General features: G+C 44.3%; 42 protein-coding genes (2 of these 42 cut by a window edge). 12 read left to right on the top strand and 30 right to left on the bottom strand.

All coding sequences use genetic code 11. From position 1 onward, the window contains the following. Positions 1-1,902: the 5' portion of an outer membrane beta-barrel protein gene (locus tag AC23NW_RS26560; protein ID WP_487453297.1), read on the bottom strand. Its footprint begins 519 nt before the window's first position; 1,902 of the gene's 2,421 nt are visible here — the first part of the coding sequence; the start codon lies at positions 1,900-1,902; the stop codon falls past the left edge of the window. Between the two features lie 65 nt (positions 1,903-1,967). Between AC23NW_RS26560 and AC23NW_RS26555 the strand changes: the two genes are divergently transcribed. The 3 genes from AC23NW_RS26555 (at position 1,968) to AC23NW_RS26545 (ending at position 7,462) form a co-directional block, all read left to right on the top strand. Continuing rightward, on the top strand, positions 1,968-3,263 hold the full coding sequence (locus AC23NW_RS26555) for a sensor histidine kinase (protein WP_487453296.1): 1,296 nt from the start codon (positions 1,968-1,970) through the stop codon (positions 3,261-3,263). A gap of 7 nt (positions 3,264-3,270) precedes the next feature. Continuing rightward, entirely contained in the window at positions 3,271-3,990 is a 720-nt protein-coding gene (locus AC23NW_RS26550) for a LytR/AlgR family response regulator transcription factor (RefSeq protein ID WP_487453295.1), read from the top strand. Between the two features lie 640 nt (positions 3,991-4,630). Beyond that, positions 4,631-7,462, top strand: a complete 2,832-nt coding sequence (locus AC23NW_RS26545) for a lantibiotic dehydratase (RefSeq protein ID WP_487453294.1) — start codon at positions 4,631-4,633, stop codon at positions 7,460-7,462. A 164-nt stretch (positions 7,463-7,626) separates the two neighbouring features. On the opposite strand, the gene AC23NW_RS26540 is transcribed toward AC23NW_RS26545, so the two are convergent. Next, entirely contained in the window at positions 7,627-8,514 is an 888-nt protein-coding gene (locus AC23NW_RS26540; protein WP_487453293.1) for a DNA/RNA non-specific endonuclease, read from the bottom strand. A gap of 521 nt (positions 8,515-9,035) precedes the next feature. Further along, positions 9,036-9,713, bottom strand: coding sequence for a recombinase family protein (locus tag AC23NW_RS26535; RefSeq protein ID WP_487453291.1), 678 nt, complete (start codon positions 9,711-9,713; stop codon positions 9,036-9,038). 787 nt (positions 9,714-10,500) lie between these two features. Here AC23NW_RS26535 and AC23NW_RS26530 point away from each other — a divergent pair. From AC23NW_RS26530 to AC23NW_RS26510, 5 genes are all read left to right on the top strand, one after another. Then, entirely contained in the window at positions 10,501-11,325 is an 825-nt protein-coding gene (locus AC23NW_RS26530) for a hypothetical protein (protein ID WP_487453289.1), read from the top strand. Positions 11,326-11,684: 359 nt separating this feature from the next. Continuing rightward, positions 11,685-12,080: a recombinase family protein gene (locus AC23NW_RS26525; RefSeq protein WP_487453287.1), complete on the top strand. Its 396-nt coding sequence runs from the start codon at positions 11,685-11,687 to the stop codon at positions 12,078-12,080. Positions 12,081-12,188: 108 nt separating this feature from the next. Next, entirely contained in the window at positions 12,189-12,344 is a 156-nt protein-coding gene (locus tag AC23NW_RS26520; RefSeq protein WP_487453315.1) for a recombinase family protein, read from the top strand. A 120-nt stretch (positions 12,345-12,464) separates the two neighbouring features. Beyond that, positions 12,465-13,667 carry a hypothetical protein gene (locus AC23NW_RS26515; RefSeq protein WP_487453286.1) on the top strand — a complete coding sequence of 401 codons (1,203 nt, stop codon included), beginning with the start codon at positions 12,465-12,467 and terminating at the stop codon, positions 13,665-13,667. 4 nt (positions 13,668-13,671) lie between these two features. Next, positions 13,672-14,862 (top strand): hypothetical protein, encoded by a 1,191-nt coding sequence (locus tag AC23NW_RS26510; RefSeq protein ID WP_487453284.1) that lies wholly within the window; start codon positions 13,672-13,674, stop codon positions 14,860-14,862. A 383-nt stretch (positions 14,863-15,245) separates the two neighbouring features. Here AC23NW_RS26510 and AC23NW_RS26505 read toward each other — a convergent pair whose 3' ends face one another. The 9 genes from AC23NW_RS26505 to AC23NW_RS26465 form a co-directional block, all read right to left on the bottom strand. Beyond that, a complete protein-coding gene (locus AC23NW_RS26505; protein ID WP_487453283.1) occupies positions 15,246-15,524 on the bottom strand; it encodes a hypothetical protein in 279 nt (92 codons plus the stop codon). Positions 15,525-15,535: 11 nt separating this feature from the next. Continuing rightward, positions 15,536-16,231 carry a hypothetical protein gene (locus tag AC23NW_RS26500; RefSeq protein ID WP_487453281.1) on the bottom strand — a complete coding sequence of 232 codons (696 nt, stop codon included), beginning with the start codon at positions 16,229-16,231 and terminating at the stop codon, positions 15,536-15,538. Then, on the bottom strand, positions 16,209-17,540 hold the full coding sequence (locus AC23NW_RS26495; RefSeq protein ID WP_487453279.1) for a hypothetical protein: 1,332 nt from the start codon (positions 17,538-17,540) through the stop codon (positions 16,209-16,211). The genes AC23NW_RS26500 and AC23NW_RS26495 overlap by 23 nt, the downstream gene beginning before the upstream one ends. A gap of 113 nt (positions 17,541-17,653) precedes the next feature. After that, the gene (locus tag AC23NW_RS26490; protein ID WP_487453278.1) at positions 17,654-18,712 is read right to left on the bottom strand and encodes a hypothetical protein; all 1,059 of its coding nucleotides are present in this window, start codon (positions 18,710-18,712) and stop codon (positions 17,654-17,656) included. 182 nt (positions 18,713-18,894) lie between these two features. Beyond that, positions 18,895-19,308 (bottom strand): hypothetical protein, encoded by a 414-nt coding sequence (locus AC23NW_RS26485; RefSeq protein ID WP_487453277.1) that lies wholly within the window; start codon positions 19,306-19,308, stop codon positions 18,895-18,897. Positions 19,309-19,323: 15 nt separating this feature from the next. After that, positions 19,324-19,644: a hypothetical protein gene (locus AC23NW_RS26480; RefSeq protein WP_487453276.1), complete on the bottom strand. Its 321-nt coding sequence runs from the start codon at positions 19,642-19,644 to the stop codon at positions 19,324-19,326. 630 nt (positions 19,645-20,274) lie between these two features. Further along, positions 20,275-25,407 carry an Eco57I restriction-modification methylase domain-containing protein gene (locus AC23NW_RS26475; RefSeq protein ID WP_487453275.1) on the bottom strand — a complete coding sequence of 1,711 codons (5,133 nt, stop codon included), beginning with the start codon at positions 25,405-25,407 and terminating at the stop codon, positions 20,275-20,277. Between the two features lie 1,027 nt (positions 25,408-26,434). Next, positions 26,435-27,343 carry a UPF0236 family transposase-like protein gene (locus AC23NW_RS26470; protein ID WP_487453273.1) on the bottom strand — a complete coding sequence of 303 codons (909 nt, stop codon included), beginning with the start codon at positions 27,341-27,343 and terminating at the stop codon, positions 26,435-26,437. 510 nt (positions 27,344-27,853) lie between these two features. Then, positions 27,854-28,330: a hypothetical protein gene (locus AC23NW_RS26465; RefSeq protein WP_487453272.1), complete on the bottom strand. Its 477-nt coding sequence runs from the start codon at positions 28,328-28,330 to the stop codon at positions 27,854-27,856. A 363-nt stretch (positions 28,331-28,693) separates the two neighbouring features. Here AC23NW_RS26465 and AC23NW_RS26460 point away from each other — a divergent pair, with 363 nt between their 5' ends. Both AC23NW_RS26460 and dnaK read left to right on the top strand, forming a co-directional pair. Continuing rightward, complete coding sequence (locus tag AC23NW_RS26460) at positions 28,694-29,614, top strand: hypothetical protein (RefSeq protein ID WP_487453270.1); 921 nt, start codon at positions 28,694-28,696, stop codon at positions 29,612-29,614. Positions 29,615-29,914: 300 nt separating this feature from the next. Next, positions 29,915-31,501 (top strand): molecular chaperone DnaK, encoded by a 1,587-nt coding sequence (gene dnaK, locus AC23NW_RS26455; RefSeq protein ID WP_487453269.1) that lies wholly within the window; start codon positions 29,915-29,917, stop codon positions 31,499-31,501. Between the two features lie 487 nt (positions 31,502-31,988). On the opposite strand, the gene AC23NW_RS26450 is transcribed toward dnaK, so the two are convergent. The 5 genes from AC23NW_RS26450 to AC23NW_RS26430 all read right to left on the bottom strand — a co-directional run bounded on the left by AC23NW_RS26450 (position 31,989) and on the right by AC23NW_RS26430 (position 39,643). After that, positions 31,989-33,899: a restriction endonuclease subunit S gene (locus AC23NW_RS26450; protein WP_487453267.1), complete on the bottom strand. Its 1,911-nt coding sequence runs from the start codon at positions 33,897-33,899 to the stop codon at positions 31,989-31,991. 87 nt (positions 33,900-33,986) lie between these two features. Then, on the bottom strand, positions 33,987-34,727 hold the full coding sequence (locus tag AC23NW_RS26445; protein ID WP_487453266.1) for an ATPase: 741 nt from the start codon (positions 34,725-34,727) through the stop codon (positions 33,987-33,989). Next, positions 34,724-34,948: a hypothetical protein gene (locus AC23NW_RS26440; protein ID WP_487453265.1), complete on the bottom strand. Its 225-nt coding sequence runs from the start codon at positions 34,946-34,948 to the stop codon at positions 34,724-34,726. Before AC23NW_RS26440 ends, AC23NW_RS26445 begins: the two co-directional genes overlap by 4 nt. A 22-nt stretch (positions 34,949-34,970) precedes the next feature. Beyond that, positions 34,971-36,599 carry an HsdM family class I SAM-dependent methyltransferase gene (locus AC23NW_RS26435; RefSeq protein ID WP_487453264.1) on the bottom strand — a complete coding sequence of 543 codons (1,629 nt, stop codon included), beginning with the start codon at positions 36,597-36,599 and terminating at the stop codon, positions 34,971-34,973. Beyond that, positions 36,593-39,643, bottom strand: a complete 3,051-nt coding sequence (locus AC23NW_RS26430) for a type I restriction endonuclease subunit R (protein WP_487453262.1) — start codon at positions 39,641-39,643, stop codon at positions 36,593-36,595. Before AC23NW_RS26430 ends, AC23NW_RS26435 begins: the two co-directional genes overlap by 7 nt. Positions 39,644-39,791: 148 nt before the next feature. Here AC23NW_RS26430 and AC23NW_RS26425 point away from each other — a divergent pair, with 148 nt between their 5' ends. After that, positions 39,792-40,328 (top strand): hypothetical protein, encoded by a 537-nt coding sequence (locus AC23NW_RS26425; RefSeq protein ID WP_487453260.1) that lies wholly within the window; start codon positions 39,792-39,794, stop codon positions 40,326-40,328. A gap of 663 nt (positions 40,329-40,991) precedes the next feature. Here the strand turns inward: AC23NW_RS26425 and AC23NW_RS26420 are convergent. The 10 genes from AC23NW_RS26420 to AC23NW_RS26375 all read right to left on the bottom strand — a co-directional run bounded on the left by AC23NW_RS26420 (position 40,992) and on the right by AC23NW_RS26375 (position 51,948). Further along, positions 40,992-41,741: a nucleotidyl transferase AbiEii/AbiGii toxin family protein gene (locus AC23NW_RS26420; RefSeq protein WP_487453259.1), complete on the bottom strand. Its 750-nt coding sequence runs from the start codon at positions 41,739-41,741 to the stop codon at positions 40,992-40,994. A gap of 193 nt (positions 41,742-41,934) precedes the next feature. Beyond that, complete coding sequence (locus tag AC23NW_RS26415; RefSeq protein WP_487453258.1) at positions 41,935-42,240, bottom strand: DUF6922 domain-containing protein; 306 nt, start codon at positions 42,238-42,240, stop codon at positions 41,935-41,937. 339 nt (positions 42,241-42,579) lie between these two features. Beyond that, the gene (locus AC23NW_RS26410; protein WP_487453256.1) at positions 42,580-42,903 is read right to left on the bottom strand and encodes a hypothetical protein; all 324 of its coding nucleotides are present in this window, start codon (positions 42,901-42,903) and stop codon (positions 42,580-42,582) included. A gap of 172 nt (positions 42,904-43,075) precedes the next feature. Next, positions 43,076-43,705 (bottom strand): phage replication initiation protein, NGO0469 family, encoded by a 630-nt coding sequence (locus AC23NW_RS26405; RefSeq protein ID WP_487453255.1) that lies wholly within the window; start codon positions 43,703-43,705, stop codon positions 43,076-43,078. A 12-nt stretch (positions 43,706-43,717) separates the two neighbouring features. Further along, entirely contained in the window at positions 43,718-44,011 is a 294-nt protein-coding gene (locus AC23NW_RS26400; protein ID WP_487453313.1) for a LytTR family transcriptional regulator DNA-binding domain-containing protein, read from the bottom strand. Between the two features lie 284 nt (positions 44,012-44,295). Further along, positions 44,296-46,524, bottom strand: a complete 2,229-nt coding sequence (topA, locus tag AC23NW_RS26395) for a type I DNA topoisomerase (RefSeq protein WP_487453254.1) — start codon at positions 46,522-46,524, stop codon at positions 44,296-44,298. 396 nt (positions 46,525-46,920) lie between these two features. Next, positions 46,921-47,268, bottom strand: a complete 348-nt coding sequence (locus AC23NW_RS26390; RefSeq protein WP_487453252.1) for a hypothetical protein — start codon at positions 47,266-47,268, stop codon at positions 46,921-46,923. 151 nt (positions 47,269-47,419) lie between these two features. Continuing rightward, positions 47,420-47,812, bottom strand: a complete 393-nt coding sequence (locus tag AC23NW_RS26385; RefSeq protein ID WP_487453250.1) for a hypothetical protein — start codon at positions 47,810-47,812, stop codon at positions 47,420-47,422. Positions 47,813-47,958: 146 nt separating this feature from the next. Then, positions 47,959-49,548 (bottom strand): toprim domain-containing protein, encoded by a 1,590-nt coding sequence (locus tag AC23NW_RS26380; protein WP_487453248.1) that lies wholly within the window; start codon positions 49,546-49,548, stop codon positions 47,959-47,961. A 3-nt stretch (positions 49,549-49,551) separates the two neighbouring features. Then, on the bottom strand, positions 49,552-51,948 hold the full coding sequence (locus AC23NW_RS26375; protein WP_487453246.1) for a DUF3945 domain-containing protein: 2,397 nt from the start codon (positions 51,946-51,948) through the stop codon (positions 49,552-49,554). 82 nt (positions 51,949-52,030) lie between these two features. On the opposite strand from AC23NW_RS26375, the gene AC23NW_RS26370 reads away from it, so the two are divergent. Next, positions 52,031-52,870 carry a M23 family metallopeptidase gene (locus AC23NW_RS26370; RefSeq protein ID WP_487453244.1) on the top strand — a complete coding sequence of 280 codons (840 nt, stop codon included), beginning with the start codon at positions 52,031-52,033 and terminating at the stop codon, positions 52,868-52,870. A 4-nt stretch (positions 52,871-52,874) separates the two neighbouring features. On the opposite strand, the gene AC23NW_RS26365 is transcribed toward AC23NW_RS26370, so the two are convergent. The 3 genes from AC23NW_RS26365 to AC23NW_RS26355 form a co-directional block, all read right to left on the bottom strand. Continuing rightward, the gene (locus AC23NW_RS26365) at positions 52,875-53,300 is read right to left on the bottom strand and encodes a hypothetical protein (RefSeq protein WP_487453242.1); all 426 of its coding nucleotides are present in this window, start codon (positions 53,298-53,300) and stop codon (positions 52,875-52,877) included. 191 nt (positions 53,301-53,491) lie between these two features. Further along, entirely contained in the window at positions 53,492-55,615 is a 2,124-nt protein-coding gene (locus tag AC23NW_RS26360) for a YWFCY domain-containing protein (RefSeq protein ID WP_487453241.1), read from the bottom strand. A 129-nt stretch (positions 55,616-55,744) separates the two neighbouring features. After that, positions 55,745-57,671, bottom strand: the 3' portion of a protein-coding gene (locus AC23NW_RS26355; RefSeq protein ID WP_487453239.1) for a relaxase/mobilization nuclease domain-containing protein. The gene runs 1,571 nt beyond the window's last position; only the last 1,927 of its 3,498 coding nucleotides appear in the window; the start codon falls outside the window, past its right edge; its stop codon occupies positions 55,745-55,747.

Below are 57,671 nucleotides of genomic sequence, written 5' to 3'. Positions count from 1 at the left end.
CGTGTTAAGGATATTTGTTGTTGAGGGGTCGTTTCGAAACAGCACCTGAGTTGGCCGGTTGGTAAACTCCTGAAAGGCGAGAGTAAAGGAGATTCGATTAGGCAGGACAAGAACTGCCTGAAAGCTCGATGATAACATCGGCTGTAGTAGAGGATTGCCACGATAGTAGGTTACCGCGTCCAATACCAGGTATGCCGGATTGAGTGTTTCAAAGCCGGGCCGAACAATACGCCGGTTATAAGAAAGAGTTAAGGGCATGTCTTTTTTCAGGGAACGGGTAGCGGTCAGGGAAGGAAAAAGGAAGGTATATTTTTTGTTAACGACCTCCTTATTACCTGATTGGTTACGCGCTTCGCCCGCGTACCATGTCGATTCAAGCCGTATACCCGAGTTAATAGACCAGTTACTCCATTTAAACTGGGCAGACGTATAAAGACCAGCGGTGCGTTCAAGATAGGAATATTCCTGCGTCAATTGGTTGGAGATAGTTTTGAAGTACCCGCTGATACCATCCAGCTGGGGGGTATTTCCCATCTGAATATGGCTGTACTTAATTCCCCAGTCCCATTTAACCGAACCAACCGTTTTACCTACGTCCGATTTTGCCGTCAGAATACGGGTTTGGGTTGGGTACGTGATACGCAGAATATCGCCGGCCGGCTGGTGAGTTGGCCCGTAAAAAGTGGCTCCCGTTTGATTATAGTCCGTATAATTAGCACCATCCAGGTCTATGCTCCACCGTGTATTTCCTGCAAGGACATGGCGTACATTAAGATTAATTGAACCACTGAGCTTCTGCCGGTCATTGAACGTTTCGCTTTGGGTTTTCTCAAGTGGTGCTTGTTCTGTCAGACGGGACGTGGCTTCGCTGACAGGTGTTTCAAGTTCATTGGAGGGAGTCAGCGTAAGCAGCATACCCAGCTGGGTTTTGGGTCGTAGCTGATAATCAAACCCAGTCTGAACCAGAAGTGTATTACCCCTCAGCCTGCGGTTTTGTTCAGTACTGGAGTATCCGCCTTCTGGTAGTTCCTGCCAGCCTGTATAATGGAAGAAGGTATTTGTTCTGGATGGACTCAGAATAAAAAAGCCATTCGTCTTCCCTTTTTTCCAATTGCTGCTCAGGTTGATAGCTCCTTTCAGGAACCGTCCGTACCCAACTGAATATTGACAATCCGTAAGCGCTCCATCACCGGGGGGGCGTTTGGTATAAAGCAGTAGAACAGCTCCTCCGGATGATTCATAACGGGCGGAAGGAGCTGTTAAAATTTCTATACGGCTGTAGGCTCCCGCCTGTAGGTTTTGCAGGTAGTCGGATAAACCATCAGATCCTAACTGTATTTGCCGGTCATTTAGATATAACTGTGTAATAGGCAAGCCATTGACACTAAGTTTCCGGCTCATTAGATCAACCTGGGCTTGGGGTACGTAGGCAAGTACATCAATAAGCCGCTGCCCGTTGAATAACGGGTTAGATTCAACAGGCAGAATTATCCGGTCACCCTGTACGTCAATTTCCATTTGTTTCCCTTTTACAATCACTTCATTTAATTGACCCGGCCTTTCGGTTAAGGGGATAAGCAGTGACTCAATTGATTCGGAGAGTGTAAGGCTTCGCGGTATGGCCTGGTAAAGCTGGCTCACTACCTCAATTCGATAAGTGCCTCTCACCAGACGAGTAAAGCGAAAAGACCCCGTATTATCAGAAGCAACCAGCTGGTACAACGTGGTGTCTTTGTACAGCCTCAAAGCAACAGGAATTTCCGGAGTCCGGGTTGTGTCACCAAACAGGAGTTTTCCCGAAATGTAATGTTGAGCTACACTACTGTAAGGCAGATTAAGTAGAACATAGAAAACGAAAGTAGCACTTCTCAGACGGCAGGTTAAGTAGTTTTCAGGCGACATGATCCCTTGTAGTAGAATGTATTTTTATTATATATTTGCTCAAAGATAATTGAAATTCATATATTATGCCCATCAGTTTCGGGATTAAGAACGGTTTTCTGACCTTTGTACAGCGGTATTTTACAAGGCTATCAGCGTGGTTCAGTACTTGGGTAACCCATGAAGTTCCTGTAGTCAGGCCAAGGCGAAAAGTAGGCCTGTTTCGCGTTTCACTGCACGCACTATACTGGAGTTATAATTTATTTTCAGTGTACGATACCTACGTAACTATTTTTACGTCAAAAACCAGCGGTAAAATAGACTGGACAGTGTTTTATCTGGCTATTGTCGATAATCAACTGGTAACAGTGAGTGCCTATTATGTTATGAGTGCGTTCGTGTTACCTTCGCTGTTAAATCATCTGGTCTTTATGCGTGCGACAAATCGCATTGTCCCTGTGTATTGGGCAAAGATGGGGTTGGTTTTAACAGGCATTTTTTTTCTGATGGGTATGAATGATTACTACCTGATCGTAACTATTCATGAACTCGCAGAGGAACCTGTCCGATATATGGAATCCTGGTATAAAAAGTTTGAACCGTACGGCATTTGGGCTATTTTCAGAAGCTATTCTGTATTTCAATTTGTCTTTGCATTCAGCTTTTATTACGTCTTAGTTCCGGTTCTGTTGAAAACTATCCGCGAGGCCATTGGATGGGGGCATCATGCTTATAACCAGGGTATCGAAAAGCAGGCCTTGATTAAAGATAAACTTGACCGCTTACATTATCAGATTAACCCCCACTTTTTGTTTAATGCGTTTTCCAGTCTGAATGCACTCATTAGTAAAACTAATTCTGAAGCATCCAGATTTCTACGTCAATTATCGAATATATTTAATTATACCCTCTATGAAGCTGAGAATTATCAGGTAAGTCTCAGTAAGGAAGTCGAATTCTTAACAAGTTACCTGAATCTTGAGAAGGTGCGCAGGTTCAATCCCGAACGAATTCAGCTCACTGTGAAGGGAGATACACACTCATTCTCGATCCCCCCCATCACCCTGATCACGTTTGTTGAAAATGCGTTTAAACATGGATTAAAAGGGGAAGGGGGATATGTGCACATTAGTCTGGAGGCTATGCCTGATCAAAATCAACTTAGATTTATTATTGAAAATTCAGTGGACTCTGCTCTGGCTAGTGTGTCTCTTCTACAACAGACAGGCGACCCTATCGGCTTAAAAAATGTGCAGGAACGGTTACGCTCACTATACCGCAGGGATGAGTACAAACTAACTATCGATTCCGGCGAAACGCGGTTTCGGGTTCAACTTGATTTATTTGCAAAGGCTCCAACGTTTCACCAGGACTTAAACTGATAAACAGATGCGGTTAACCTGTTTTATTGTAGAAGATGAGCCACTAGCGATGCATACGATCAAGGAGCATTGTATAAACTCACCTGATCTGAAGCTAATCGGGTCAGCCAGTACATTAAACAAAGCATATTCGGGTATTATCGAATACAAGCCACAGCTTATATTTCTGGATATGCACCTGCCAGACGGCTACGGCTTCAGCTTATTAGCTAAACTGGAAGACTTTCAACCGCTGGTAATCGTTACGTCGGGCTATCGCCAGTATGCTTTAGAAGGGTTTGCACATGGAATCGTGGATTACCTGGAAAAACCGGTTTATGCTGACCGCTTCGATCAGGCAATCCGCAGGGTTAAGCAACGGTTCACGCCACTTCCGTTGAGTCTGATAAAAGAGGAATTGCAGATTAGCAAAGTGGATGAAATTAAAAAAGAACCGATTTACATTTCTGACATACTTTTCATAGAAGCGAATGAAAATTACGTGAAGGTTATTACCGATACGCAGACCCAACTTCTTCGGACAACGCTTAAAAACATCTTTGAACAGTTACCCGTTGGTAAATTTTCGCAAATTTCCCGCAGTTACATCATTAGTCTGGATAAAGTCTCACATGTTGAGAGGCATACTGCCTTTATTGGTATTGGTAAGAAATACGAACTGGCTATTAGTCATAGTTTTCGTTCATCATTTTACAAAATATGGCAATCCTATAAACAAAATTTTTAATCTAATTTACGTGTACAAAAACTAATATACGTATAATATAACCAAATGAATTCCAATCAAAATATCTAATTAACAAATAAAAATAAATGAAAACTTATTGATACCATCCATTTGATTGGTAATTATGTATCAATTATTAATGCCATATTGCAGTCTATCCAGGCAAGCTTCCACCCACCTACTGTTAAGATGCCACTTAACAGTAATCAGAAAAAATATATGAAATTCATATTTGAATATATCGATTTTCTAACGTAATTAGCTTCTCAATTCAAAAAATCATAGATCTTATGAAAAAACCTGTTCGCTCACTAGCGATGCCCTCTGCTATGTCTCTTAAATCACGGACGACCACAAAATTCTGGGGATTAATTTTTGGCGATCCGACTTCTACTGTGTGTACGCCCACAGTAAGTGAACCGCCAGTAATGCGTGGATAGGGGAATAATAGCCATACGAAGACCCTGATAAAGCTTTATCAGGGTCTTGTGGTTTAATTCAGGCTAAGATGTTTCAAATACCATCGTTCATTCAGGTACGATTAGCCGTACAGCCTATCCAATTATCTGAGCGTATCAGTTTCTTGCTATTGGATGAAAGCCCCAGAAAAGCTCTTAACACTCTTCTGTCAACCACTACCGTGGGAGAAGCGATTGCAGATAGTAGCGAAAGTCTCTACCAAAGCTGGCTAAACAGCAATCAGAATGACTCTGTTACTGAAGAACAGGAGCAGGCAATGCTGCGGTATTTTTACCGGTCGCTATGTCGGGCTACCCCTTATGGTCAATTCGCAGGAGTAGGGGTTGCTTTACCCGAAACAAATCCAGGCAGTGTTTATCAGCCTGTACCTTCTTTTGCATTTCATAAGCGTTATGATTCGGCGGTTTTGTGTACGCTTGCGAACGAACTGGAGGCTGACCATTCGGTTCGTACACAATTATTGTATCGGCTTAACAACAGTTTATATAATGCTGCGGGAGCCTGGCGGTTTTCCCATCGGGATGTTTCTGGTGCCGGTGGGGAGGTAACCTTACGGTCATATGCTAATGCAGACGTATTGCAGTCAGTCGTAATCTACATGCAAACCCATCAGCCTGTAAAGTGGCTGACATTAATACAAGAATTAGTTAATCGATTCACGCAATACGACAGAGCTTCACTTGAGAATTATGTACACCATCTTGTTGATTCAGGCTTTTTGGCTTCATCCCTGCAAATACCCGTCACCGGTCTGGCTATGCAGGACTATCTACAGCAGGAACTGATTCGTCTGGGATTCTCCCTTAACCAAATTAAAGATGCTGCAGATCAGGGAGGATTGAAAAACAAGACACAAACCGATACAGTAATAACATCAGCCTTATCAGTTTCGACTGACTCCGTTCGTCAACTCACGCAACAACTTAATGCCCTTCAACCGTTGCTGGTTAGTACGGTATCTGCGACATTAACGGACTTTAAACGGCGCTTTCTACGCCGGTATGAAGGGGCACGTATGCCGTTACTTGAAGTGCTCGACCCCATACATGGTATTCAGTATGAGGTATCAAACCGTCTGAACGAATCCTGGCTCAATGAGTGGCCAATCGAACGTTCCGCTTCATCCGATACAGGTGGTACACCACTCGCAATGCTTGAGTATGTGCTGAGTCAATCAAAATCAGAAGTAGATCTGGAGGAGTACGTAGCTAAAAATCCACTGGTTAACAACACCTCTATTCCCACGGCAGTGAGTGTCATGGGCGAAATGTTTGTAGGTAGAAGTGGAAGCCAGTCTGATTTTCGGTTTCACCTGAAATTGTTTTTTGCCCCATCAGCTTCCCGATTATTGGGTAGGTTCTGTTACTTGTCGGACGAACTCACTGAGCAGGTCAGGATATTGCATCAGCAAGAACAGGTTCATTACCCAAATACGATTTTGGCTGAGATTGCGCACCTTCCAGGCAACCGAATGGGAAATATCATGGCGCGCCCACTTTTGCGGGACTGGGAGATACCGTACCTTACGCCGGGGGGCGTTGATGACGAAAAGTCCATACCTGTATCGGAACTCCTGATCGAAGTTGACCACGAAGTGCGGTTGTATGACCGGCGCAACGGAGTTCGAGTGATACCACGACTATCAAGTGCCCACAATACGACAAAAGGAGATGAAGTATATGGATTGTTGGCTGATATTATGAATCAGGAACAGGTTCAGGTCGGTTGGGATTGGGGGCCATACCGGAGCCGGGTATTTCTCCCAAGAGTAACTTTCAACCGACTGATTATTAGCCGTGCACGCTGGTGCCTAACTAAAGATCGGCATCTGCCATTGCTTAGCGGTTTTAGGGAGCTACAAGCATTTTATAATTTACCACGTCTTTGTCTGCTGGCCGACAGGGATAACGAACTGTTAATAGATCTGTCGTTGGAAACAATGCAACGTTATCTCTGGAAACGATTCATTAAAGATCGTGAGTTAATTCTGTACGAATGGCTGCATGAAACCCTTAAACCAAATTATCAGGCGTGGTACAAAACAGGGCAAGGAAATGGCTACGTATCTGAATGGGTGGTCCCCCTGGTAAAATCACTGCCGAGGAAGCCCGCAGTGATACCTCGAGAAAACAATGTTCCGGTGTGCCGGCGGAAGTTTGAGCCGGGCAGTGAATGGCTGTATCTTCGAGTGTATGCGAGTGAGGCCGCTCAGGAGCATGTATTAGAGCACTTAGAACCAATTCTGAAGCGTCACACAGGCTTGTTTTTCTTTATTCGGTATGCCGATCCGGAACCGCATCTTCGGCTCCGGTGGCATATATCACCCGGCAACTTTGCCAGTCAGTATAGGAGTATACGTCGACGTCTGTCTCCATTACTTGAAAGTCGGTTGATTCACCGAATTGATCTGGGCACTTATGAGCGGGAACTGGAACGATATGGGGGTGACTCGATTGCGATGTGGGAGCGTGTATTCTCGGCCGACACAGTCACATTTCGCCGGTGGCTGAAGAATCAGACGGAAAGCCAATCCCTCGTTGGTGAGGTGGACCGATACCGTCATGGAATTTTGCAGGTGGGTCGTCTGCTGGATGCTTTAGGATTAACAACTATGGCCCGTAAAACACTTTTAACAAGCATACAGCAATCACTATTAGAAGAAAAGCCAAATCCGAGTGGCCTTAGAAAAGTACTTAACGAACAGTACCGCCAACACGCTCAATACCTCTTCAGAGCTTGTGATGAACAGGAGCAGATTACAGGTGAACTGTTTATGAAGTCACTTGATGAAGTTAGACCCGAATTAATGCATTATGGCGAGCAGATTGAATCAGCACTGACACACGGAACAATTCCTTCTGGTTTCAGCCAGATAACAGGAGCCATCCACATGGCTATGAACCGCTTGTTCGTCAGTGAAGCCAGGCACCACGAATTGGTTGTCTATCATTTCTGTGCCAGGCAGTTGGCTAGCCTTGTAGCACGCCGGTAATTAAGAAATGGAGACTAATATTAACAAACTATGTGACATATATTGGTTTTTAGAGTCTTAATTCCTCCAAGACAAGTTTCTCATCCATAAAAAGTCTGTGGCGATTCGCTACGGACTTTTTTTCTATCCCCCCCGCCATGTATAGTCATGTAGTAGCCGTTGAGTTACTGTATTGGTGTCTTGTCCACGGTTGCTTCGACAACTTTTTGAATACTGGCAGAAACATTTGACAACAAATCTAAACCCGTTTTCTGTTCAATCTCATCCACATTGACCCGATAGCTGCTCCAGGCGTTTTCCCCGGTTGTATTTGCATTTGGCATCCAGACGGCAATAACCCGTGTGCTGCTAGTTATTCGCTTAAGATCATCTTTTCCAACGGGTAATACGACCAGGACTTTCCAGAGTGCATTAGGCACCATAATCTTTCCGGAAGCAATGCTAGTGGCTTTTCCATTATCACCTTCACCTCCTTGTCCATATGTGCCGGCAATACAGTATACTTCGTTACCCTGGTCAATTAGCTTACGGGTATACTCTTCCAGAAGTCGCCAACTTTGCCGGTTAAAGATTGGTGCCTGTGGGACGATATTTGTTAGAATAAAGGTGCTTTGATTTTCGGTAACCGTATTATCCCGATCATCACTAGGGCAGAGGTGGCCACGATCATAGCCAGTGTTTGTATAATCGCTATGTTTTGGCACAAACCACCCCGATGGTAATATCTGATCGGGTATGAAGTTTCCCGAATAGCGGACAGCGGATCCTTTCCAGGCGGCCGATAAGTGCCAGCTCACCCAATTGGCAATTCCTGTTACCGAATTGTAGGAGAGTGAGTAGGTTGTGCGAACGATTAAATATGCATTCGGACTAGTTGCCTCTGATCTTGCCCCATCGGGATTACCCAGTGCCATATTATCATCCCTGGTCGGAATAGAAGATGTAAGAGGGACTGTTTCTGGCTTACAGTTTGATAAACTAACTGCAAGTCCCAGAACAAGAATCATTGATGTCCAGGTCGCTAGAGGTAGTTTTTGGTGAAATAAAAACATACAGTTACTTAACCTCCAGGACTTCATTCTACTTAGTTGTATATCGACGTTGTAAAATATAATCGCTTAATAATTTATATGATGATGATACGATTTAAACTAATCAGAACCGTCGGGCTTTACCAGCGCCTGTGGATCACAACAGTTTTGCGTATCACCGCGATCAGAAACTATACCTGTTTCGCCAAAAACGAAAGGAGTTCGGTTATCAGGACTGGCATCTATATCCGGAGAAGAATTAGGAGTATGTTCTTTTGAGGAACAGAGTGATTTTATTATGCCGCACTGCGGCTAGAGTATCAATCTTTACGTTCAGAATCCAACTTCCTATCATATACCCACAGAATAAGGCACATAAGCAAATATGGGAACAAATAAATAAATAACTCTCCGAATCCGTCTGGAGGCACCATTTTATAGTCCAGCTCAAATAATTTTTCATCAATTGTGTCCATACAAATATTTTTTTATGTAAAAATAAAAATTCTTTCATTAAAAATAGCATCATGTTCGCATACCCTTCATTCAAAAAGGTCAACGACTCGTTGTACTTGCACAATCTGAAAAAGCTTCCCTCGTCGGGTGCGGAAACCAAACTCATTGAGTTGCCGCGCAATTTCTGCCCAGCTATTGCCTGACTGTCTGAGTGAGCGCGCCATTGCGGCTGCCCGACGGTTGTTTTCATGTTGACGGGCATTTTTCTGCCGGACTTCTAATCCTTTATCAACGGCTTCAACAGTCAGATTTTCGGGCTTACCCAGGATAGCTCCCGATTTTTTCTTTTCGGCCAGCGCTCTGCGTGTCCGTTCACTGATCAGCTCCCGTTCATGTTGCGCCATGGTCGCCATGATGCCGATGGTAAGCGTATTGGCATCAGGCATGTCGACGCACAGAAACTGCACCCCGGAATCTCTCAGGGTAAAAATAAATGCAACGTTACGGGTAAGCCGGTCCAGTTTGGCAATGAGTAGTACGGCACCTTTCTCTTTACAGTGATTAATAGCTTTGAGGAGTTCGGGACGATTATCCTTCTTACCCGACTCAACATCGGTGAACTCAGCAATGATTTCCCCTTTGTAGGCAATAAATGATTCTACGCTCGTACGTTGAGCACCCAGACCCAGGCCACTGGCACCCTGTCGCTGGGTAGATACTCGGTAGTAAGCAACAAACTGTCTGGCATTAAGATGGTGTTCCACGGTCTTTATGTTGTTGTGCGGTGTAAATATAGACAGATTCAGGCAAAAATTACATTTTCTGAATGGTCATTTAAAAAATGTAATTTCTATCAAAAAGTAATTTACCCGGCCACCAATTAGCCCGAATGCACTTATAGTCTATATTTTTAGTATAATAAAAGCAGGGGGAGGCGATTTTTGAATCGTACTTTTGATAATTAATGAATACTGTCCAAATTTGAATTACAAACGGAAGCAGAGCCCGAAAAAGCTGCTTTTGCAGATCAACCTGGATTTGTTTCTCTGTTTGATTATCTAACAAGTATTTAGGAAAGTGTTGGCCGATGGCCAACACTTTTTTGTATTCACAAAGTTAAGTCAGTTTGATCCTTAGGATGCAGTATAACCCTAGCCCCCATACATCCAAACCGGACAAAGGCTTGAGAGTGGGCAGGTGTGTTCAGGGCAAAGATTATGCGGGCCCAGTTGGGATTTCCACAAACAAATTTGCTGAGGTAAATTTGCAAAAGCACCGCTTTACCGGTCATGGGCAGGTCGACCATGGTGCGTCGATCAAAACTGTGGTCTCAACAGGAAGGTTTTTTGCACTGAGAGCATTTTCCAATAGGCTGAGTGGCCAAGAGTCTAATATGAATCGTGGTTTGGCCGACCTGGTAGTGAAGGCACTCAAATTGATCGGGTAGCAGTTTTGATAAATCCATGCCCAAAAACCAATTACAATCTTTGATGCCTATCCCTCACCCTAACAGGCTCCAAATAATTCAAATTATATCAAATAGAAATCAGTATGTATTTTTCCACTACACATTACACATTTTTACTGTCAGTTTTAATTGCTCTGCTGACAAGTTGCCAAAAAGATTCGGTTGATCCGGAGCCTGTTAGCTGCCGATTGGAGACCTACCGAATTGTTGGCACATCAACCCGAACATTCCGATATAACACTGACAAGTTACCATATATCGTTTCCATCCTTGATGAAGTAACTCAACAGATTTATTCTGTTGATACGCTGAAATATGACGCGCAAAAAAGGCTGGTAAAGATTCGCAATTTTCGGGATGGGAGCATCCTGCGCGATTACACTTTTCAATATAGTGGCAATAGTCTGTACCCCTCTGGTTACGTGCAGACAAATTATGTAGGTACGTATGCATATGATATTCCTTATAGACTGACGTTTAATGCAGCCGGCCAGCTTACCTGGTTTGGAGCAAATGCCGCTACTGTCTCTACAAATGAAAAAACATTAACGTATGACGCAGCTGGAATTGTTGATAAAATAACAGAGCAGATTCCAAACAGCCCTTACAACTATCTTATTTTGCAAAACAATAGCACTGACAACAAACCGACACCGTGGGCATCCAGTTTCCCCTTAAAACTATTTAGCTTTATACGTCTTGGCTTTTGGGACGCTTTTTCAACACACAATATTACTTCAGCTGTCGTATTATCCAGTGTCAGTACTGCAGGGAATAATCCTCCCATTGTCGAGACCGTCAAGCAGTCCACAACCTACCAATATGATACAAATGGAAATCCCACAAGTCAGATTGCAAAAAGACCTACCACAACCTTCGAGTCGCGGTTTACTTATCAATGCCCTTAGCATGCGTTAGGGGATTACATTTGGTTAAACATCACGATTCGTTATTACATGATCTGACTATTGGCCAGATAGAGCCAACTGACCGAATAAGATACTGTATGCTCGTACTTCTCACCGATCCCTAAGAAATAATTCGTCGCGACAAAGTTGAATGGAGAAGAATATGGCCACCAAAATCGATCATTTCGCGGATAATTTGAACTCATTAGTCAAATTTATGACACACAACAGGGTTTTATGAGAAAACCCTGTAAGTATTTATGGCATATCATGAACGGTCATCCATGATATGCCATAAATAGGTATATTTGGTTCCCATAGCCGTGGAACATCTATTTTCAACAGTATAAGGAGTATCCATGAACTACATCTGTTACAATCGAGTATCGACAAAAGCACAAGGGCGTTCAGGGCTTGGCTTGGACGATCAGCAAACTATCGTTAGTCGGTATCTACGAGAAAGAGATCAGATCGCGGCTGAATATACCGAAATAGAATCCGGCCGGAAAAGCGAACGGCCAAAGCTAAAGGAAGCTATCCGAGCTTATCAGCAGCAAAAGGCAAAACTCTTAATTGCCAAGCTCGACCGGCTCAGCCGTAATGTGGCCTTTGTCATGACTCTGAGAGATTCGGGAGCTGATTTTGTAGCCTGTGATCTACCCGATGCCAATACACTTACAGTTGGTATGATGGTTACATTCGCTCAATATGAAGCCGAACGAACTTCTGAACGTACACGCGAAGCCCTGGCATAAAAGAAAGTACAAGGTTTTAAACCAGGAAAACCGGAAAATTTGACCTTACAAGCTATTCAAAAAGGAGAAGCAGTAAGAGCCACGAATGCACTAACAAATAAAGCCAATGTGCAAGCTACAGAGCTAACCACTCTATATCGGAATGAGGGCATGACCTATGCTCAAATAGCTGATAAGCTGAACCAAACTCATTATCGAACCAGGCGGAATAAGCAGTTTGAAGCAAAAGCCGTGTTCCGCCTATTGAAAAGAGCAAGCTCCTGAATGAGCCAAAATTTGTAGATTACAGTCCTACTAAATTTCCAGCTCTAATCTCAACTATAAGTACAGGTAAATATTATATATTTATCTCTTTAAGTATTAAAGAATAACAAAATCGACCGAATGATAATTAGATCAATACTAAAAGACGAACGTATAAATGCTTTTAACGCTTTAGTCGAAATAACTATAGGGGAGTATCTCTCTTTTGCCCCTGCAATTATAGATAATAATGAATTTCAAAGAAAAAAAGTAATTAGGTCAAAAATAAAAGAAATTCTTCGTGAAGATTTGTTGCGAAACTGCCTTATACCATCAATTGTTCTGGCAATTTCTGACGAAAAGGTAAATACCATAAAAGGAGAAAATGATTTTGAAAAGGCAGATCAAATTGTTAAAGAAGCGATAGAAAAACAAGAGATTCTTATTATCGATGGCTTGCAAAGAACTTTCGTTATGCTAGGGCTAGAAGAAGAATTACAAAAAAATGATGAGCTTCTAAAGCAATTTCATTCTCATAAAATTAGGGCAGAAATATACCTTGGGTTAAATCGTATTGGATTATTATATAGAATGATTACGTTGAACACAGGGCAAACAACTATGTCTACCCGTCATTTGATGGAAATTTTATACATAGATTATTCACGGATTGGTTTTGATGGAATTCATATTGTAAAAGACAAAGATGAGACTGTAATTGAACCAAATACTAATTCATTTAATTTCAAAATAATCCTTGATGGTTTAAATTCGTACATAGAAAAAAATGAAGCTGTAATTGAAAGAGTTGAAATATTAGACAATATAAGAAGTTTGGATGCACTAAAATTGGAGCAAGGCGAAAGGGACATTTTTAAAGAATTTTTACTTACACATAAGTTATTTCTAGATGTGCTTTTGCTCAAAACAGGAAATTGGGTTTATACAGAAAATAATAATAAAGACGTTGCATTTAAATTAAATTCTCAACCATTTGGAAAATCTGTTATAGATATTTTTAAAAAATCACAAGCAATAACGGGATTTGGAGCTGCATTAGGGTTCATCAAGGAAAAAAAGGGATTAAGTTGGTCTGAAATCAGGTTAATAATTAACGATATATATGTAGATTCTGACGATTGGAATTCAGCTTTTGAGCTAATGTTAAAAGAATTTGATCTAATTAAAGAAAAATCAAAAAAAATAGGGAACGATCAGCGATTCTTTTTCAAATATTTCTTTAGAGGTCTTTTAACACCTGATTCTGATGAATTTTTGAACTTTGGTAAAGCTTCGGTGTATGCCTATGACACTCTTCGGATAGAAAAAGAGTATAAAAACTAATAGAATGTTAAAACTTAAAGAAGCAGCTCCATCACAAGAGGAGCATGAATTCCATCTAAGCAATATTACACAAAACCCTAACGTAACCACATTTGAACTTACTAGTCCAACATATGCTGGTTTCAATATAATTTTCGATTTAGATTCGATACCATACAAATTGCCAATTGGATATACGGTTAGCGTCCATCTTTTCAAAAATACATTCCATTTACAACAAGAAATGATTGATCTAAGGGTTAATGGCCTAGCTGCTAATTCTGGAAGAATCGGGTATTTTTTTCGTTTAGATGCCTTATTCGAAAAAAATATTCTTCAATTAAATCAACATACCTATTGTTATGCATACTATGGTTTAGAATTCTTATTCAGAAATTTAGAAACGTTACAAACGAAAGAGGCTATCATTAAAGCTAGCCCATATGAAATTATAGACTTTTTTGATGACGAAACAATAATACTGGTTTTATGCAATGAATTGTGTAACGGTATAAAAGATTTCAATATCGACAATTACTTAGCTAATCTATTTTTATTTGGATTTATCCCGTTCAGCATGTATAATCAGATTGAGACCATAAATAAGTTAAACTATCTTGAGGATAAATATAACTCTATAAAATCTATTGTACGACCAGATGGTGTTTATATTTTACGGTTAAATTCGGTTAATGTATTGCTATCTGGTGAAACTTTTATTTCTCATATTTTTAAAAATTTAATCCAAAAGAAAAATGATCCAGTCGCTCGATTTTTAATGCTTTATCAAATAGTTGAGATTTATATTTCAAAAGTATTTCCATATGAAATTGGCAATAAGATTTGTGGTCAATTGCACACAATCACTAGTCATAAATTGAAGGAAACACTTGATGACTTAAAAAAACATAGGTCATTGATTGATTCTCTTTTTAATGTTTATGCTCGGCCAAGTAATACATTAGATACTGAAACAAAAAACTTTATATTAGATTTTTTCGTTCATGTTAAACATCCTGATTATCAAGATCCAGTGAAAAATGCTACTCTGACCTTAACCGATTTATTCTATGAAATGCGAAATAGACTAGTTCATGAATATCGCCTTTTACATACACATGGTGTAGATTCAAAGCAGTCAATACTAAAATTGGAGCATATTAACTGGCTTACAGAAGCTTTAATGGCTGAAGTTATTACGGTATTTAAGACTTAAATTTATAAATCGATATTAGTTAGGTACAATCCTACAAGGGTCATTTTGGGTTTGTTACATCTGAAAACAGGTAAGTTTTTACTATACTGTTAACTTCATATGCGTTCAGTGTTCTATAATAAAACCCATGATTACCATTGACATAAAGATTTCCACTATCCTTATCAAAAAGGTGTGTATATCCGCTTCCAGGTGATTACTCGGCTTTTTCCATTCCTAACAATGCGGCATACCTTTGTGAAGTCATTTTCGGGCAACTCATATGTGAAGCATTCTTTTAAAATTGACCGACATGTTATGGAGGCTAGAATGCCATACAGTCTGAGCAAAGGCCGTAATCTGTCCGCGTCCAATACAGAATAATTTTAATGGGCATTCTTTTTCTACTGACTCATGTGGCTGGTTAAATTTTTCAAAAGTGCGAAAAATAACTTCCCTTGATTGAAAAACATTGCCATCTTCTTCAACACAGAATCTTTACTGGTTAGCCAGATTTTACAGTAGCTGGCCTGTGCATCCATACTATTTTGTATCATTTCCCTGATAGCTTCGACTTCGCTCTGACCTTGGTTATGGATTAGTTGATAAAGAAGGTTTTGATGAACTAGAAAAGACCGGAATTCCTCAGATGAAGGGCTATTAACAGCCAGTACATTTTCCATTATGAACTTGTTTATTTAATATTGGAGCTGTTCTTATTACTAAGCAGTTGGCGCTCAGACTGAATCTGGTCCCAAAGTCTGCTTAAGACCCCACTGCAAAAGCCTGCTACAGCACCAGCTATCTGAATGATGCCCAATAAACACGCCAACAACAGCAAAAGGGACCAAAAGGGATAAGTTAAAAATATTTCTGACAATCGCTTCAGCGAACCAGTATTTTCGGTTTCCTGATAAGTGATTCCGTACTTGTCTATTGCACTTAGAGACTGTTGTTCCAGCATTTCTACCGTTTGCCAGATATTGGCAAGGGCCAGCGAGTCCCGTTTATTGTGGGGATGTTGTCGAAATTCATCAACCATCTGACCCACCATTTCAACCTGTTCGTTCACTGATAATCTATCTGCGATACTCCGTACAACCGGTGAAGGAAGATACATTACCCCTGTTACTGTTAACGAGTCGTCGTCAGGGCGCAAGTGGTAAAGAGTTTGGTCGGATATATGTGGATCAAGAACAGTCCGCCTATTAGCTTGATCTACCTGTTGTTGGCTGAATGCCGGACTAGCCAGCGAGAGAAAGATGAATCCAGCGATTTGTTTTTTCATTATTATTGGGGCTTCTTGGTGGCCTTTAGGTTCAACTTTTATATATGAATTATATATACGAAATACGCAATATCCTGATTTATGATCTGCTAAAACCTGCATGGTTTATAAGGATTTCAAACTGATCCGGACTAAAATGCGTCCCGGTTTTTTTTCGGGTGATTGCTGTTTGTTTTAAATGGTAGCAATAAACACCTTGAACTGTTTTTCGTTGCAGCTTACCTGCGCTAAACGCTTCAGCCAGCATATTCCGGTAGACTTTTTTCAAGGATACGACTGTCTGATCGTCTTTTTCAAGACCGATTAACGCAGGTAATAATCCGGCCTCCCGGCGTAGGAAGAGTAGTTCTGTCGCATTATAAAAACGCTTTTTGGGTAATCCCTTCATCCACTCTAGCAGGTCACTGTAAGAAGCATAAGTCTTCCATTGAGATTGCCATTCCAAGAGGCCCCATAAATTAAGGTTGGGGATACTGGTTTTGGTAAAGATTGTGGGATGATTACGGAGCAAGGTGTTGTATTGATACTTCAGCGAACTCACTTCTATGCTTTCAAGTTTCAGCGGATTTTCTGCACATAACTGTGCCATTGTCTGAACACAGCTTTTTTGCCTGAAGAAACTCCTCAACTGGTCAACTTCATCATCAACGCTTCGTATTGAAAGATTTGAGAGTAGCTCCGGACTTGCAGTCCCAAGTTGTACCTGTTCATAAATACCTCCAAATTCATTTTTAGCGCTCTCTTCCAAAGCATACTCAAAATACTGAGGGTTACTCTGACATGTGGAAATATCACCAGGTACTTCCATCATTTCAACTAATGTATGAGGATTTTCCTTCTCTGAATCTTCACAAGGTATCCCAAAAGCCTGTCGAAGAAGCCCAGTTACCGTTTCATATCGGAAAAACTGGATATAGGATAACCGATAGACTAGCCCGCTATTGTACTGGCAGGCCAACTGCCGGGCTTGGCCGCTTGTAAGTTTAGCAGAGTCAGTATGACTAACCAACTGACCGTACCAGTTTTCCATGAAGCGGACAATGTAATGCCCATAATGATCGAGCAGTTGTGAGCGGGTCATAGGTGGTTCAGCCTCATCCTGGTTGACTAAATCCAGTAGAATATCTGTTACTGAATCCAGTTGACTGTAAAGTCGTAACCAACCGTCCGGGGAAAGCTGAACTGTGTCTTCGCCCTCTTGAGGTAGAGTCACAGAACGAATTAATTTGGCTCCGCGCTGGAACCATTTGGAAAATATACTTACTGCGGGTTGTCTAATCAGTACCAGGGGATCTGTTTTAAAAATACCCCGTCGTTGAAGGGATTCCACCAGTTTTTTCCCCAGTTCCTCATAGAGATTCACCAGATCATCATGAGGTATGCTTATATGTGTTGGAGGGCTCAGTTTCATATCTGAAAAATAGTTATTGAATATAAATATCAATTATTCAACTTTTTTTCAGGAAATCAAACTTTTGTCCACGAAAAAGCCTCGACCAAACGGCCACGGCAGCAAATGAAAGGTTAGATTTTTGATTTGACACAATGCCCATGAGACATTCGGTAGTCAGCGAGCTGCTGGATAGACCAATCACCATAAGTACATAGAGCTTTTTCGAGGTACTCAGGGAGGGTCAGTTTACCTTTCACGCCCAAATTCAAAGGCCTGTGGGCAAACTTGCGCAGTTTAGCTTTTTCACGCTCGACCCATTCATACCACGCAGTCGGCTTGGTTCGATAGAGATAGACGATTTCAGCTTCTCCCTGAAACGGGCAGCGTTGACAATTTGTTGGAAAGGGAACCCGCTGTCCAACCGAAGCAATGTATTGCTGGCAGTTGCCCCGGGTCATGCCGAGGTCTATTAGTGGATAAACATGGCGTACACAACGTTGTCGATAAACGGGAACAAGCGAATGTTTAGTGGCCTTTTCTTCCTGCTGACCAAACAGGTTTGTAAAAGACCGATGGCAGTCTACTTCATCCTCTACAGATTCAGGGCCTTTTTTTCGGGCTTTGTGCTTTTGGCTGGAGGTCTCATTGTTCGCTGTACATCTACCTACGGTGTCAGCCACCCGATCCAGCTCATCAGCCGCAAAACCAATCCAGCTTACCAGTTTACCGTAGTAGTGGCGGTACTCGTAATACGTTTTATAGCCTTGTGAGGTGAATCCATAAGCATGTCGCATCCAATCGGCCACAAATCGATAACATACCTGAATCTTCAACTGATCGGTGCATGACTTGGGAAAAGCAACGCCCATAATGTTATTGTTTCGGTACATCTGCCCCATCAGACTTGGCCATGATTCGGAATGATAGCCCATCTCTGTCGTCACAAAATAAAACTCAATGTTCTGCTGCTGACAGAATAGCCGAAGGTGGGGCAAGGTTTCTTCGTAAAAATCGTCGTGTTCGTCACCAGTATCGGACATAACGACTAAAAAATGAGCGTCACCGACATAGCGTTGCCGAAACGTTGGTTCATAAACGTATTGATACAGGAGCGCGTGAGAATCCTGCCCACCCCCGCAAAACAGCACCACCGTTGGGCGATTAAGAAACCCGGTTCGGGCAGGGAACATAAACCGGCCGGCCTTTATAACTCTTACCATGCTTTAGCCTCAGTGTTGACATGTCGCTCTTCGATAGCGGACAGGAAATCGCTGATGTTTAACGGAGACACCTCTTTTAACGAACAAATTTGTTTCTGTCCGTTTCGGGTCAATAAGACGTTTACGCTCGTACTCATACAAATCAAGAAAGCTTAAGCACTCCAAATAGAATCCATGTCAAAAGTGTGCAGGGCTACAGGTTGTCCGGTCTCGTCAGCGTACAGTGCCACTTCCTCCAAAGCCTGCTCAATGGCTCCCCGTCGGTCATAGATAGCAACGGGCCCTTCATACATGGCCCGTAAATCCCAATCATGGGTAGATCGTTCTGTTAACCAACGGTCAAACATGGCTTCGACAAATTTCCAAAGGGGCGTTCGCACGTTCCAAAGCGTCCGAAAATCTTCGATACCCGGATTCACCCAGAACAGTTTATGCGTCCGGCGGGTGGTAGGCTCAAAAGTGATCAACTCACCTGGCATTATAGCCAGTCCTGAACTGGCACATTTACCTTTAAATTTAGCGTTGATTATCCGAAAAGGTGTTTGATTGAGTGGGGAAAGTACCATGATAAACGGGGAGGATTAGACGTTAGCGGTTTCGTAGGCTCCGGCAGGGACGGGCAGTAGGGCAGCATTATTAACGATAATTCCAGTGGCCGTTTCAAAGATCCAAAAGCCTGTCTCCAGCTCGTAAAACAGGTACGTAACGACGTAATGCTTATGGTCCTCCGGCTTGATGTGAGCCGGAATCTCCCGCAGCCCCGCCTGTTTAGCGAGTTCAATAATTGCTGTGGTACGTTGGGAACCTGGGGGGCCCTCTACAAGGGTCAATGCCCCGCGCTCTTGCACGGTTTGTTGCCACTCCTGAACAAGAGTTAGTTGAGACGTTTTGAGGTGTTTCACGGCATTTATCGGCTTTGATTATCTTTTCAAAGATACGAAATCACACACCCATAAGCATTTAATAAACAGCCCAATAGCCTCAACTGTAAACCCCTCACCCTTTTGTCATTATTACTGTGGCGTGTTTGTAACGTGTCGGGCCTTCTGACCGATGCGGGTCGAGGGGAGCGTTTCCAGGATGACGTGAGGTACGAACAAAATCCGGAAAACGCGTAGGAGACCCCGCGTAGGTCAGGTGGCTCATTTACTTTAGGTTAAATGAGATCAGAAGGCGCAGCCGAGGATCGGGTTTAACCGGGTAGCGTAGTTAAAGTAGCGTGTTTATTCACGATGTTTAGTTTTTGAAAGTAACAACCATAAAAAAAGCAATTTTTGGGTATAGTTTTTTTATCTGACGAAGACAAGATCAATTAACGGGTACATATATACGTACATTTATTGTCAGGAAACTTTGAATAAAATACAGCTACTCCCCGATCCATCCGGCATCCTTTTGTTAAGACGGGTGGCGTTCAGAAGTAGCGTGGTGTATTCTGTATTATTTTGTGGCGTGGTAACAGGGGCAACAAAAATGCCCTTCCTATAATACGGAGGGGCATTCAATCTTTAACTTTCTGATAACCTGCACACTTACATCGTTTCGCTTTCCATCAGTCTTTTCAAGGTTTCAAGTTCTCCTTCCAGATGAATTATGACCTCAAGTTTCTTAAATGGCTCATTTACTTTCTTACCAAATTCTACTTCTTCGGCCTGTGCCTTCTGTATATCCCGTTTAGCCTGAAAGGGGGCTTCCAAAACATCATTTGCCTTTGTCCGAAGCGACGTATAAAAACCCTGTCCGGTTAATACACACCCTTTGAGCGTCAGTCCCCATGCATAGCTTGTTCCATACTCAGCTTTGCCTGTTACCCGGTCATATCCTGTCAATACCCCTTCCAGACCAATCATTAAGCCGTTTACCGTAATTGTCTTTTTGCTATTACGACCCCGCCTTGCCAGCATCTGAATTTCTATAAAAAGCCGTTCGGTTGCGGCTGTCCAACCAGCAATACCCGTCGACTCCCTGTAAACCACTCCGTCAATATCAACGGACGTAATCCCTTCTCTTCCCCATTTTTGAGCAAATAAATCAGCTTCCAGTTGAAGTTTAGGCAGTTGGGCCGAACAAACAGACAAGGTACGACGGGCCGACTCAATCCGTGCCTGTGCTTCGCGTAATCCGCGTTCGTAGTTTTTCTTTTGCTGGTACAGACGGCTGAGTTCATGCTTCCTGACCGTGTAGGTAATGGCATATTGGGAACCGGAAAGCGTCGCCATCATACCTTCAAAACTCATAGACATAAAATCGTCCTCGCTTGATAAATCGCTTACTTCAGCGTCCGTAACGGTTCCTTGCAAGACCTGATTGATAAACTTCTTTTTGATAGCCATACGCCCGTAGGCAGTGGCATCCAACGTTTTATCAACCCCGTAAGTAAAGGCTTCAACAGGAATACCCCACTCAGCAAACAAATTACCCTGCCGAATCATCCGCCCGTTTCGCTGTTCAAAGTCGGTGGGGCGGTTTGGGGCGTCCAAATGGTGCAAGGCTCCAAGTCTCTCCTGTACGTTAACCCCTACACCCATACGCTCCGAGGTGCCAAACAAAATCCGGATTACTCCATTACGAACCTGTTCAAAGACAAGCTCCCGCTTGCTCGCATCTTCGGGAACAACCGCTATTTCATGCGCCGGGATGCCTTTGGTTATAAGCTTCTTCCGCATATCATCAAACAGGTTAAAACGGGCCGTCGCTCCGGCGCACCGGTTCTGCCGCTGGTGGCCAAAGTCAGGGTTTGAACTTGTGTCTTCTTCATTCAGATAAACACTTTTGACTGCCGAAGACTGAAACAAGTCCGCGAAAACTAACTGTGTCCCCCTGTAAGGGGTTAGCTCGTGGTATTTACGCTCAATTTGCTCTACAGCTACCCATGCTTTTGCCCCTGCTTCGTCCTCATTCTGAGCATTTAACAAACGTATATCCAGCGTCACCTTTCGCGCCTGTCCATACATGACAAGGGGGATATGGCTGTTTTCCCGCTTGTCTTTCGCGGATAGTTTATCGTACCAGGCCAATATAGAGCGAATTTCAGCTAGTTCGGCGGCAACCCCCGGGGTCTGGGGTAGAATAATCTCGGTAAACCGTCCCTGTTTTAGAATAGGCAAGGTGTTATCACGCTTAAATTCCTCAATGTCGTCATTCATTACCACATCAACCTGTTCCCTATATAGAGCTGACAATTGAGGTACATTCACGAATTTAGCGAATCGGTCAACGGCCCGGAACTGGCCGGCAGTGGTCATTTCAAAAGAGGGGACTACTGACCCAAAGGCCCCGGCGAATCCATCGAACGTATCACAACCCACACTGGCTAATCGGTCAGGCGCGATAAATCGTAACATCGTCCATGCTTCGGCCATCGTGTTTGAAATTGGTGTTCCGGTAGCCAGTACAACCCGTCCGCTCTTGCGCTGTACCGTTCTACACTTGATTAAAGCCTGTAACGCATCCTGTGAACCCTGGGTGTCGATACCTTTGATATTTCGGCGGTTGGTGGCAAAACCAAGGCGTTTTTTACTGTGCGCTTCGTCTAGCATCAAACAGTTTACTCCCAGCTGGCCGAAATGCAGAATAGAATCCGTTTGCCGTGCGCTCTGTGCCTGTCGGCGGGCGGCCACCCGTAATTTGGCTTTGTTGATTTCCTTAACGGTTTTTTTACGTTTAAGGGAATGCCCTGCCAAATGCTTGATATTTCCCTCTGCCCGGGCCAATTCTTCGCGCAAAAAGATTTCCTCGTCAGTCGGATCGTCCGGAATCAATTTTAAAAAGGAGTTTGGTAATACGATCAGGTCAAACGGATTGGTTGCAATTCGTTGTAAAAACCGCTTCCGGTTTGATGCTTCCAGATCTAACTTATCAGGTACATAAACAAGGGCAGACGGGTACAACCGTTTACAAGCCCGGCCAAAGTCAGCAACGGTTGAGTTCTGAACAGCAATAATCGTTTTGGTAACTTTTCCAAGCCGCTTTAATTCCATAGCAGCTGAAATCATCGTAAATGTTTTACCACTACCGACTACGTGTGCCAACATCGTATCAGCTTCTTTTATCCGCTCCGTCGCCCGTATCTGGTGTTTACGTAAACAGATTGCAGGGCTGGCACCGGGATAGTGGGTCAACTCCTGTCCTTTTATGGTCGGTAAAGCATAGGTTTTGGGGACAAAATTGTTAAAGCGGTTATTAAAAATGGTCTCAATCCGCTCGCCGTAATTCTCCCGCGCAAAGTCGTTAAAGGCTTCCTGAATAGCTTCCTGTGCCTGAACAGCCGCTGATGTAGCCTCTATATCTTTTACTTCTTTTTTCTCCCCATTGACATATACCGTCTTTGTAACGACGACGGAACGGCTGTTTAGGGCAGCTTCGACTAATTCAATCCCATTCCGCTCTTTCGTACCTGCGGCTTCATTTTTAGCCGAATAAACGCGGTTATAATCGACACTATATTGACGGGTGGCGGGGTCAACCTCGATACGAACAACCAAGTCTAAATGCTGGCTGATAAACCCGGTTATTAGTTCATTCGGTAACCAGTTGGAGCCAAGTCCAAAAGAGATAAGGGAAACAGGAACAGGGGCGGGTATGACTTTTTGTAAGGCCGTGTAGTTGGGCGTAAGTTCGGGCTGTTCCAGCAGGTGTTGTTCGACTGAATGTAATTTGGTGCGTACCTCTCCTGACAGATAGCTAACCCGGTCAATAAGTCGGCCAGATTCAGGGCAAACAAAAGCCAGTTCGGATTTAAGCAGTTCGTCCCGTACCACATCGGGGGCTTTACCGTATTTCTCCGACATATAAACAAGCGAAATACCACCCGTTGCATACATCGACAGTTGCAGGGCATCCGTCAGGGAGTCTACTCTATCGGGAATTGTCGCGCTTCGGTAAACCCGTTCGTGTAGAATGGTTGCCGGGGTGATAGTGTAAGATTTGTCCGTGTTACGCTGTACATTTTCCAGCGCCTGAACGGTGGGAAACTGCACATCCCATTCTTCCAGAAAAGCTAAATTCCGGTTACGATTCAGTTTTCCGAAATGGCGGGTAAACGTGCCGTAAACATCGCGTAAAGTTACCCGTACCTGGTCGCATACCTCCTCAGACTCTCCGGCTAACTCCACGCGCAACATTTCCCTGAACGCCGCTTTAAGAGCTTCATATTGTTCAATGATAAGCGACTTTTTGAAGAGTCGTTTGCCGATATTGACAGCGCCTGAAAACGCATCCAGACGGCTTTGGGTTTGAGTCAGTGGGTTATAGGGGACCGGGGCGGTCTGGTAGATAGCCCGGGGAAAGGATTCAATAGCAGCATGGAGGCGCGGGGCTAATTCGTCGGGAACGGACAGAAAGAGCGTTTGGCGGTCGGCTCCGTACAAACCGCCTACATTAACCGTGTCGGCAAAAGTCATTTCACCTAGCATCAGGTGTGGGCGTTCGGCAAAGTATTCGTTCACCACAACCGAACGGGCCAACTCCCCCGAATCCTCTTCTTTTGATTCAGTAAAGACCGTCACCGTTTCTAAAAACGTATGGTGAGCAAAGGGGGAAGATTGGTAGGCTTCGCGGGTAACGGGGTCTTTCTGAAATACCAATATATCCGTCGTTACTTCTGTCCCGCTGTTCTTTTTAAAGGTGCAACCTGGCAATCTGACAGCTCCCACTAAAGTAACGCCCTCAGCAGCTAACGTTTTACGAAACGTAGTGCTTCCGCTATCCATCGTACCGGCAGACGTAATAAGGGCCATCAGGCCACCGGGACGCAACAAACGGGCCGAACGGCCTATAAAGTAGTTATGGATAAAAAAGTCACTTAAATCGCGGTTTTTGCGGTCAAAAACGTTGAAGTCGCCAAAGGGAACGTTACCTGTTACCAAATCAAATTGCTCCTTATCTTCTCCAAAACGGACCGTTTCGAAAGGGGCAGCATGAGTAGTGAGTTCAGGATATAGAGCGGCAAGTATAGCCGCCGAAAGCGGGTCTTTCTCTACGGCAGTAACGCGGGTATGCTCCCGAATCGAAAGAGGCATCATGCCGATAAAATGGCCTATTCCGGCGGCTGGCTCTAACATATCCCCCCCGGTAAAACCTAAGCGCTCTATCAGTTTCCACATGGCACCAATGACCAAAGGAGGTGTATAAAAAGCGTTGACTGTCGATAAAGCCGCCTCTTCGCGTTCGGTGGGGCTTAACAAGGTTTCCAGTTCATGCCGCACATGACCAAACGTTGTTATCCATCGGCTTTCCGACTCGGCAAGCTCAATACCGGGAGCTTCCTGTCGGGCTAAAAACCACTTGTACCCATCCTCGTCCCAAACGTTTGATAGTTCCCCCCAGCCCACAAACTGAGCAAGGGTTAGTTGCTCGGCCCTCGTCAGGGGCCGGGGGTTTTGGCGCAAGGACTGAATCAGTCTTAAGGCGTTAAGATTCGCAGTTAATTTGTTGCGGCACCCGCCCGGTGGGTTCCAGTCTTCTGGTAGACAAAACAGGGCATCCCGCAAGAACAAGGGAAAACGAACAGGCCCGTTCCCTGTCAAAGGGCCGGTAAGCTCGTTGTCGGTCAGTGAAACAATGGATTGGGAAGGAAGCAGATCAGGCAGAATGTCGAAAAGAGACAACTGACCACTATACACGGACGGACGAGCCGCCCGATGCCGGGGGTAAGTAACAGCCATAAAAATGAATGGTTAGGGCTTTTGGCCCCTTTCTCTGAATGATTATCTTACCCTAAAGATCGTCATTTTACACCCTTGAAACTAGTATTATCAGCCTGAACAGGCAGGGGTAGATCCCCCCCCCCTTTTATCTTTACTTATTCTGTGGCGTGTTTAAAGCAGCAGCCGGGTAATTAAACAATGTCCATTGACGATCTTAAAAATGGTTGAACTCCCTGGTAAGGCATGGGCGTCCGGTAGATGAGCAGTTGGGGCATGCCTGTAGGGTTCCTTAAGTTGAACCTATAACCCTGTGTTTTAAAACAGTCATTCCGGCAGACTCAATCAATGTTGAGCAATGTCCTGCCGGCGATAATCCGGCTGATTCATTTTTAGCCACACTATAAAGCGTCTGCCCTGCAACTCAATAGCGTGCAGGGTGGCAGGAATTCACTGAATTACATCTATGGTAAGTTTTTGCCCCGCCAACTTTGCGTCCGTCAGCAGTTGACCTACTGTCTGATGCTCACCATTTTTCAGGCTACTCTAGTAATACTGGCTAATAATCTGTTCCACGGGGATTATCTACAGCGGTAGAGCTCAGCAGTTCTTTACTGTCCACGGCCCCTATCCCTGCTGATAACTATCCACGAACCATTCGTGGAGTAAACCAGAGAAGATCTCACCATTGACTTTGGCTAATACTCCAGGGAGCTAAGCGCAGGAAATAACCCGTAGCCGATCAGTGACAGCAGCCTGTTGCAAAACTTTAAACGGATCAGCCCTTGCTGTGATGGACCATTTACTGATTGAGCCGGGATAATTTCCCGTACCGCCCACAGCACAGAGAGACTCTTAACCCTGTCAATAACAGCGATAAAGGGTGTTTTTTGCCACAGTTATCCCGTTAATCAAGACCTACTGTTTTGGCTAAACACTCAAAAAAGCGTGTAACTTTGGAGGGGCAGGTCGCAGTCGTCATAGGTTTGTAGTTTAGTCACCAACAAAATGGTATATACTGTTACGGGTGCATTACAAAACGACTCGCCTACCGTTTACTTAGGCAGTTTCTAACCAACTCCCATCGGTCACTCTTATAAGCTACCCGCAGGTTGAGCATGGCTTGTGCACCCTCATCACTCCATCGCTGACCACTTCGCTTCATCCGACATTGAACGACTGTCCGGTGAGCCGCTTCCATCGCACCAGAACCGATTTGTAAGCCCCGGTTGCGGAAGGTCCCATACTGCATCCGATGTCGGTTGCGGCTATAATAACCCACTAAACGGCGACGGCATTCGGTCGCATCAGCCGATAGCCGATTCAACTCCGCCAGGTTGGTCAGTACTAAATCGACGCCGTCCGACAGCAGCAACCCGGCCTGTTTATCAAGCCATTGGGCAGAAGACTTAGCGGCCTTAAAATGAACCCGGCTAAACTCCGCCAGGTGTTCCAGCGCATGGTAATAGTCCAGAATGTGGGTTGCTGCCGGGTACTTACTTTCCACATACTGTTGAATCCAGGGGGCTCCGTCGTTGATAAAGGCCAACTGCTCCGGACAGGCGCGATAGGTACCTAAACTGGCCTCAAAAAGCGGAATAAAGTCCTCACAGGTTCCTAAATGGGCGCAGTAAGTGGACTTTGTCAGGGCAAACCGGCTTGCTGTATCCCCCTTTGCGCCCGCTTCCGAGCGGTTGAAACTGCTGAAAACCCGCCCTACCTTCACCTCTTGCCAGCCTGTATCGGTCAGGATCATGCTGCCATCCATGCAAGCATAGATAACTTCCCCGGGGGCAGGGGGCGGCTGGGCTATGTCCTTCCGTAAATCCAGATCAATTTGATGACCCAGCTGGTTACTCACCCGATAAACCTGGATGGGGGAAATGTCAATACCCAGGAAGGCCTTGAAGACATCACTACTGGCCGAATAGACATCGCTTACCCCGGCAATAGCCATCAGGTTTTGTAGGTTCGGAGAGATAAAGAAACCATTGATATTGGCCTTAAAGCGATGATTATGAGGTATTTCTATCGCACCAAACCGGGTTTGACAGGTGTTTTTTTTCGGGGATTTTCGGGTAGATCACCTACCGTTGCCTGTAAGACCTGAGTACCGAGGCTGAGCCAAATCCGGGTGAATTTTTCTTCAAAGGTTAGAAATGAGGCCTCGTTCTGGAGATTCTGCAGGTTATCAAACTGGGCATCTACAAGGGCGTGCAATTCGGCTCTGGTCATAGGACTTTGGGACTTTTAAGGGAAAGGTAACCTTTTATGGGTAATTTTGAAATGCACCCTACTGTTACTTGCCTTTTTTTTATGAGAAAGTCCTGATTGATGAGAAAGTATTGTTTTATTTAGTACAATTAATTTAATGATATCTCAAGAGCTTTACATTTAGCCTATTAAAGATAGCTCCTTTACATTTTTATTGTTTAAAAGCCCCGCCGGAACAGGGCTTTTAGTTATTCTACTTTTGCTTTGGTTTGCGACCACGAGGCTTTCCGGTATAGGGTAGTTTTGGGGCCGCGTTTTTTAGTTCTAGTGCAAGTTCTAAAGAAGCAATGCCTTTATAAGTGAACTCCTCTATCGCGAATATGTATTTGGTATTCTCATATTCAATACCACTGTTTTTAAGGATAACGGATAAATCCAGCGTATAACCGCGTGGTGTCTTTTCAAAAGAGAAAATATCCTGATCTGCTGAGTATGCAGGTACAATGAAAAGAGATTTTATTTTACGTTTGCCCTGCTCGACACCAATCTTAAAGGATTTACCATCAACAGGAACAGGCAGTGCAAAGGTTGTTTTTTCAGGTAGTACGATTTTACCAGTACCTGAAATATAACCGGTTAAAGGCTCCTTTTTCGCTTTTGACTGTTTTTCCGGATTAGCCTCATTTTGCGAGGGAGTGATGAAGACAAGATTTAACTGCTTTTTTGACATAATTTTTCTGTTGTTTAGCTAGCAAACATAGGAATTTATTGAATACATCGGCTAAGTTTATGGAAATCGCGTGAATTTCGGGGTCAGAGAACATGGAGAATAATGATTGTTGCAAGCAAAGCATATACGGTAGCACGTATATTGGAACATCTTGCGCTTAATGGAGAAGGGAGCCCGTAAATCGAACACATCTGCGGGTGATGCTTAGGCTCATGATGAATAGGGAATAGTTTTGCAGGGTGCTTAAAGCGAAATATATTCACTATATAAAAATACCTGTCACAGCAGATAAGCTGCCAATTAGTGTAAGTTTAGGCAAAACATTGTTTCGTAATTTTAAAACTTATATTTTTCGCTTTTTTTATGGATCAAGAACAAAAAAAAGAAATTCTTAAGCAATTTTATTCTTCCACAGGTTACAATATAAAAGACTGCTTAAGTGCACTTGAGAGTGTGAATTACTCAATGCTAGATGCAAAGTATTTATTGGCTAAAAAATATGCAGTAAAGTGGTCTAATTCCTCCTCTGGTGATGAGTATGTCGTGGGAATTTTACAGCAAAATGATGGTTATTTTGGCTATTGCCAGCTTTCATCATCATCTGAAATCCTCATCCGGTCTACAGAATTTTTTGATTTAGTCAAAGTTACTTTTGAAAGCATTGATCAAGAAGAGTCCCCTATAAATTCTATTGATATTTTAATGCAAAAAAATAATTTTAAGGATAAATACGATTATCTCTTAACTTATTTCCGTTCTACAATAAGCTTTAAGTATGCAGAGAAGCGTAGGATTAAAAAAAATGAAATATTCGGCGAATATATTCATAATATTTTCCATAAAGACGATAGTCATGAAATTACCACGGCTAAGAGTGCTTGTTTGCTTACTCTTCAATATACAAAAGATCTTAGTGATCTAAGTATAAATCAATTATCTCAGCTGGCAAACGAAATTGCCTGCACAGCAGTTGCAAGTAAAATGGGGGACATATTTTATCCCCACCAAATGGATAAGCAGCTAATTGATGAGTTCACAAATAGTAAGCGCGTTGAATTACAGTCGTTAGGGAAACCTAAAAATGTCATTGAAAAGATCCTGATTGGAAGCCAGAAAAAATTCATTGAAGAATATGTTGTCTGCTATTATCCATTGATTAATTCATCGAAATTCGAATGGCTGGAAGGAGATGATATATCAATTGAGGAGGCTATAAGTCAGACTGAATCCTATCTGGATACTAAAATAACTATAACCTTTTTTAAGGTTTTTCACGGCAATTGATATAAGCAAGCAACAACCGCAAAAACGGTCCGACGTACGTAAAAGAGTTGGTAAAACAGTAAGGTAGGCGGTCTTATCTCCAATAGGCAGTAATTTCGTTATTTTTTATGCATTATTAATGCAGGCGTAAACATGATTTTTGGACAATTATGGATGTCAAATTATACATTTTGCGAACTTGCTGCCGGTACCTTTTGTAGCTTCGGCTTTTGGGTCATGGCTTTGTGGTTTGGAGAGCACAAAGTTGGTACGACTCTCAAGCCTTATCAATTCCATAATATATTCTAAATGAGAGAAATTATGAATAATAACACAATTATTGGTATTAGTCTGGGAACAACTAATGCTTGCGTAGCAATAATGACGGAGAATGGTCCGTTCGTGATTCCTAATCAGGCAGGAAGTAATATGACACCGGCAGTTGTAGTTTATACCCAAAATGGTGTTTTCGCGGGACATCTGGCCAAAAATCATATGGCTATAAATCCACAAGGTACCTTTTACGGGATAAAAACATTATTAGGAAAAACGTTTTCTGAAATAGCATACGGTAGGAAAAAATATTCTTTTAATGTCGTATCAGATCGTTCAAGAAATGATGCCGTGGCACTTGCATTGAATGGGAGATTATATACCCCACAAGAAGTTACGGCAAGGATTATACTGGATTTAAAACTGACAGCAGAAAAATATCTGGGCTTCAAAGTCGAAAAAGCCGTCATTTCTGTTCCAGCCAGTTTTAATACTGCCCAGCGACAGGCCACAAAAGATGCAGGTATGATTGCCGGACTTCAGGATTGTAGTCTGATTAACGAGCCAAGCGCAGCAGCTTTGGCATACGGTTTCAACACAAATAATTCGGGTAAAATTGCTGTCTACGACTTTGGAGGAGGTACATTCGATATTTCTATTATTGATATTAATGAGGGCATTTTTGAAATTTGGGCAAGTAGAGGTAATACAAATTTGGGCGGAAAAGATATTGATGATGCAATTATGGAGTTCTTGATCCAACAGATCACTAGGGCAACCGGGATAAATTTAGAAATTGATTTAGATAAAATTACGTATTTTGCTCTTTTGCAAAGAATAATAATCGCATCTGAAAATGCAAAGAAGGCACTTTCGCATAGCGCCGAATACGAGATAAATCTTCCTGATTTAATAATGAGTAAGGAAACACCTATACATTTTACCTATTTACTTACAAGAAGTAAAATGGAGGAAATTGTGAAAAGTATCATTGAGAAAACAATAGAACCTTGCCAAAAGGTACTCGCTGATGCCAGACTTAGTGCCAATGACATTAATGAGGTTATTTTTGTTGGAGGTATGACAAGAATGCCTTTAGTTCAAGAAACCGTGAAAAAGTTTTTCGCTAAAAAACCTTGTAAAAATTTACATCCGGAAGAAGCTGTTGCACTTGGAGCAGCCATTCAGGCTGGCATCCTTAATGGTGAGGTGCAAGATCTTATGCTACTTGATATAACATCAATATCCTTGGGAATAGAAACGTTAGGGGGTGTTATGACCAGAATTATAGAAAGAAATACTACCATTCCGACAAAAAAATCACAAGTTTTTTCAACTGCCTCTGATAATCAGCCTGCAATTTCCGTTAAAGTTTATCAAGGAGAAAGGGAGATGGCAAGAGATAATAAACTTATTGGAGAATTTGAGTTTTCAGGTATTCCTCCAGCTCCAAGAGGCATTCCACAAATCGAAGTAACCTTTGATTTTAATATAGATGGATTGCTATTTGTTAGTTCGAAAGAATTGAAAACTGGAAAAGAGCTAAACACAACTATCAACTTATCAAGCGATTTGTCCAAAGAGGGTATAGAAGTGCTAAAGAGGGTCGTAGCATTGAATCCTAACCTAAGCTAGTAAATCTTGCTTTATGTTACATAACTGATTTATAAAGCACCCGCCAAAATAGAATCTAATGTTTTTTATCTATTATAAACAATCATTTATAATAGATAAAAAACACGAAAATACTTACCAACCTTTATTTTCACCGATATATCAGAATGCTACTAAACAACGTACTAGTACGGATCATCTTGAATCGGACATCATTTTTGCATAAATTAGGTAATCATAGCAAATCCCAATAAACGAATAACTTCCCCTCGCAAGTATGACCAGACCATCAAAGCATACATCTTACGTATGCTTGATGAGGGTCAACTCTTTTCCAAAGTTCAATATCAGTCACACTTTGCTTTATACGTGTAAGCACATTCACAAAAATACTATCAAAGCAGATGCGTAATGCAAAGTTACTTACAGAGGACGAACAGCGTAATGGAGTAGTCGGGTAGTGATGCAAAGCCTGTTGCATGGGCATGACCCTGAAAGTTGTTCCGTTTTACTTCATCTTCACTTTTGCCTTTTTAAGCTCTTTGCCAAAACCAGTAGGCACAATATTGTGCGTGCGCATCCATTGCAAGCCCTGTTGCAGTTGCTCCTGTGTGTACAACAGCTTCCGCTCACTCCAGTTGTAGAAATCCGCAATGAGTAGATCCTCCGTGATGGGCTGATTCAGAATAATTCGGTTGTTCCAGACGGCGTAGAGGGTGGCAATGATTTCTGCCTCAATATCCGTCAGGTTGGCCATGAGCGAAAACAACTGATCGAGCCGGGGAGCGACGGGTTTGAAAAAGCCCTGGTAGTAGCCGTCTATCTGCTCCTGCTTGCTGAGGGACACGTATCGGTTGCCTTGTTTCTCGAACCATTGGGAGGCTTTGAGCTTGTCCGTGATGGTGTGCATAAACACGTTGTCGTACGGACCGGCAGCCTGATAGTAGTAGTTCCAGTTCAGATCAGCTTCGGCGAGGTGCTCGGCGAGGTACTGGATTTTCTGAAACTTGATGCTGCTGAAATGCGGATCGTGCTGGAACAGCGACACGATTTTCCCCCCCAGTACCTGCTTGGCGAAGGCTTTCTTGTTATCGGCAATAAACAGCGTTTCGGCTTGTGCTACCGCCGGTTCCTCCGCTTCATTCTGGCTAACGCTACCCACCGTTACCTGCCCGTTCATCAGCATCGGTAACAGCCAATCGCGCAGGGCGGAGAGACGCTGGTTTTCATTATTGATACTCTTTATCTTATTGAGTATGGGAAGTACAATTTTATTGAATTTTATAATGAGTTCTTCGTTGGGAGATGGCAGCTTTAGATTCTTTAATGTTTCCTGATTTATATTTTGCATAATAGTACCTGCTGATTTGGCACTTGCTGATTTCTCAAGATCTTTTAAGTTATAAAAAAGATAATTTTTATATGTCAAGTTTTGAGCCTGGAAACGTATGATAAACCCACAAAAAATCGTGTTTTCTTCAAACTCAAGCATCAAACGTGTTGCTCCCGGAATACCACTACGAGCAATTAAAATATCTTCTTTTGAGACTAAGTAGTTTTTGATATCATTCCAATCTAAATGAATATCATCCAGATCATAAGGGGAAATAGAAAGGCTCGAGCTGCTTATATTTCTGACGTTAATTATTTTCGCAAGTGTATCACCTTTTACAGAAGGATCATAATTAATGCCATTTTTAAAGCCTCCATAATCTCCCAACTTCTTCACCTCCCATCCCTCCGGTATTTCTCGTTTCAACTCATCGTTCCAGACCATTTTTCCGCCCGAAGTTTTGTAGGGTTTCCCCTCGGCATTGGGGAAGTCGAACTGCATGAACCAGTAGTCGTACAGGGTTTTAGCCATTGCCTCCAATTCGGCATTGATGCGGTTGTTGAGGTCGATTTTGGCATTCAATGAGTGCAAAAAATTGCCCGATGTTTTCTGCGCAGTGTAATCAGGAAGAAGTAAGTCTAAATAGGAAAAAATTTCTTCATTTAAACTTGCTCGTAATGTAAGGACGGCATTATTTGTCATGGTTTTTCTGAAGAATTTACTCCTCAGATAAAAACCCATATATTTTGCATACGTAATATCATTCTGCAAAGGTCTAAGCCGCTTGACAAAACCACTATATGTTGCTGTAGGATAGTCTTTTAGGGCAACACAACTCATACCCAATTCATCTATGGTTTCGCTGGTTCTGGTTAAGAAAATATCTCCTTCTTTTATTGAATAAGTCTCCTGCTCCTTTTCAGAAGTAGCCATAAGATTAGGTAAGGCGTCTGGTAAGAAGTAGTTGTTAAAAATAGTGCTAAAGGATGCAAATGGAGCTCCATGCCCTGCCTGTTCTGGTTTTGAAGAAATACCAGAACTCATTGAATAAAGCTGACTGAATTTATATTTTTTCAATGCACTCATTGCTTAATTTCTCAATTATCTTTTCTCACCTCTTCACCAATTCAATCACTTTTCTAAAAAGGTTAAATTGATAAGGTTATCAAACACTTAAGCCAACCGATCCAGAATATACTGCTGAAACCAGAACGGTTGGCTATCGGACCGGAGCGTTAGTTCCTCGCCATTGGTAATTTCGGCCACCCAAACCTGATTTTCGCCCGAGTTATCGAATAAATACGCCCGGTTGGTTAGCCGGATGGCCGGCAGCAACAAGTCGAGTGAGCGGTAATACCGGCTCACAATCTTGTCGTGGGGGACATCGTGCCCGCCCATCCGTACCCGCTGCTGCACCCGCCGGATGTTGATGGCCGGATCTTCGGTCGCCACAAAATACAGGTAGTTGCGGTAGCCCAGTTCCTTCGCCTTCGCCAGAAAATTGATCTTGTCGGGCGACGACATCACCGTTTCGAACGTAAAGGGCTTGTGCTGTTTCAGCAACTGATACCGGATAAAATCGGCCGTTGCCGAGGCCCAGTAGGAGTTCACGGCTACATCGTGAAAACTGATTCGGTTGCGGGTCAGCCGGATGGCGTCAATCTCCCGGTCGGCATCCAGTTTCTGGAGCAGGGTCGATTGGTTATAGAACGCCTGCAACTCCAGCTGCGTAGTTTGGATACCAAATCCATCCAGGTCTAACCAATCCGACTGCCTGATTTGCGCTTCAATTTCATCCGGGTTCACATACGCCCCCAGCAGCTCCCGCTTAATCACCGACCGCATGGTGCTCTTGCCCGACCCATTCGGCCCGGCAAACATGCGCAGGCGGGGTTGGCTCAACTGCTCAATCATAGCCTGATGGTGCCTGGCCGCGTGGCTGCTGTCGGTTTTGGAATGTCTTTGATAAATGTGCGGGTGCCGTCGGGAAACACCTCAATCAGCTTGCCCGCTTCGGCAACCAGCACCGACTGTCCCGAAGCGAGCGTTTGCCAGTAGGCCTGCTTGGTGGCCGTGGCCATCAGTTCGGGCAGGTGTTCTTCCAGATAATCCAGAGTTTTATCGTTCAGGGTCATGGTTTTCGGCGCGTTTGATTGGTTAACGAAAGTTAAGGGTGGCCAATTGCTCCTTGATTTCGGCTTCCAGTGTCCGGGATTCGGCAAAAAGCGCATCCAGATTTTGGGTAAAGTTCGCCATTTTGGCGGCAAACTCCGCCGGGCTAATATCAACATAGTCAATTTTGACATCGAAGTACTGCCCCGCGCTGAACGAGTAATTTTTCTCCTGAATCTGCTCGTAGGTCAGCACCACTGAGAAGTCCTCGACGGCTTCGTGTCGGTTGAAGGTGTCGATGATGCGCTGTTCTTCGGCATCGGAAAGCAGGGTTTTCTGATTCTTACCGTCTTTCACGGTGGTGCCCAGTTTGGAGGCATCCATCAGCACAATATCGCCTTTCTTATTGCCCTTGTCGATAAACAGGACCGACACGTTGGTGCCTGTGGTGGCGAAGATGTTGGAAGGCATGGATACGACGCCCCGGAGCATCCGCTCGTCCACGAGTTTCTGCCGGATTTTCTTCTCGATACCGCTTTGTGCCGTGATAAATCCCGTAGGCACCACAATAGCCGCCCGGCCCTTGTTGGGTGTCAGCGACTCGATAATGTGTTGGATAAAGAGCAGATAGATCGCCATTTTATCCTTATCCTTGTTCGGGATATTGGGAATGCCCGCAAAAAAACGCCGGTTATTCTGCTTGGTATCCAGTTCGGCGTGGTAGTCGCTGAAATCGAGTTTGAAGGGCGGGTTGGATACGATATAGTCGAACTCCATGAGCTTGTCGCCCTTCTTATGGTATGGAGCCAGCAGCGTATTGCCCTGAATGATGTTCGGGATGGAGTGGACCAGATTGTTCAGAATGAGGTTCAGCCGGAGCATCCCCGACGATTTCTGCGAAATATCCTGTGAGTAGATCGTACAGCGGTCTTCGCCAATGGCGTGGGCCAGGTTCATAAGCAGTGTCCCCGACCCCGCCGATGGATCGTAGCAGGTCACATTGCTGACGGGCTCATCCACCAGAATGGACGCCATGATTTTGGCGACGGCATGGGGCGTGTAGTATTCGGCGTATTTGCCGCCCCCGTCCTTGTTGTAATCCTTGATAAGGTACTCAAAGATGGTAGAGAAGAAGTCAAACTTCTGGGTAAAAATCTGCTCAAAACTAAAGTTAACCAGTTGATTTACAATGGCCCGGCAGAAGTTGTCGCGCTGGGAGCTATCCGCAATAAACTGGCTCAATCGGTCAAAAAGCTGAATGCGGACACCCGTTCCGGTCTTTACCGAAAATATCTCGTTGTTGGTTAACGAAATATCGAACAGGGTATCGTCAAACAGCTTGGCAAACTCCTCCTGGGTTTGTCGGCCGAACAGGTAACTGAGATAATGATCGCGTTTCAGGCGTGCGCTGTTGGGGCTAAGTTGCAGCAACAGCATTTCGTATTCGTCGTCTGAGTAGCTGGCAACGGTTTCTTCCCAGTTGTCAGCGGCTTTAAGGGTTGGATCAATAAGCTTAACTTCATAGCCAAACTTATCGTTCATGAATTTATACAGGAAGACCTGTGTGATAATCTTAAATTCGTTGCCGTCATTACCTAAACCATAGGAGGTACAAACACCCTTAAGGTTATCGATCAGCTCTTTGGTTTTGGCGGTAAAGTCCTGTACTACCATGTATGCTTTCCGTGAAATTCGTTCAAGTATTCGCGTACCACCAGATTATTGATATACTTGGCGGCATCGGGCACTAAGTTAACACGTGCTTTTTTAAAACCATTAGTCACCTGTTGCATCATTAGTTGGGTAAACCAACCCTCGTTATCTAATACACGGGTGTTGTGTAGTACCTGTTCGTCGGCTGTTACCTTGATATTCAGCAGCGTTTCGTGAATTTCGCTTTCTCGTTGGGAGATGCTCCCCCGCTCCATAATTCGTTTGTGCAGGCGGGCATATTTTGCGTCATGTTGGTACTTGGCCCGTAGCAGGTTGTTTTTGCGGTTCAGTTCAGTCACCTTATCGTAGATTTGACGCAGGGAACCAATGTTCTGTTTCATTTCCTCCTGCGTAATCTCATCCAGATTTTTCTTGTTGAATAGCCGTTTCAGCTCCTCATAAAGTGATACAAAGGCAGGGTCGTCCTGGTCAAAGTTGCCGCGCAGAGCTTCACGGGTCTTACGGAGTGTTTCTTTGAGTTGGTCGGCCAGTACAAGTTCAGCTTCCGACACTTTGCGGAACATAAACAACACGTTTTCGAGCGCCACGTTCAGCAAATTGGTGGTATCGACGTTATTCTGTACCGAATCCTTGAGGTTAAGAAGTTCAAGATGCCGGACCGTTTCGTTATACAGGTCATTTAGTTTACGAAAATCCAGGCGATTCAGAAATTCAACTTGCCCCGACAGCCGAATAAGATTGTATAGATTTTTGGCATTAGCCAGCGCTTTTTTAAGCTCCAGTACGCTTTTTCGGTCTTCAATTTCACTGATTTGCTGAGAAAAGATTTCCGCATTGGAAAGGTCGTAGTGAAACAGAGCATCTTTGATATCACGGATGTCACCTTCAATCTCCTCATCCGATTTGAAGATATTTGAGTAGTTCTGCATCTCGTTACCCAACACTTGCTGAAGCTCGTCGAAGTAAGCCCGGTTGGTTTGGTCAAACTCCTTACGGATGTCGGCAAAATCGACTACGTAGCCGTACTGAAAGGTTTTGTAGGGACGGTTAACGCGGGTCAGGGTTTGCAGTAAGTTATGATCTTTGACCACCCGGCCGAGATAGAGTTTTTTCAGCCGTTTGGCGTCAAAGCCTGTCAACAGCATATTGTACACAAACAGGAGGTCTATTTGCCCATCTTTAAACGCGTCCACTTCCTGTTTGCGGTCGTCCTTGGTGCCGGCGTCATGGATAATCAGGGCGGCTTTTAGTGGTTTGACTGGTTTTTTGACGGAGTAACCCTCTATTGGCTCGGAGGAATCAGCGGCAAGAGCTGCATAGTTTTCCTGAAAGAGTTCGTACATTTTTTCGGCCTGATCGGCGCTATCGCAAACCACCATACCACCAATGGATTGATCGCCCAGGCGTGTACGACTGTCGGTGAAGTCCCGGACAATGTAGTCGAGCATGGGTTCCACAAAGCGTTCATGCGCATAAATGAGTCGCCGGTCAATATCGCCTTTCAGAATTTCGACCTCTTTCAAGGCCTCTTCCAGCAGAATCCGGTAATTGGTTTCGATGCCTTCCCTAATTAGCTTCAGCGTATAACCGTCGGCAATCGACGCGTTGTAGTAATACTTGTGGATGTAATCGCCGAAGACTGCCGTAGACTTTACTTCTTTGCCTATAAGGGGTGTACCGGTTAAGGCAATAAAAACAGCCTCGCGGTCGGCAGTAGTCAGGTTTGCCAGAAAGCTCCCCTCGATCTTGTAGCCTCGATGAGCTTCGTCAATGAAATAAACGCGTTGAATGTCGAGGTTATAGTCGTTCTTGGTCAGTACGTTGGTATCCTCCCTGAACTTCTGAATGTTGACAACGGTAATTTCGCGTTGTCCTGAAAGGTTATGAATGGCCTGTGGGGTGCGGAAATCACGTACTAATTCTTCTCTGGAATCTACGGTGTGTACGACCAGCCCCCGGCACGAAAACTCCCGTTTTGCTTGCTCCAGCAGGTCAATTCGGTCAACGATAAAATAGAACTTGGGGACCTTATTCTGCTTTCTGTAGTAGTCGGTCAGGTAGGCGACGTTGTAGAAGGCGAGAGCGGTTTTACCACTACCTTGGGTATGCCAAATGATTCCTTTACGTATACCTTTCTGTAGGGAGCTTTCAATGGCTTTGGTAGCGAAAAGCTGCGGATAACGCATGATATGCTTTTCCAGGCCGTTTTCTTCCCGGACGTAGGCAATTCCGAATTTTAGCAGGAACTGAAGCCGTTCTTTGCTGAAGAGCGACGTTAAAACCCGGTTGGTTGGCGAGTTTGGTTTTTTATTGGTCAAAAACTCCGGCGAGTTTTTGATGATGGCGAGATTATTGTCTTTCAGAACAACGTTTTCTTGTGCGTCATTTTCAGGTGCTAATAGGGTGTCCAGGTCAAACGTATCTTCTTCCCGGAAGCAATTAAATTGAGCACTTTGGTAGGAGGTTGTGGCATAGAAAGCCCCCTGAATCGGCACGATAGATTCGGTATCATACTCCATGTTGTTGGAGAAAACCAGCAACTGAGAAATATTAATAAACCGTCTGAATTTCTTGTTGCTAAAGCGCTTATTGATTCGGTCACGTTCAGCTAGAATCCCCTCCCTGTTGTTTGGTTTTTTTACTTCGATAAACGCCAAGGGCATACCGTTAATAAGCAGAGTAATGTCTGGTCTGAATTCGTCATCTCCGTTTTTGTAGGTTAGTTCGGTGACGACGTGGAAATCATTGTTGGAAAAGTCGGCAAGGTCAATCAATTTTACCCCTGAGGTATCCAGCAGCATCTTGAAGAATGCCTGCCCAAGGTCTTCATTGTCCAGGGTAAGCTTGATTTTTTCAAGGGTACGGCTTATTTCATGAGGGTCAATGCCGGGGTTTATTCTGCTAAGGCTTTGGTAGAAAACATCCGTGAAAATGTTAGTGCTTTCATCGCGGATGGCCTTGTGTAAGGGGAGATAGGTATAGCCTAATCGATTGAGGTGTAAAATAGCGGGGAGCTTTACACGGGTATTTTCGTTGAATGACATGGAAAGTTAATTTTAAGTAAACGGGTTCAAAGAGGAAAGTAGCATTAGCGGTGTTGAAACGATACAATAATACTAAAAAGAATTACTAAGAGCGCCATGAGACGAAACACAGTAATATCAATCTGTTCAATTAACTTACAGACTTTGTATGTCCCTTGAGAAACCCGAAATACGCCAAACGATTATAGCTGAGTTTGCTGCATGGACTGCTTTGTCAGCTTTGCGCTCTGGTTCTCCCGTGAAAGACAGGAAGGCAATTTACAGCATTATCGAAAAAATTACCTTTTCTGAAATAATCGAGGGATCAATGCCGATTACACAACACGAATTTGATACCTGGCATCAGCTGCAGGTAGAAACAATTGCTATAGCTGGCCCTTTAAATGTGGGATGGATTGTTAAGATTGTGAATGTCTACCTAAAAACAGCGGTCTATGTCGGTAATTTGGGCCGTCCAGGTTTGCGCGAGTGTATTCACCCTCCAATTGATGGTATCCTTTGGGACAAAATCAAAATGAACTACCCCGATAAAAACGATATTCTTGAGTTGACCCACTCGACTTACCGGATCAAGAATATCATGACATATGCTCAGTATCAGAAAATCATAGATGGGCTCAGGCTTTTAGCAGATCGTTTAGGTTGCACGCTCTTTGAGGTTGAACAACTCTGGGTTAAGAAGTAAGCCAATCATCCAGCTCCAGCATTCGCTTTTCTGGCAACCAACCCAAAGAATGTTACATGCCTGGCTTTTACCTGGCAAGTATCTGTCCGTGATTAATAAGGAGATAAAAGGCCTGTGCTTAAATTGATGTTCTGTACAATAGAAAGCAATAAACCCCAGCCAGGACAGCCAGGGTTTATCGAAACTATATGACAATATTGTTAAATTGCAGTGCCAGCCAACTGTTACCAGCAGTCGGCTAGCCCGAAGCCTCGCCGGAGGTTGAGGCATTTTTGTTTCACACTCAAATCATACTACGAATATGAAGAGAGCGAAACTGAGCAACACAGTACGGCAAATACTGAGTTGGCTCAAAACGTATCAGCCATTGATACAAACGATCTTTGGCGCGATACGGACTGGCTTCTCAATGTTGATGGATTGGCATCGACATTAATAGGCCGGACTATCCAGAGCGCCTCACCCTACCAAGGTGGGGCGTTTTTTTTTGTAATTATACTACAAATATAGTATTTGTAATGTTTGGAAGGTAAACATTAGGTAAAGATTTTTATACCGCTCAAGATACCATTTGTATAACCACTTGACAAAATTTATGAAGTTTATTTAATGAGCTGAGGCTTAACTCAACTTCCAGTCAAATGTAGCAGCTCCAACCGGATCTCAAACACGTATTTGATGCACTGGTTTTGACTTCGGAGTTAGTTTTGCCTGTTTGGGCTCATGTGGATTTGATGGTTTTAGAGTGTTAGGAGCTTGTTTCAAGTACAGTTTTCCGGGGTACTGAACGCTCTGGGTGATAATCTGCTTAATATCGTTCCATGAACGTTTGTTGAGTGTATCAATCTTCTGTGGGGTCCGTTCGGCATCCCCAAAGTAAGTCAGTGCCGTCATAGTGTGATAGAACCCACGTTCCGTGGGGTTAAACAGCTGCTGATAATAGCCTAACACCTGTTGGAGGGGTATTCGTTGCAGCACTTCAGCCAAGTCCGTGAAATCCCGACGCAGGCCCCTGTTGGCGATTGCATGTACTTTCATGGCTGCCAGGGTCTCCACTGACAGAAGCCGTAAACCGTTCACATCAAGGGCTGGTTGCTTCGGAGGAAAGGGATAGTAGATCATGTCGAACTTTACTCCATCCACAAAACCTCGAAAACCCAGCTCATTAATGGAATGAAACTGAATGCGATCATTGAAGAGGCCACGAATAGTCTGCTGCATCTGCCGCGGCTCAAAGGGTTTGTCAGTAAACAAATCCAGGTCCGTACTGATACGGTGCCCTAACTGAAGGGCTAGTGCAGTTCCGCCAGCCAGCATAAAACGGGCATCCTTTAGTTCCTGTATGGCCATTACTTCTTTCAGGAGTCGATAGGAAGTTGGTTCGAGAGTTTGGTAATAGAGTGAAGTTGGCATGCCTTTGTTCACTTAAGAAGGTCCAAAGCAAGCTAGGCATGTTGAGATGAAATCAAAAGAAAAACGTCCACTCGTTAGGAAGTGGACGTTACGAAAACATCTGATTGATTAACTAACTTAAAAGGGAAACAATTAATTAAAAAGACGAATAAGCTACACCAGACATCTGTCTTTTTGTTTGGTTATGCGTAAATTAAAAAGTTTTGTAAGGCATCGGATTCACGTTAGCACGGCGATAGGCCCGAAAGTCTTCAGGCTTTTTTCCCAGCCAAACAGCCACATGGTTTATTGTTCCATTCTGAAGATCGTTGGCTTCGAGCAGTGCTGTTTCGACTCGTGCTATACCGTAAAACTGGATAGCCTTCTGCATGTCGTCAAAGGTACCCGCATCAAAAATTCGGGCGATTATATAGTCGGCATCGGCAATCTTATCAAGTTGTGAGACATCATCCGACCAGAAAGCCTGGGCCGAGAATCGGGGGATTGCTTTTGAAGGCATATCTGTGTGATTTAGAAGAAAAGGGCTGTTGCTTATCTGACGTTTGTTCATCCTCGCAAAGCTACAAAAAGAAGTGCCTGGCTGCATTTCTTGCTGGAAGCTGAGCCGAAAATTACTGAATGTGCTGTTCTGTAGGAAAACTGTCCGTTTTATGGGATTTTCCATCAACCAGCATCGGTTCACGGCTGTGATCTATGAACGGCATAGGTTTCCCGAAAAAATCTATAAGTGGGAACCCCGGCCATTAATGGCGGGCAGAAACTACTTTGTAGGTGGTGAAAGCCATGACTCCACGCCGGCCAATACAAAGATGACTGTATGAGATAGTATGTACTGCCTTCATCGGTAGCTTCGTTGGGTTTGTATCTCTTTCAGACCAAACAAACTCAGCAGATTAGCCATATACCTGTAGAGCCGGTCTTTGCGGGCATTGGCCGTAAGAATCCGGCGATACTGATAGTCGGTACGGATTTGTCCGATAACACTACCGATTACCAGGATACAGCCAAAGTAGTAAGGATAGTTTCGCCAAACGGCAATCAGCAGCAACAGGACCAACGCTACACCAAATCGGCGTTTGAGCAGAAAATAGAAGGGAGGACATAGTAGCCCAATTACCAACCCGGCAACGTTTGCTGCCAGATGAAAACGGAAAGGATTCATAGTTTAGGGGCGGTCAACCTAACTGGTATCTCGTCGTTTGGTTTACCATAAATTTATAACAATACTTCAGCATATAATATTAAACACCTGTTTAACAACAGATTAAAAACATTCCTCCCCTTTCTTAGCAACGTGTAAAAGTTCAAGCCCTGTAATGGAGATTTTAACCTGCTTAGAAGGGCAAATCACTTTCAGTATCAGCGTTAGCCTCTTTCAAGGTGTAGCCGTGTTCCCGTTCTTGTAGAGTGAACATTGAAAATTCTGTTGAGGCCTCGATTCGTTCTCTCAGCCGTTTGTTAAAAGAGTTGAAGAGTGGCCAGTCAAACTGTTCAAACCAAAAAATACTAAGGGGCAGTGGATTTTCGGGCAACAGTTCATCTTCAGGATAGGCGGAATACTGGACAATTTCTGCTTTCGGGTGGTTATCTCTGCCGGTGCGGTGTTCAATATGCAATATGACTGCCAGTCCCAGAAGTTTACTCATATCATAGGGAATTCGGTTAGCTGCCTCGTCAGCCAGAAAGTCATATCCCTTCATCGCATTCAGATCACGCCGGAGGTTCGATAGTTCATGGAGCGATTTGGTATATTCCCGGTGCAGAATCAGAGGGACTATCGCTTCACCGAGAAGTACTGTAAAGGTTGGAACAACAAAACTTAGCAGTACTTTGTGCATTGGCCGGGCTTTGCCCTGATACGTTTCCTGATGTGTACCTAAATCAACGATCCGGTACAGGACTGCCGGATACTCACCAGCCGGCGGTAATGAGGTTAGTTCCGTGTTTTGAACTGTAATAAGCATTGGAGTAAAAATTTAAACGTTAATGTTTCTTTCTTCAAGGTCTCTATGATAGTATCGACGCGACCAGGGTACACGCTGCCCATCGGCCAGTACCAGACATGCCGAAAGATGACCGTACAGATCCGTTTGGGTCAGTTTCTGTTCGATAAAGCGGGGGTTGATCAAATGGCTTTTGTGGATTCGCTTAAAGTGTGGATAAAGCTTCCCTAATTTTTTAAGGTGTATAGAAAGGAGCTCCCGGGGTTTCCCCTGTGTATAAATCCAGGCATAATTTCCATTGCCTTCGAAGCGTATTATCTGATCCATCGGAATGCGGTATTGTAATGGTCTCCGCCCAGGTCTGGGTTTAGTTGAGGAGATCATGTTTAATGTTGTCTGAAAGTAGTTTTCGTCCTGATGTTGCATTTGTTTTTTTAGATCTCTTGAATATTTATTATCTATTTTCATCATCCATAAAATATTTATTTTTCACTAATACACTGCTATAAAAAATAGCCTTTTTTATCGTAAAAACTATAACTTACTTTTCTTTTTCTTTCTATAGCACTATTTCCTAAACTAAAAAAATACTCTTATTTTATATGTAATTTCTATTTTTTACTTTTTTTCGGAGTAGCTTTTTTGGGCTTTGGCTTACCTTCCTTTTCTTTTTTCCAACGTTCATAATCATCTAAACGAGCCTTGCAGGTGTTAGCTGTCCACCGGGAAAAATCTGTTTCATGCTCCTCTTTGATAGGGGCACTTCGTTTTCCATCCGTAACATAAAGGCCATATTGACCGTTGCGGATCTGATAGTAACTATTTCCATCTCTAACCTCATGGATGGTGTTTAGCTGTTGCTGTGCTTTATGCTGTTGTTTCAGGCTGAGGGCCTGAAGCAGATGGTCCAGATTTACCTTCTCTATGGTGACTCCGGCAACCGGGTAAAACTCGTTGTTAAACAGAATATAAACTCCACCATCTTTGTTGGTTCCTACCCGTACTGGTTTTCCTTCGTATTGACCGATAACATTGGTTTTTTTCTCTCTAACAGCATCTTCCTGACCTGTCTCAGCCTGCTGCAGATATTGACGGTGAATTTGATCAAAGGCGGTCACTACCCCTTTAAAGCTCTGAGTCCCGAGGGCGATCTGGTCGAGCTGGTCTTCCATCTGGCCCGTAAAGTCCGGATCGACAAGGGTAGAAAAATAGGTTTCCAAAAATTCCGTTACTCTTGTTCCGGTTGATGTCGGCACCCATTTCTGCTTGTCTCCCCCAAGATTTACAGACTCCGTTGTTGCGCTAATATTACTACCAACCCAGGTTAGTACAACCGCTTTTAATTTTATCCCCGGCACATTTACGGTTTCGACATACTCACGTCGGCTGAGCCCTGACAGGATTGCTGCATAGGTAGAGGGGCGCCCGATTCCTTTTTTTTCCAGATCAGCTACGAGTGAGGCTTCATCATACCTCTTTGGTGGTTTCCTGAATGTTTGTCGCGCCTGACATTTGCTTGTATGGAGTTTGTCGTGCCGGTTAATTTCCGAAATGTGTTCTCCTGTTTCTGCCTCTTCTTCATCGTCGGGATTTTCTTCGTTGTAAATTCGCTTGTAGCCATCAAAGAGGGGGGTGTAGGTAATTGAGCAATGTTCATCCCCCGGAGATGGGTTTGAGCTTTCGTTTATAACAAGCTTTTTCTGTTCATTTCGGGCCGGAGCCATCTGTGAGGCCAGGGTCCGGCGATAGATGAGGTCATACAGGTCTCGCTGATCAGCTGTCTGCCCTGCCTGTGGTTGCTCGACATGGGTAGGTCGGATCGCTTCATGGGCCTCCTGTGCTGACGCTCTTGCCTGAAAGTTTCTGGGATGCGCATAATTATTACCAAGTTCCATACAAACCCTCGCCAATACCGCCTCCCGGGCTTCTGCCGAGAGGTTTGGCGAATCGGTACGCATATAGGTGATGTCCCCGTTTTCAAAAAGTTGTTGAGCGACATCCATGACCCGTTTAGCAGTCCAGCGCTCTCCTTTCCGGGAAAGTTTACGGATAGCTTCCTGTTGTAGCGAGGAGGTTGTAAAGGGAGCAGGAGGGTGTTGTTCGACGATTTTGGTGTCGATCCCGACAATTGTAAACTGTTTCCGGTTGAGCGACTCCAGATAGTGGCGGGCTTCGGCTTCAGTCTCGCAGGGCACGGACCGCAGGGCACTAAACGATTCGCCTTTGGGGGTACTAAAGCTGGTCTTGATGCGAAATTGTGCACTCCGTTGCCAATGCTGAATAGTCCGTTCACGCTGAATTACCAATCTGAGGGCAACAGACTGGACCCGTCCTGCACTTAAGGGTTTACCTAGTTTACGACTGAGCAGCGGGGATACTTCATACCCTGCCAATCGGTCAATTACACGCCGGGCTTCCTGAGCGGCCACAAGCCGCGTATGGATGGGGCGTGAGGAGGCGATGGCATCGTGGATCGCCTTCTCGGTAATCTCTGAGAACGTGACTCGTTGCGTTTGTGCCATGGGAAGACTAAGAACAGTTGCCAGATGAAAAGCGATGGCTTCGCCTTCGCGGTCGGGGTCCGTTGCCAGATAGACCCGCTCCTTACCGACCTGCTGTACAAGCCGTTGGAGCCGTTGAACCACCTCTTTTTTATCCGTGGCAATTTCGTAGGTGGGTCTGTAACCAGCCTCCCGGTCAATACTCAGTTTTTTTTGAGGGAGATCCCGGATATGTCCGACAGAAGCTTTGACTTCCCAAGTGGATGGGCCATACAGTTTATCAAGTATATGCTTGATTTTTTTACACTTGTTGGGTGATTCAACAATTAGAAGATTCATAATAATGTTATTCAGGCATAAAAAAAGCCAGCTCCCTGGCTTTCTGTGAACCACTGATAATCTCTACGATTCGCCTCTCAGATGTCGGGTTATATGGGGAGTCAGGTAGATTGAGATGACCATAAACAGTAACCGATGGGTCTCATTCCAGTCTCGCGCTGTTGCGCTGAACCCTGATCGAATAAAGGTGGTTGCACACCAGGCCAGCAATGCAGAGATGGTATAACCTTTGATAAGAGTCAGTACACCTGCTGATGGTTTGGGAATACGTACATGTTGACTCAATTGACCCACCCAATACCAGGCAATGGCAGTCAGACAAGTCAGTCCAAAAATCAGAAGCCACAACGGTAGTTTAGCCAAATCGCCCGGAAGTGATTGCATAACATATCCCAATTATAAGTTGCAAGCTTGTTCCTGCTCAAAATGTCGATCAAACACTCCTTTCCCATAGGCATCCATGAGCGCCGAGGTGGTTGTAAAGCGGAAAGCCAGGGGTAAAAACCCTACTTCCTCAAGCATTTGCTCGGTTTGAACGAGATTGAATGCCCCAATGTCTGTACCATTTTTCAGCAATACACTAACATACGTTTCACTATCTATATGCTCAGAGTGATAAACGACGCCAGGGATACCGGCCTGAAACCCAGCCAAAGGCAGAGTTGTATTGACTAAAGTGCCTACTGGAAGCGTAAGAGTTGCTTCCAGTAGCACATCATGTTCTCCTGAAAGATTAGTTTGCATAGGAAAAAAGGTTTAAGCATTGTTTGAATTTAAAGCGGCTCTTTGAATGCCCGCCCAACAAAAATATGAATTTTCTATATTAAATCCAATTATTATATTTGTTATAACCCATTAATTGAGTCATAATTATACTTCTGTTCAAACGTCATCCTTATTCAGAATCGGCCTCATCAACATCAAAATCCTGACTCAACAGTACATTTTCGGGCTCCAGAAACCCCATCCATTCCAGGTGAAGAGAAACCTGCCTTTCATCTAGTTCTGGTGGGCCAAATCGCCCGTCTTCATCCAGTTTCCCAAGTATTGCACAGCCAAAATAAAGTAAATCGTGTCCACTATAGCTCCAGGCAGGTGGGTAGGGTTCCTCCTCAAGGTTATTAGCTGCGACCAACAAGACATGGTCACAGAAGTTAACGGGCTGAATGAAACGGCCTCCTACGAGCAGATTGAGTTCGGAAAGACTATCCGTAAAAGGGATAATTTCCACCTGTTCCGTGTAGGGGTTGATATGAATTAGCATTGGTGTATTGTCGGAAGTAAGCATAAAAAGGAGCGTTTACAGGTATATAAAGATAATCTTGACTTGGATCGTAGTTGATAATTAAAACTATTTACCTTAACTATTGGCTCAGTAATATATGAATATTATATATCACTGAGCCAATAGATGTGTTTATTCCCTGGTGTCTATCAATATCGATTGGATATTCCCGGGTATTTTTTTGCCTTTTGCACAGACTGTTTGGGGCTGGTGTGCTCAGTTGCAGGGGGGGGGTGAAGGTTTGTTGTCTTTTGAGTTTCCTTTTTGGGCGAGTCTTTGATTTCGACGGCTAACAAGGCAAGCGCTGGGATAGGCGGAATGGGTTGCTCTTTTTTTTGGTGATAGGCCTGCTGGATCTCCACTAGTTTGGGTAAGGCTAATTTCGGTGTTATGCCTTCTTTTTGACGCTTTATTTTTAGATCCTCATTAAAATCATTTTCAATTGGCCGGTGCACAACCAGATAATTACTGGTTTTCTTAAACTCTTTGGCAAGGTTTTCGGCCCGGATCAGAAGGGGCCGTTGGTTAGGGAATGTAGCCCGAATTTGGAGGAGTTCAGGGCGTGTGGTAATTAAGTCGATGGAAGCACGCGGCCCATCGATGGGAATGTTTCGGTTCAGCACCTCATCAACTCGTTTTTTCAGATACTGTGACTTATGATGGGCAAGCAATTTGCCTGCACTCGTACTATCGTCGTTATGCAACTCGATATATAGAGTATTAGTAAACCGATTATTGGAAACGTCTATTGAAACAGGCGTTATCGGCTGCCGGGGCAAATGAAGTCGGCTTAACGCATTGATGTTGTACCGAATACCGGCTAGGTCATTGTCAAAGCCTAATGTCAGTTTTTCAGGATTGATCTGATTAATCAAATGCTGCATGGAGGCAAATTGATTATGAGCCGGTTGACCGGCTGTCGCCATATATACACGCTCGCCCGGCGTCAGCGGGGGATGAAGCTCGTGGTATGAGAGGGCGTTGATTGGATTCTCAACGATCACCAGTTCCTTCACGGGCGTATGGGGTAGGATATTGGAAATCCAAAGGCTGTTTGACTTATCACCATACGTATGATTCCAGGCTGTTTGCCGTGCAATAAGCCCCTGCATACCCAGTTCATTTTCGAGTGGGAAGATTGTGTTGATACCCCGAACCGATTCGTTCGTTTCCGGATGTATGGCGGTAAAATTGCGGTTGAGGATTTTACCGGCGAATTCAGGGGCGAGCAGCGTTTCGGAGTTGATGAGCCGTTCCTGAGTGAGATAGGTAGTATCGGTCAGCGGCTTGAGTTTATAATATTCGGCTACAGCTCCTTCGCGGTTAGTTGGCCCTGCCTCCAGTTTAGGCGTAGGTCGGATATGGTCGTGATGACTGAAGTACACATTGCCTATCAGCTCGCTCGCCTGCCTATGCAGCTCGTCCCACCCTTGTTTGCTGCTCAGGTCCAACTTCCCGAATTCGGCTATCAAGTGGATGATAGTTCCCTTATCGCGGCTATCTTCGGGATTATAAAAATAGTTGTCTCCGGATTTGGCGTTAACACTCAACAGCAGCTTACGCCCTGTCGTATCATCAACCATCATGGCCCATCGCCTGGTCGATTTTTTGCGGTCGTACCGAAATCCCTGCTTCGTAAGGTAGGAAACCAGGTCGATATTTTTCTTGTATTGATCAATCAATGCTTCCTGCCGGATACGACTATCCTGATACGATTGTCCTTCGTTACGTGTACGCATGGCTTAACGGATTTTGGGGGCGGGTGTGTGTTTTATCTTTGCGGTTTTCGATTTCGCCTTTGGCTTGTCTCCCTTGACCTCCGTAATACTCGTTGCTTTTGGCTTGGACATCTCTGTTCCAGAGCCCGGGGTAAGGCTTTTTATGGTGGCAGTGTCCGCAGAAATATCTGTAACACCGCCGCCCTGCCGAACAGTTACGGCTGTTTTGCTGGTCTTTTTGGTTCCTGCTTTTTCTTTTGTTTCTGGTTTTACCGACTCTTTGATTTTAGATTCTGGTGTCAGCGGTGCTTTGACCCGCTTCAAATCATCAAGTTGGAGAACAGGGGGATAACCCCGAACCTGAATCCGGGCGTTTACCAACTCGCCCGTTGTCGGGTGAGTCATTCCGTTCAAGCGCACTTTATCCCCTTTTTCCAGTGCTTTTTTCTGCTCAGGTGTCAGCTTTAGACCATATACCTCATCGGGTAGCTTAAAGGCATTGATGTTGGAAACTGTATCTTTTTGAGTAACCGCTTCCCGTTGAGCAGGCGCTGGAATTTCCTGTATCTTGAACTTGCGCTCAAAGGCGTTCATCGTTACCAGGCCATCAAAAGGCCCTTTACCCGTCCGTTGATTCACCATCCCTTCAATTCTGGTTGGCAAACCTGAGCGCAGCGACTCCTTTTGCTGTTCATTAAGGATTACACCATGAATAGCTGATGGAATAGTAAAACGGTCAAGTCTGGCCGGTGTGAGCCGGTTAGTGTCAGGATCTACGCCAATGTTTCCTTTAAAGATCTCTCCGGTAAGTCGGTCGCGCATGTCGACCACTTTGTTGAGGTTGCCGGTTTTAAGTAGCTCCTGTTTATCCGCTTCGGTCAACTCATAACCCAGAAAAAATTTAGGGGGTGTGAACGTTTGCAGCTTTTGCAGAATATGCACCGTTGGCCCCTGGCCAGCCACCTCGGCTATATATAACTTCCCTTCAATAGAAAACCTGGTTCCATCTTCCCCCTCTTTTTCAAAACGCATCAGCCCGGTTTTACGCCCATTAAGAAGGGCTTCGAGGTTTCCGTTAGCCTGAAGCTGATCGGCATTTATGCCAAGGGGTTCTAATTGATTGGCGACCTGTTTATAGTCCCAGCGGTCTGCCGTCTGCTCCTTTCCGGAAGCGGTCTGCGTGGTTCTCATAGCGGTTTGTTGATCTTGCTTTTTGCCTGTCAGCAGTTCTTCAATGATGCGTTTGTTATTAATAAAATTGGCAACCATACCCCCTGACAAGAACTGAAGTTCGAGTAACGAATGATTCTTCGTTTGTTTACGCTCCGGCTCCAGCTCCTCTTCCTCGTTGATTGACTTCTTTTTGTCCGCATCCGGAGGTGTCTGACCGTCTACTTCGGCGGCAACCAATCGGTATGTGGCAGTTGGGTCGATTAAATCCTTTAAGGGAGAGTCTTGTACCGATCCATGTAACTCCCAGAAGTAGTTAGTAATTTGTTCACGCGTTTCCGGCGTAGCCTGGCTCGCAAACCGATCTATGCGTTCTTCTAACTCTTCACGAGTAAGCCGGGCATCGAACAACGCGCTGGCGAGTTCTGTATCACTCAAAAAACCATCGTTTTCTAGATACTGACGTAGATGTTCGTATTCCTCCGGCAGGGCTACTATCCATTCGGTCGCCTTGATGTAATCAGCTACCAATTGCTCGTCCTTTTCAGTGTGACCGAGAGATTTGCTCCCCCCCTCCGGACCGCTTACATCCTCCACCTCCTGGAGCCGGAACTCGCTGTAGTGTCCTTCGGTAGCGGGCCGTGTTTGCCCAACCAGAATAAAGTCGTGGACTGTTTGAGGTTCGGGAACAGGCTGGAAAATTTGTTCTTTGTGGTCGGTCGGAAAGGATCTGATATCTTCGGTTGCAGGAACTGTAGTTGAACGGCTGGTCTCAGTCATTTCCAGATTATCCATTCCCTGCTTAGCTTCTGGTATCTGAATGCTTACTCCTCCGCTCGCTTCTGTAAACCGGGACTGCGCATAAGGCCCTGCTTTTCTTAAAAAATCTGATTCTGCATCCGTCAATATACCGCCTTCCCGATGTTTTTCACCGATGTAGTAAGCCAGACGGTCTTCTCGCACGAACGTTCGGGTAGCGATGTGCCCGTAATCAACATGGGTCAACGCCGATGGTGAAGCGTCTTCCGTCTGACTTAGTTTTTCCCGGTATGTCTGCCGCTCATCCGGTGCCATCAGGGAAAGAAATAAGAGTTCCTTTGGAAGAAGTAAATTGCCATGATGCTGAGCGCTGGCTAGTTCCGAAGCCTTTGCAAAGACATTCGGATAGGTACCGTCCTGCATGCGGTGAATGTCATGGTCGGTAATCAGGTCCCCTCGCACGGGTGCTGATGGTAGTTCAGATGGAACCATTTTTTCTATTTTTTTGGTAATTACACGCTCTAAATAAATTTTATGTAATATTAAAAGTTAATTTATTTTAAATGAATTTCAGATGAAGAATCTATTTTTTGTGAGTCTATTTTTTATCATTTTTAATACATCAGGACAGGTTTTATTTACTAAGCGGCCGTTGCCTTCGATAGACAATGACAAACTTCAGCCTGATACGGCCAAACCGTCAGCCTTACTGGTGACTTATCTTGGAAGGCCATTAAATCAGCTTGATCAGGTGACCGTGGGCAGCAAGTATCGGGCTGGAGACTTTAACGAAGATGAGCTAATGGGTGCTGACACGCTGGAGCAGCTGTTACGCCGACTAAAATTCGGGATTCAATCGGATTCCATTGGGCTTTATATGCTAAAAGAACGGTATCTGGGTGCAGGGACGATAGGAGCAACCGTTCAACACGAGGCCCGTGAACTACCTTTCGCCAATGTTCCTTCAGTACTGCCTATTCGGATTAGTAGCTGGCGTGATTACCAATTGAAGAGTGGATTTGGTATGCGATTCCATCCTGTTTTACATCGCTGGTCAAAACATTTGGGGCTTGATTTTCCAACCCCTGAGGGAACTGACGTTTTTGTAACGGCAGATGGATGGGTAGACAGGGTAAATTACGACCCTGACGGATTAGGCTTGTCGGTAGTAGTACGCCACTCGTCAGGATACACAACGGTGTATGGGCATTTATCAGACCGTGGTGTAATGCCGGGGCAGTGGGTACTAAGGGGAGATAGGATTGGCCGAACGGGTAACACGGGCCTGTCCACAGGCCCGCACCTGCATTATGCAGTACTGGATGGTAGTAAGCCGGTTAATCCGCTGGATTTTTGCTTTTTGCTGTTACACTGGAAAAAGAATGCTGCTCTGTCAGAAACAAGGAAGCGTTAACGGCTTATTCTGATTTTTTTGTACTGGAACCAGCCAGGGCAGCTACATCGATTCCTGCGTCCTTCAGCCCGACTATCAAATCATCGAGGAGTTGGCTTTTTTTCCGGATTTGATAGTCTTTTTGACTGGCTCGTTCGGCTCCTGTTGTGCGATACATATCAATACCGGTATTATCAGGAGTGAAGAGCCAGGCAGGATTCAGCTTGTGATTCATATAGTAGTAATAAAACAGTGTCAACATGGCATTAGCGGAATCACCCGCTTCTATACGCCAGATCATATTCTGGGTACCGTCTATTTTACTGGCCACATCTTTCTGGATTAACTCACGATCCAGGCGAAACTTTTTGAATCGTTCTCCCAACACCCGCAGGAATGCCTCCACTTCTTCATTTTCTTTTTTGCGTGTGATTTTATTCGCGTTTTCCATTTTTATCGAATATGTAAAATGTGTTTTAAAAACAGGGTATTAGCTGAGAAATTAATACAAAAGTTATGTTTAACGACTCGAATGACAAGAGGCCCTTCGGCAATTCGACTGTAAATTACGGCATAAATAGCTTGCTTGTACTACTTCATGCTCATTTTACCACCGACTAATTAGTTTTTGGGTTAATTTCTTTATTCTTCAGCTTCATCTTCTTCGACTTTACGGAGATAGTCAACATCTTTGGTTTTTAATCCATTTAATAGATACCGTAAATCAGGATTAGATCGGATATCTTCCAGACGCACACGAACCAGATTAGCCACGTCTGCTTTAATACGCTGAAAATTCGCCCGAAGCTTTTGGTCGACTTCATCATCAGTTATTCCTTCAAACTGGGGAAGCTGAGGAATCGGGGTTAAATTCTTAAGAAACGCAACCATTTCCTTCGATACGACGAACTTACTATGAAAGATTTTCTGGGAAATCGGCTGGTCGTCGTTGTCAGCCACATTCCCCACAAACCACCCCTGGCTAAGATTCGAAATAACCGATTCAGGTATCAGTGAGTCCAGCTTCTGAGAGATGCTACTAGTCGTGTCACGCTCATTGAAGTTAAAACTCTGCGACCGTTGGACATTTTTGCCAAACTGATTCGATAAGTCACGCGCTGTTGTGCCCTTTACAGAACCTGACACCAGGTTACCAGGTGTATTCAGGATTACTTCAGCCTCTTCCTTGCCATAGTCACGATTAATCTGACTTTTGTCCTGAAACGAGAGACAAGTCGAAACTTTATTACTACGCGCGGTCGCAATAAGCTGGTCCAGCCCGCGAAAATAGATCGTGGGTAACTCGTCAATAATGATGGAGCAGGGAGCACGAAGGGGACGGTTTACTTTTTTGACAAGTCGTGCATTGTACAACCCCAGGGCGGCCCCATAAATCTGTGCACGGTCCGGGTTATTGCCCGTACATAGGATTTTGGGGGCTTTTTTATCGTTAAGGGTCAAATCGAAGTCATCCCCGCTCATTACCCAATAGAGTTGAGGTGAGATAATTTTAATGAGCGGAATACGGGCCGAAGCAATCTGTCCATCAAGCTGCTCCAACGTTTTGTTGGCAAACGCTTGTTGAAAAGGCTGTACCAGTTCCTCCAGTTCCGGTTCGGCCATCATCAAAGGAAATATTTCGTCGTATCGTCGGGAAGCAAACTGTATCACATGGGGAAACGTGCAGAGGTTGACTGGTTCATTGGGTGCATAGCCCATTCGGGCTTTCAGATCCGGACTTTTTTCTACCCTGTCATGAAGCAACTTCATGTACCATATACAACCCGCAAGGAATGCTTTTGGGGACTCAATGAAAAATTCGCCTTCCTTTTTTATCCAGCTTTTACTTAGATTCAAGAGAATTGTCGTCGCTGCCTCATTGGCATCGACAACGTCCGTCATTTGATCGGAACGAATTGGGTTGCAGCGGTGCGACCGGCGCGGATCATCAAAGTTGATGAGGTAAAGACGGGCGTTGACACCATACTTTTTTCGGTATACGTCGGCATTTTTTAGCAGGTAGTTATAAGCAATGGTAGAAAGGTCAGGAAATTTAAAGTCATAAATATACATTGAGAATCCCTTCTCGATGTGCTGGCGGATGAAGTTATTGACCACTGCAAAGCTTTTCCCACTCCCCGGTGTACCCATAATCAAGGTTGCCCTGAACGGGTTTATTAGATTGACCCAGCCATTCTTTAATTTGTTTCTGTATTTGTACTGGGTAGGGATGTTTACTGAGTACTCATTCTGGATTAATCGTTCTTCCTGAACAAAGGATTGGTTAAACTCATTGAACGGATCATCATCCAGTTGCACCTTCACTATGCGGTTGGCAAAACTGCCGGCATTAATGCAGAATAGATAGCCCGCGAGGGTTGTAATCGAATAAACTACTCCCAGATTCTGTCCGATAACCGTTCGGCCTAATACAAAGAACGTTCCCCCCAGAAGCAGAATTAATCCGATCATGCCGTGCATATACACCCGCTGCCACGTCATCGTGATATCTTTTTTAGTTCGATAACCATACGTGTAAAATAACACAAAAAAGAGCGCGGTAAGCTTGGGTAGCCAGTAGTTAGAAAATAAACGAGTCTGCCGGTTTATCTTAATAATGAGGTTGTCCAATAAGGAAAGGTCTATGCCTAGTCTGGCCAGGGCTCCGCTGTTGACGATATACAGGTGAAAAAATAAGATCACCCAACCAAAAATGAGTGATCCCAGGACGGTGATGTGAAAGTCTTTTTCGTTTTCGGCGGCCATGTTTGTATGGTTTACGATTCATTTTTTAAAGAAATCGCTCAAATCTAAAATTTGTATTTTAAATTTGAAAATTAGATATTCATAATTACTACGAATATAAATTCCAACACCTATATAAAATTTCATCTATTATAACCCTTGCTTACGTCTGCGTGTGGTCATTTCTCCGGCTTTTCGCTTACGGAATGTTTCATCAGTTGAAAGTGCTTGTCCGAGGCCGCTGGGTTCGGCGTTAGGAAGGAGCGATTCGCCTTCTACTGAATGGGCCTTTGGGGAAACTTCTTTCTCGATAGTCTCCGGGCGGTTCAGCGACTGTTTCCAGAATACGTCCAAAAGCTGTTCTGGTTGCGTACTTAGTGTTTTGAGCGACGGATTGGCTTTTAGGATTTGCGTGATGGCATAGTTGACCGGGCCCGGACGCCCGGCATCTAACGCCGAAGCCAGATTTCGTACCAGTGCAGGACTTCGATCAACGATTCCGGTGCGGGGATGAGGTAAAGGTTGATTCCAGGCCATGCTTTCCTTGAAAGTAGGTACTCGATAATTCCGTCCCGTCTGCGCGTTTTCGAGTAATCGGTTCAACCCGGGGGATACAGGAGTAAATGATTCACGACCGGAAAGGTAATAACCCAGCCGGAAGTTTCCTGTAGGTGTTTTATCCAGTATATACCCCCTTTGCTGAAGCCAGGGCAGGGCGTCGGCCAGCACGACGGGCATTCGTTCCATTAAAGCCTTTACACTAGCTTTGTTGAGTTGCGTACTTGCCTTGTCAAACTGATCGCTTGTCAATAGTGTTTTCACGCGTTCAGGATTGATCTGGTTCCAGGTAATAGTTTCCCCAGCCACGTCTTTGACTTTTTTTGCTGATAAAGTCGAGGATTGTTCGGGTAAAGTAGATTGATCTTCTTGCTCAGTCTGATTTCGTAGACCAGGCCTTAGTAGACTGCCAAAGAGGAGTTGTTCATAAAGGGCCCGTTCTTTACGCGGCATCTCAACCGCCGGTTTGGCTACCCACTGAGCCTCGTCTGGTTGTGAAAACAAGGCAGTTGTTTCTTCGGGACTTAATCGGTTTCGTAACCATTTATCCTGCTCATGGACGAGTTCAATATGACCGTCAGGTGTTCGCTCAACGTTCAGATAAAAGGCTCTTAACAGCTTGATACGATCTGTAGCGGATACTGGTGCTTGTACTAACATACTCAGGAAACCATTGGCGACGCGTTCAAAGTGGGTCTTGTCTGCAGCTAAAATTTGATTATATCGTTGCTGACGTCCTGACAAAAAGTTCTCAGCATAGGCTTTCGCTTCGGCCAGGGATATGCTTTTGTCGTGTTGGACAAGAGCGGTGATCAACTCGCTAAGTGGTAACTGAGCGGGATTTCGTAGCAATGTACTCTCATAGGCATATTGCGCTTTTCGGCGGTAGCTGAAATAAGTCTTCCAGAACAAGGTTCGCACCTCTTCCGGCAGGCGTTCCTGCTTGTTTTCTACCCGAACAGGAGCCGTAACCTTTCGTGATGACTTAGTCTTGACAGCCCGTTCCAAGCTCTCCAATTGTTCTTCGAAAGGTTGGCCCTTCAGGGTTGGTATCAATGTTTCTATCCCTTTTATTGCCCAATCAATGCGTGCTCTGTCTCCTAAATCGTTACCTTGCCACAACGCAATAAGCTTTCGTCCCTCGGCACTACCCAGGCAGTTCCGCTGAGAATCAGGGGTGTCAATCTCCTTCGTGCTCAGGAAAGAGCCCAACAAGTCGGGAAGATTGACATATGACGACTCTGGGGTCGTATGAAAACCGACTTGCCACGAGTCCCCATTTTTCTTGATAATAATCCCCCGGTTGAATAGAGCCGCTGATAAATCCTTGGTAAAGCGATCTTTGGAAGCTAACAGGATGGTCAGGTAATTACGATTGAGCGCTTCACTGGCCTGGTTATGCAGTTCTTCCGGGAGTATTCGTTTCAGCAGATATGGGTTGAGGTCGTAAAAAGTTGTCTGAACCGGAATTTTCCGGGCAATAGCCAGGTAGGTGTCTCGTTCGGCTTTACTAAATGGG

Source organism: Arsenicibacter sp. R0_47 (assembly GCF_057652235.1).
The sequence above is the reverse complement of the archived record's forward strand: the minus strand, read 5'-3'. Positions and strand labels throughout refer to the sequence as shown.

Excerpts from the sequence above, each read along its gene's own strand:
- AC23NW_RS26465 (WP_487453272.1), bottom strand. The coding sequence starts at position 28,330 with ATGTCAAAAAAGCAGTTAAATCTTGTCTTCATCACTCCCTCGCAAAAT.
- AC23NW_RS26390 (WP_487453252.1), bottom strand. The coding sequence starts at position 47,268 with ATGCAAACTAATCTTTCAGGAGAACATGATGTGCTACTGGAAGCAACT.
- AC23NW_RS26540 (WP_487453293.1), bottom strand. The coding sequence starts at position 8,514 with ATGTTTTTATTTCACCAAAAACTACCTCTAGCGACCTGGACATCAATG.
- AC23NW_RS26405 (WP_487453255.1), bottom strand. The coding sequence starts at position 43,705 with ATGCTTATTACAGTTCAAAACACGGAACTAACCTCATTACCGCCGGCT.
- AC23NW_RS26420 (WP_487453259.1), bottom strand. The coding sequence starts at position 41,741 with ATGCCAACTTCACTCTATTACCAAACTCTCGAACCAACTTCCTATCGA.
- AC23NW_RS26385 (WP_487453250.1), bottom strand. The coding sequence starts at position 47,812 with ATGCTTACTTCCGACAATACACCAATGCTAATTCATATCAACCCCTAC.
- AC23NW_RS26510 (WP_487453284.1), top strand. The coding sequence starts at position 13,672 with ATGTTAAAACTTAAAGAAGCAGCTCCATCACAAGAGGAGCATGAATTC.
- AC23NW_RS26410 (WP_487453256.1), bottom strand. The coding sequence starts at position 42,903 with ATGAATCCTTTCCGTTTTCATCTGGCAGCAAACGTTGCCGGGTTGGTA.
- dnaK (WP_487453269.1), top strand. The coding sequence starts at position 29,915 with ATGAATAATAACACAATTATTGGTATTAGTCTGGGAACAACTAATGCT.
- AC23NW_RS26470 (WP_487453273.1), bottom strand. The coding sequence starts at position 27,343 with ATGGCTATTGCCGGGGTAAGCGATGTCTATTCGGCCAGTAGTGATGTC.
- AC23NW_RS26515 (WP_487453286.1), top strand. The coding sequence starts at position 12,465 with ATGATAATTAGATCAATACTAAAAGACGAACGTATAAATGCTTTTAAC.
- AC23NW_RS26550 (WP_487453295.1), top strand. The coding sequence starts at position 3,271 with ATGCGGTTAACCTGTTTTATTGTAGAAGATGAGCCACTAGCGATGCAT.
- AC23NW_RS26460 (WP_487453270.1), top strand. The coding sequence starts at position 28,694 with ATGGATCAAGAACAAAAAAAAGAAATTCTTAAGCAATTTTATTCTTCC.
- AC23NW_RS26375 (WP_487453246.1), bottom strand. The coding sequence starts at position 51,948 with ATGGTTCCATCTGAACTACCATCAGCACCCGTGCGAGGGGACCTGATT.
- AC23NW_RS26485 (WP_487453277.1), bottom strand. The coding sequence starts at position 19,308 with ATGGTACTTTCCCCACTCAATCAAACACCTTTTCGGATAATCAACGCT.
- AC23NW_RS26530 (WP_487453289.1), top strand. The coding sequence starts at position 10,501 with ATGTATTTTTCCACTACACATTACACATTTTTACTGTCAGTTTTAATT.
- AC23NW_RS26445 (WP_487453266.1), bottom strand. The coding sequence starts at position 34,727 with ATGATTGAGCAGTTGAGCCAACCCCGCCTGCGCATGTTTGCCGGGCCG.
- AC23NW_RS26555 (WP_487453296.1), top strand. The coding sequence starts at position 1,968 with ATGCCCATCAGTTTCGGGATTAAGAACGGTTTTCTGACCTTTGTACAG.
- AC23NW_RS26435 (WP_487453264.1), bottom strand. The coding sequence starts at position 36,599 with ATGGTAGTACAGGACTTTACCGCCAAAACCAAAGAGCTGATCGATAAC.
- AC23NW_RS26425 (WP_487453260.1), top strand. The coding sequence starts at position 39,792 with ATGTCCCTTGAGAAACCCGAAATACGCCAAACGATTATAGCTGAGTTT.
- AC23NW_RS26370 (WP_487453244.1), top strand. The coding sequence starts at position 52,031 with ATGAAGAATCTATTTTTTGTGAGTCTATTTTTTATCATTTTTAATACA.
- AC23NW_RS26360 (WP_487453241.1), bottom strand. The coding sequence starts at position 55,615 with ATGGCCGCCGAAAACGAAAAAGACTTTCACATCACCGTCCTGGGATCA.
- AC23NW_RS26380 (WP_487453248.1), bottom strand. The coding sequence starts at position 49,548 with ATGCGTACACGTAACGAAGGACAATCGTATCAGGATAGTCGTATCCGG.
- AC23NW_RS26490 (WP_487453278.1), bottom strand. The coding sequence starts at position 18,712 with ATGTTCCCTGCCCGAACCGGGTTTCTTAATCGCCCAACGGTGGTGCTG.
- AC23NW_RS26450 (WP_487453267.1), bottom strand. The coding sequence starts at position 33,899 with ATGAGTGCATTGAAAAAATATAAATTCAGTCAGCTTTATTCAATGAGT.
- AC23NW_RS26475 (WP_487453275.1), bottom strand. The coding sequence starts at position 25,407 with ATGGCTGTTACTTACCCCCGGCATCGGGCGGCTCGTCCGTCCGTGTAT.
- AC23NW_RS26415 (WP_487453258.1), bottom strand. The coding sequence starts at position 42,240 with ATGCCTTCAAAAGCAATCCCCCGATTCTCGGCCCAGGCTTTCTGGTCG.
- AC23NW_RS26525 (WP_487453287.1), top strand. The coding sequence starts at position 11,685 with ATGAACTACATCTGTTACAATCGAGTATCGACAAAAGCACAAGGGCGT.
- AC23NW_RS26430 (WP_487453262.1), bottom strand. The coding sequence starts at position 39,643 with ATGTCATTCAACGAAAATACCCGTGTAAAGCTCCCCGCTATTTTACAC.
- AC23NW_RS26440 (WP_487453265.1), bottom strand. The coding sequence starts at position 34,948 with ATGACCCTGAACGATAAAACTCTGGATTATCTGGAAGAACACCTGCCC.
- AC23NW_RS26400 (WP_487453313.1), bottom strand. The coding sequence starts at position 44,011 with ATGGATCAGATAATACGCTTCGAAGGCAATGGAAATTATGCCTGGATT.
- AC23NW_RS26365 (WP_487453242.1), bottom strand. The coding sequence starts at position 53,300 with ATGGAAAACGCGAATAAAATCACACGCAAAAAAGAAAATGAAGAAGTG.
- AC23NW_RS26495 (WP_487453279.1), bottom strand. The coding sequence starts at position 17,540 with ATGAAACTGAGCCCTCCAACACATATAAGCATACCTCATGATGATCTG.
- topA (WP_487453254.1), bottom strand. The coding sequence starts at position 46,524 with ATGAATCTTCTAATTGTTGAATCACCCAACAAGTGTAAAAAAATCAAG.
- AC23NW_RS26500 (WP_487453281.1), bottom strand. The coding sequence starts at position 16,231 with ATGCAGGTTTTAGCAGATCATAAATCAGGATATTGCGTATTTCGTATA.
- AC23NW_RS26505 (WP_487453283.1), bottom strand. The coding sequence starts at position 15,524 with ATGGAAAATGTACTGGCTGTTAATAGCCCTTCATCTGAGGAATTCCGG.